Here is a 57671-nt window from a genome sequence, read left to right as displayed (position 1 = left end):
CCTTTTCATTTTTTCCTCCTTTTGTTATGAAATTCTTTTTCTCACCAAATAATATGATAGTTCATTGAAAAAAAGAGAAAGAGTATTGTAATTTTATGCTAAAATTTATTTAAAGATTGTAAGAATTTGTACTTAAACTGATGAGTCAGATTCGTTGAATAGGGATTAGGTAAAGTGAAACTTCCATCCGAGGTGGGGATCTTACTGCCCACAAATAGCGGGATAAATTAGTAAGCAATGGAAAAAAGGGAGAGAAAGCAATGTTACAATCATTGATTTTTGATATGGATGGAACTCTATTTCAAACTGAAAAAATTCTAGAATTATCACTTGATGATACTTTTAACCATTTACGGTCACTAAATTTATGGGATACAGTAACTCCTATTGATAAATACCGTGAAATTATGGGGGTACCTTTACCAAAAGTTTGGGAAGCCTTGTTACCTAATCATTCCAATGAAATAAGGGAGCAAACGGATGCTTATTTTCTGGAAAGATTAGTTGAAAACATAAGAAATGGGAAAGGTGCTTTATATCCTAATGTAGAGGAAGTTTTTAGTTATTTAAAAGAAAATAATTATTCCATTTACATAGCGAGTAATGGTTTAACGGAATATTTACAAGCAATTGTAAGTTATTATAATTTGGATAATTGGGTTACTGAAACATTTAGTATTCAGCAAATACAAACGCTCAATAAAGGCGATTTAGTTAAAACCATTATAAAAAAATATGATATAAAAAGGGCAGCAGTAATTGGAGACCGTCTATCTGATATAAATGCTGCGAAAGATAATGGTTTAATTGCAATTGGATGTAATTTTGATTTTGCGCAAGAAGATGAACTTGCTCAAGCTGATTTTGTAATAAATGACTTAATGGAGTTAAAGACAATATTGCCTGAAATGAAAATAGTTTACTAAACCAACAGGTGCTTTAACTAAATAGGAGAAATAATAAATCAACGCTCAGAATGATATAGTTCTGAGCGTTTTTGTTTGTTATTAGAAATGTTTTGTCGTTTTTCTCTACAATAACGGAACTACCTAAATTAAAAAGCATCCTTTTTTATATTATTATATTTCTTTACATATATTCCCTTTTCCAATATGAATCATTATTTCTTCTATAACGTTAATCCGAACCGTTTTAATTCAATGAAAATATGTTCTAAACGTTTCCCCTTCTCTGTTAATGTGTATTCAACGCGCGGGGGAACTTCTGGATATACCGTTCTTTCCACAATTCCATGCACTTCAAGTTCCTTCAGACGAAGTGAGAGCGTTTTCGGGCTAATTCCATCCATTGATTTTTGCAAGTCACTAAACCGCATCGTTCCTTCAATAAGAAGGTCTCGAATAATTAAAAACGTCCACTTTGTTCCGATTACATCAAGTGTTTTCGCAATGGGACAAATTTGCCCCGGCGTTCCCTTTGTTAATTCGATTGGCTCCATGTTACTCATTGAAACACGCTCCTAAAAATTTTTTTCGATTGATTTTCTTTATATTATCACAATTCTATCTTTATGGTAACTATATGAAATAAATATCACTACTTCCCAAAAGGAATCAACTATACATACAATATCATTAGAGACTGACGCTATTTACAAAATAAGGAGGTGAGCTATGAATATTAGTCCGTTTAACTTAGCGAATCATTCTTTAGCGGGTGGATTATCAACAATGGACCCGGACTTCATGCAGGCCCGTGGATTGCTGCTCTTGTTACCGTTGCTGGGCTTTTCGTTACATTATTGAGTTGGTCTTTAGATAAACGAGAAGCCATATTCACTGCGCAACAGAGTAGAAAAATATAAAAAGTAAAGGAGACCATTATGAGCTTACAAAAAAAAATCATGAAAAACATAGTTAGTGTCACAAGCATCTTCGGAGTCATGATTATGATGGCAGCGTGTCATACGCAAACATCAGAATACAAGACTGCTGCACCAGCCAAGAAAGATATTCAACTATTGAAGGAGTTTCCTCAACCTAAATCGATGACAATCGATCCTTCGTTGGATCAACAAAAAGCTACAGAGATGGTTCATGCTGCGCAGCGCTTCTATGCATTTTGGAATACTGGAAATAACGCTCTCATCCCGCAAACTGTTACAGACAACTTTTTTGATAACACGTTGCCAAAAGGGCGTCCTCAAGGACCAAAAGGCTTAACATTTGCCTCAAGCAATTTCCGTAAAGCCTTTCCGGACTTACAGTGTAATATCGAGGATTTAGTAGTAACTGGGGAAAAAGTAACAGCTCGTCTATCATTCACTGGAACACATAAAGGTAATTTTGGAGAGAAACAGCCAACTGGCAAAACTGTTAATTTCTTTGCTATCGATATTTTACGAGTGAAAGATGGAAAAATCATTGAAGATTGGCACTTAGAAGATAATCTAACGCTTATGCAACAACTCGGCGTTGTACCTGAAAATTAATTGAAACACATTATAAAATAAAGGGGAAAACGACAATGAAAAATATACTTATTATAAACGGCCATCAAACCTATAGATCAGCAGAAGGAAAACTAAACAAAACATTGACGGATAACATGATCAATGTATTAAGTACAAATCACAATGTCCAAACAACAGTCGTTCAAAATGGATACAGTACCATGGAAGAACAAAGTAAGTTTTTATGGGCTGATATTGTCATCTTCCAAACACCTATCTATTGGTTCAATGTGCCTGGATTACTGAAAACATATATGGACGAGGTGTATGCTTACGGATTATTTTTCAAAGGATCTGAGCAATACGGAAGAGGCGGCTTATTAACTGACAAACATTATATGTTTTCAACTACATGGAATGCTCCGGAACAAGCATTTAACGATCCTGCGCAATTTTTTGGAGGAAAGAGTTTAGAAGAAGCACTCAGCCATTTACACCGCACACAAGATTTTATCGGTATGAAACCATTAAAGAGCTTCGCTTGCTATGATGTAATAAAAAATCCGGATATTGATAGATTTGTATTTGAGCTGAATACACACCTAGAAGAAATATTACCGCTTTAATTCATATTTAATGAGAACAGCCCCTTCATAAAATCGAAGGGGCTTGCAGTCTTAATACAGATTTTAGTTAAACGCTTGTTACTTAATCGTTCCCATCCCACCAATTCTCACACTTACCTTAACATTCACATCCCCCTTTGCCAATGCCTTATTCCAGTTATTTTGAACTTTTTTCCATTGTGGGTATGTGTAGGTTCTTGCATAAATTCCAAGGCCAATCGGATCAATTTCAGCAGCTTGTATTTTCTTTATGAGTTGCTTGAAATCAGCCTCCATCTTCGTTTCAATAGCCTTTTGCAATTTTGCTGCATCTTTTCTTGTATTAAACGAAAAAAGCCGTTCTGTAATGCCGATTCTCATCTTTACATCTATATGAAATATAAAATGGTTATCATACCTTACCTTTGTCTTTACTTTAATATTTTGGGTACTAAAGCTTATCCAATCTTTATCCTGGTTATCCGATTTTAGCTTAATTGGAATTGTAAATGGAAACTCGCCTTTCGTTTCGTGCTGCAAAATACGTAACAATTTGTTTTCATCAGATTTTAACGTAAATTTATATCTTCCTTTTTCATCTAACAACGCTGTACCTGTCAGCCATAGTTTATTCTTTTTTTTCATCTCAGTAATACTTGCTGTCATCCCTTTATCTATCGTTTGTTCATGCAATTTTTGAAGAGTTGTTTTTACCGTGACATTTCTTAAATAAGCGGTGTCAACTAGTTTTGTTAAATATAAAGGAAGCCGTGGCTTATCCTTTGGATTATAAAAGATGACGTCTGAAACAGGTCCATCTACAGCAATGACTCTTGTAGTGACTGTGTTTTTTGGATCCCGATAAAATGGATCAAGGTACTTTTCCCAATTTTTTTGTTTCATTAGCCGTTTTCCAACTAAAAAAACTTGTGTCTTACTTCCCGAGGTTAGCGCCATAACTGTAGCGTCAAATTCCTCTCTAGAATTTCGAACTGTAACAGATTTCACGCCGGTATTTTCTTCTTTTCTCTTTGCCTCTTTACTAAAAACAGGACTTGACATGTACACCAATAAATTATCATTTTGATCTAAATCTATACCAAGCATTAGAGTCAAGGAAACATCTTCAACATTTGTTTGATCAAAACAACCAGTCATCATAAACACCAATAACAAAATGCAACATAATACCTTTCTTTTCAATGTATCCCCCCCTGGCGATACTTCTCATATACCCAGCTATACAGCCATAAAATAATAGGTGATATATACGTCAATCCTAATCCTGCATTCGATATTGCCTGTTGCCAAGTTTCGGATTGATTCCAACTAGGATGAGTCCAAAATATAAAGCCAATAATGAGTATCAGTAGAACAACGAGGTGAGAGCTATGGTCTTGTTTCCCTAGTAATTGGCTAGAACAAAAGACAGCGCAGTATATACAAGGCATCCAAGCTGTGGAAACAACAATTAAGTAAACAGCTAATAAAATCATGTCAAAACGTTCTAAAAAACGAAATTCAATTACTTTCAATAAATTTAGTACGGGCTGATTAAATTCTGTAATGCTGTCAGGGCTAAAGTAGGCAAAGCAAACAAGAGTAGCAAATAAATAAAATAACATCGTCAAAGTATTAGCAATAACGAATCCATGGACTGCATACTGTTTTTTTTGTAAAAAGGGATATAAAAAGAATGCGATATCAAACCCTAAAAAAGTAAAAATTGTGGTCGGTACAGCTGCTAATACCGGTTTCCATCCTTCTTTTAAGAGCGGAAAGAACGGCAGCCAACTCCCACCTTCTTTTAGCGGTATCAAAAAAAACACTGGGACCCAAATCATCATATAAAAACCAAGTTCGCAGTATCGTCCTAGAATTCGAGGACCGTTGCGTACAACAATAAATGTAGGAATGGAAAACAAAAAGATAATGATATAGTCAGGCGTTTTCGGAAGAAGCCACCCCTTAAGATAAAGCAAAGCATTCACAAGAATGATGCAAGAATAGCAAGCAAAATAGATCATGTAAATAACAGCTAGCGCTTTCCCAACTATTTTTCCAAACAATCGTATAAGAATGTCATAAAGCGTGTCCTCTGGATATCTTGCAGATGTTTTCACGATAAAAATACCGGATATTGTGGAGAAGGCCCAGCCGATAAGTATAGCAATCCATCCATCTGTTCCAGCTTTTTCAGCAAGCACTCGCGGGAGAGATAAAATGCCAGTTGCGACCTGCATTCCGTTAATTAAAAAAATATACTGGAGAAGTGTGATGTCATTATAGGCATACTTTTTCATAGTTTCACCTTTTATTATGGTTTTGTCCTTGTCGAATAGATGGGGCAGCTCCCGTACCCTTAGGGCGACTTTTCATTGTCCATAGAGGAAAGCGTACAAAAGCATCCTTCATATCTGCAAAGCGAAATGGCGCTAACGGAGTGCCATAAGGAGTGCCTAGCGATTCAAGACTGATAAGATGTGCAACTAATGTCATCCACCCGATAACAAGTCCGACAATTCCAAATAAAGCAGCTGATATCATCATAGGAAATCGTAATAATCTGACCGCAGCTCCCATATCATAATTTGGAATAATAAAAGAAGCGATGGCTGTAACAGCAACAACAATAATCATAATGTTGCTGACAATTCCCGCCTGAACAGCCGCCTGTCCAATAATAATCCCGCCTACAATTCCAACTGTCTGACCAATCGGAGTAGGCAGCCGCAGGGCTCCTTCCCTCATCATTTCCAATGTCATTTCCATAAGCAGCGCTTCCATAACTGGAGAAAATGGTACGCGCGTTCTTGATTCCGCAATAGATAAAAAAAGCTCTACAGGAATGACTTCAAAATTGAAGGAAATAAACGCAACATAACTTGCTGGCAAAAAGAGAGCAATCATAAAAGCTACGAAACGAAGTATCCGAATAGACGAGGCAACTAACCAACGTGTCCCGTAATCATCAACTCCTTGAAAAAAGGATATAAAATTTGTCGGAGCAATCAATACATTTGGAGAATGATCCACAACAACCACAAATCTTCCCTGGAGAATGTGAGATACAGCCACATCAGGTCTTTCAGTTAATATAAATTGCGGAAACGGAGAATATGGATTATCTTCAATGAATTCGATAAGTTCACCAGCACTAATGACAGCATCCACCATAATGTTTTCAATCCGTGTTTCCAACTCCTTCAGCACATCTTCGGAAGCTACATCTTTCAAATATACAATGGAAATCCTCGTTTTACCCCGCATACCAATTGTTGTTTCTTGTAACACTAATTCTCGATGAGGAATATATCTTCGAAGCAATGCAACATTTAGACTTCCAGTTTCTACAAAGGCTTGATGCGCACCTTTTAGAGATATTTCATTACGAGTATCTTCAATATTTCTTTGTGGCCATCCTTTCGTATCTAATTGATGCGCTGTCGTTTGACCATGAATCAATAAAACACTATCTCCTCCCAAAATAGCATTTTCAATCTGGCTCCATGTATTAATAATTTCAATATGTCCTAATGGAATTGGAAGTTCTGTATTCGCATCACGGCCGCTATCCATCAAAGGAGTTAGAACATGACTTTGAATCAATTGTTTATCTGTTAATCCAAACAAATACACTAAAGCTGCTTCTAGTCCATCTACCGTCATTGGAAACCGACGAATCACTAAATCAGGAGCTTGACGAAAGAGTTCCTGAAGCTTAGCTATGTTTTTAGATAAATCAGCGTCTAAGAGGGAGTCCTCTATATTTTTTTCTTGAAAATGAGTATTGTCACGTCTTGAAAATGACTTAGGATTGCCTCTACTTTTTAACCGTTTCAGAAATTTAACCATGAACTCCCCTCACTTTCTACATGCGTTCTATATTATTGTTTAGTATGCATTTCTTAAGGGAAAATATCCTAATAACTAACAAGAGGCAGTGCCGGAATTATTGTTATAGACGCTCATTAATCAAATCTCCAAAATAAAAAAGGATTTCTTTCTATTAGTCATACAGAAAGAAATCCTTTTTTACTTTAGGAATATACCAAACCTATACTTCTAGCCCTTTTTTATAATACTCTTCCATAATTTCTTTAGGGACCATACTGCCACCTGTCCCCCACATGACGTGTGTGGCATTTTCTAATTTGTCTGTTAAACAATGCTTTCTTAAATATTCCTGACCTTCTTTTTCTTTCAATAGCCTAATTGGCCCTGGCACACTTGCTACCGCAGAAGGCTCTAAGCTCATATTCTCTGAATCGATCAATGCACTTAATAATTGATACAAATGATTATCATTCACCGTATAACATCCACTTAATAAAGATTCAATGTTTTGCCCAACAAACCCTGATGGCTTTCCAACCGCAAGGCCATCTGCCACAGTGATGCTATCAATACCAAAATCTTTTACAGAAACTTTATCATGTAATCCTGTGATTAAGCCTATTAACATACTCGGACAATGAGTAGGTTCTGCCAAAAAACAATGTACATGGTCTTGATATATTAATTTTAAACCAAACGCAATCCCCCCCGGTCCCCCTCCTACTCCGCATGGAAGGTACACAAAAAGTGGGTGATTTCCATCTACTCTTATACTCATATCTTTTAATTGTTGTTGTAAGCGAGAGGCAGCCACTGCATATCCTAAAAATAAATCATGAGAATTTTCATCATCGATAAAGTAACAGTTTGGTTTGTTACTCGCATACTTTCGGCCTTCTTCTACAGCATTACTGTAATCTCCCTTATATTCAATAACTGTTGCTCTCTTACTCTTCAGAAAATCCTTCTTCCATTTCTTTGCATCAGCTGACATATGGACCGTTACGTTAAAACCCATTTTAGAACATATAATGCCAACGCTAAGTGCTAAGTTGCCAGTTGAACCTACTGCAATCGAGTATTGTGAGAAGAAGTTTCTAAATTTTTCACTATCTATCATTGAATAATCATCTTGCAGTGTTAACAATTGATGTTGAATAGCTAAATTTTCGGCATGTTTAAGAACCTCATAAATACCACCTCTTGCTTTAATTGAACCTGCAATCGGAATATGACTATCACATTTTAATAAAAATTGACCAGAAGATGTTAAACCATGAATTTGTTCTAAGTGCTGTTGCATAGAAGGAATTTTAATGATAGGAGATTCAATAATTCCATTTAACTTTTTTGTTTCTGGAAAGACTTTCGCAATATAGGGAGCAAAACGTTTTAATCTTTCTTCCGCATCTTTTACATCTTTTTCATTAAATCGAGTTTTTTCAATTCCTGTTTGAAACAATTCGTATTTAGGGTTGGACCAAAATACTTCCTTTGTTCGTATGAGATCATTTATTAAAGGATATGTTTTGATCCAGTCTTGTACAGTTGTTCCTTCAATTCGAATGGTGTTCATCTTCTTCCCCCTTTTTGTAGCAATTGATCTATAACCGCATTGTATATTGGTTATAATAATTCTTCAGATATTAAAATATCCCCCAAAAAGCCACCCCATTTTGGAAAAGGGTGGTTTTTGGGGTACCGATTATTGTCGAACGGTCTTTATATTGTGTCAAATCGCCGATATATTTATCCTGCACTATTTTCCGGCATATACTTTCGGGCATTCATCTCCAGTCGGTTCGTAAAAACAATGATTCTTGTATTGTCCTGCATGAGGCTGATCCCACCATGTAGGAGGACAATTACCAACTGGACGGAAAAACCACAAAGAATATACACCTGGCCATATACGAGCATAATTCAAACATTTTCTTGCCATTTCTTTGTCGCTCTCTCTTGCTCTTTGATAGAAATACCCTTTTGTCGTTGCTTCAAATCCGCCTGGTTGCTGATACACCATTTGTGAAATATTTGTAATTTGTTTAAAGTCTAGACAATCGCACATGACACGATTCACACCAACTGTCCCTACAGCCATCATACCTTGTTGTCCTTCTCCTTCTGCTTCAGCACGCATGAGACGAGCTAATAAATCGACATCACTTTCTGTATACGCAATTCTTGTCATTTATCTCCCTCCATTCTCACTATAACTATATGCAAAAATAATTATTTGTTTTAAAAAGACAGGTTCTAAATAACAAAAAAACCGAATAGCGACTTTTTAACTTGTCTACTACTCGGGTTATAGCTTAATAAATAATCTAATTATTTAACTCTTTGACGAAGGAATAACATTCCACCTAAAACGAACAATACCATACCTCCAACCATTGAAATTATCTCTGCTGGTGTTCCACCTGTTTTAGGAAGTAATACTGTCGTATTATCATTTTCTTTAAGGGACGGAACTTTTGGATTGTTATTTGGATCATTATTTGTATTGTCCTTAGGAACTTCAGGTGTAGGTTCCTTAATCTTTGTATTCGTAATGTCATAACCATTCACTTCTGATTTATATCCTGCTACTGGTTGCTCTTTTACTTCATACTTATATGCTTGGCCGTCTACATCATATGCTTCTAATCCTGTAAACGCATATTTCCAATCGCTTGCTGCTGTTACGTCTTTCGTGTCAATCACTTGGCCGTTTTGCAGTAAGTCTATTTTGATTGTGCTCGGACGATCTGTCGCGTTGTTGTCATTCCACGTTTTCGTTCCTGCTACTTTTGTTTGGCCTACTTTTGTATTTGTAATGTCATAACCCTTTACTTCCGATTTGTATCCGTCTACTGGTTGTTCTTTCACTTCATACTTGTACGCTACTCCGTTTGCATCGTACGCTTGTAGATTGTCAAACGTGTAATTCCAATTGTTTGCTGCCGTTACATCTTTCGTGTCAATCACTTGACCATTTTGTAGTAAGTCTACCTTGATTGTGCTTGGACGATCTGTAGCGTTATTATCTTTCCACGCTTTCGTTCCTTCTACTTTTGTTTGGCCTATCTTTGTATTTGTAATGTCATAACCCTTTACTTCCGATTTGTATCCGTCTACTGGTTGTTCTTTCACTTCATACTTGTACGCTACTCCGTTTGCATCGTACGCTTGTAGATTGTCAAACGTGTAATTCCAATTGTTTGCTGCCGTTACATCTTTCGTGTCAATCACTTGGCCGTTTTGTAGTAAGTCCACTTTGATTGTGCTCGGACGATCTGTCGCATTGTTGTCATTCCACGTTTTTGTTCCTGCTACTTTTGTTTGGCCTGCTTTTGTATTTGTAATGTCATAACCATTTACTTCCGATTTGTATCCGTCTACTGGTTGTTCTTTCACTTCATACTTGTACGCTACTCCGTTTGCATCGTACGCTTGTAGATTGTCAAACGTGTAATTCCAATTGTTTGCTGCTGTTACTTCTTTCGTGTCAATCACTTGACCATTTTGTAGTAAGTCCACTTTGATTGTGCTCGGACGATCTGTCGCATTGTTGTCATTCCACGTTTTTGTTCCTGCTACTTTTGTTTGGCCTGCTTTTGTATTTGTAATGTCATAACCATTTACTTCCGATTTGTATCCGTCTACTGGTTGTTCTTTCACTTCATATTTGTACGCTACTCCGTTTGCATCGTACGCTTGTAGATTGTCAAATGTGTACTTCCAGTTTGTTGCTGCTGTTACTTCTTTTGTATTTACTACTTGACCGTTTTGTAGAAGGTCTACTTTAACCAAGCTTGGGCGATCTGTTGCATTGTTATCCTTCCAAGTCTTTGTTCCTTCTACTTTTGTTTGACCAACCTTTGTATTCGTAATGTCATAACCGTTTACGCTGGATTGATATCCCGCTACCGGGTGTTCTTTCACTGTATATGTGTAAGCTACTCCATTTGCATCGTATGCTTCTAAATCTGCGAATACATATTTCCAACCCATTGCTGCTGGTACGTCTTGTGTTTGAATTACATTTCCATTTTGTAGTAAGTCGACTTGGATCATTGCCGGACGGTCTATTGCATTTCCGTCTTTCCACGTCTTCGTTCCTTCTACTGTCAATTTCGCTACTTTTGTGTTTGTAATGTTGTAGCCATTTACTTCCGATTTATATCCCGCTACCGGTTGTTCTTTTACTGTGTACGTATAAGGAACACCATTTGCATCATATTGTGCTAAGTCTGCAAATGTGTAATTCCAATTGTTTGCTGCTGTTACATCTTGTGTTTGGATCACAGTTCCATTTTGCAGTAGGTCTACTTGGATTGTTGTTGGTCGATCTGTTGCATTGTTATCCTTCCAAGTTTTCGTTCCAGCTACTGTTGTTTTGCCTACTTTTGTATTTGTAATGTCATAACCGTTTACTTCTGATTTGTATCCTGCTACCGGATGTTCTTTTACTATATACGTATAAGCAACACCATTCGCATCATATGCTTCTAGATTTGTAAATGTATATTTCCAATTATTTGACGCTGTTACGTCTTGTGTTTGGATTACATTTCCATTCTGTAGTAAGTCTACTTGAATCGTTGCCGGACGGTCTGTTGCATTTCCGTCTTTCCACATCTTCGTTCCTGCTACTGTTGTTTGACCTACTTTTGTATTCGTAATGTCATAACCGTTTACTTCCGATTTGTATCCGTCTACTGGTTGTTCTTTCACTTCATACTTGTACGCTACTCCATTCGCATCGTATGCTTGTAGATTGTCAAATGTATACTTCCAATTGTTTAATGCCGTTACGTCTTTCGTGTCAATCACTTGACCGTTTTGCAGTAAATCGACTTTGATTGTGCTTGGACGATCTGTCCCGTTGTTATCCTTCCACGTTTTTGTTCCTACTACTGTTGTTTGACCTACTTTTGTATTCGTAATGTTATAACCGTTTACTTCTGATTTGTATCCCGCTACTGGTTGTTCTCTTACTGTGTACGTATACGCATTTCCATCATTATCATATGCAGGTATATCTGCAAACGTATAGTTCCAGTTATTTGCAGCTGTTACGTCTTTCGTGTCAACTACTTGACCGTTTTGTAGTAAATCGACTTTGATTGTTGCTGGACGATCTGTCGCGTTGCTATCCTTCCACGCCTTCGTTCCTAAAATAGATGTCGATTTCACCTTATTCGGAACCATCAGCTTTACACCTTTTTCGGCATTTGCATCAATTGTAAAAGGCACTTTTGCTTGTGGATCAAAATCCAAATAGTTTGGAGCAGTAATCTCTTGTACATAGTAATCGCCTGGATTTAAAGTAGGGACTTCAACCATACCTTGTGCATCTGTTGTATACGTACCGCCAATTTGCTGACCTGACTCTGTATATAATTTAAACGAGACATTCGGTATGAATTTTGTTTCATCTCCAGCAATGTGTTTTACAATTCTTAGCGTTCCTTTAGGTGGTAAATCACCTTGAGCACCACCGCCCGCGTTTATATTTTTAGTCCAAGCACTATCTGAAAACGTTACTGGTTGCTCATTTAAAATCTGGTAATTAATCGTAAAATCATTAAAAAAATTCTCTTGGCTCATTCCATTTTCAGTTATAGTAGCGGTATACCTCAAAATAAAAATCTTACCACTGACCTGATCCTTATAAGCTCTAATTTCAAAAGAATTACTATTAAAAGTAATTGTTCCATAACCCTTATCAACGAATTGTTGAGGTGTTAACGCTTCATTTCCAACTATTAAAGTAAAACCAGCCTGATCAAGTGTTTGGCCTGATTGTGAAGTATCCGACAAAACAATATCAGAACTTAATTGCTCCTTGTTATTATTTATAGGCAGTTCCCACTTCACTTTAGTTGGAGTATCCGGGTCAATTCTACCTGTTTTGTAGGAAAATGGAGCTGTACTCTCACCACCTTCAGTTGGCCCCTTAATGGTTACCCTTTGCGTTTGTAAATTTGCACCTAAATTTGTGTCAACTGTTATCGTTTGCCCTATTGCTACATTCTGAGTCGCTTGAACTTCAAAATAGAAATATCCTCTAATATTTCGAAGTTTCTCAACTACATCAGTAAATGTACATAAAACATTTGTTGTCGTTACTTGACAAGTTCCAAATGTAACACCAGCATCATTCTTTAAATCAATCTTTCTACTATATCCTTGTAATTCTTGAGGTAACGTTAACGTTAGTGTGTCTCCAGCCTTCATTTTATTTCCAGATTTATCACTAAAATTAACTTTTATTCCCGTTCGTTCTCCATAACTGAGATCTGTTTTGTCGAACGTAAAGCTATCAACAAATCCACTTGTATTTAACTCTTGTGCTTTCGCTATTATAGGCATCAAACTCTGACCTATAGTAAATATAAAGATCATGATAATTGAAAAAATAGAAGTTACTTTTTTCATATAATGGTAATAGGTAAACCTTTGAAGCCATCTCCAGCTTTTCCCCCACCCCACACCGTGCGTGCGACTTTCACCGCACACGGCGTTCCACCTAATCAACAAGTTCATATAGCTTTGTTATCGCCATCTTTATGTAAGAGAACCTGTTCATTAGACTCGGGGCCTTCCCTCCACTCCTTATTATCAGAGTTTCATTGGTACTACACCCCTACTGCCATCCCTATTCATAACTCTTTCACAGCTTAAGCTGTTCCCCGAGTTATTACTACATCGTTAGGGACTTCTGACGTTCCGAAACTGCTAGGTATATAACTATACGTAGGCCCTGCCTTTGTCCCGATTACCACTTCAATAAGAAGTTAAAGCAACCCTTTAGCTTTATCCATCACAAACCGTATGATATTGTTTTGGAGATAATATATTGACGCCCATTTCTAGGAACGGATACACGAGACGTACATTCAGCAGTTCGTCATTGATTGCTCAAATCCTGACCATATATAGCTCCCTGTCCGCATCACTTTTGCAATATGTTTAACCTTTCCTCAGCTTTACCTGTTAGGGCTACTCGATGCGACTTCACCCCGCTTCACACGTAGTCGTTACCAATTACGCATGGGGGAGTATTAACAGCCATCTAGTCGTGAGATTTGTTTGGGTATCCCACCGTGGTCTCACAGTTTCAGTTGTTACTAACAATCGTTAGTCCAGACAATCCCTCGAGTGTGAACCCGATTTCTGCCTAACGTCACACACCATACTCTTTATCCGCCTCCTAACGAATGATATTAAGATGGCTTTTGGTACAAATGCACGATAAGAACGACTTGATAGTTGCTAGTATTTTGTCTCTTTTGATCGTTATAAACTTACTTTCTATATATGCCTATCTACTCTTCAAAAATCATTAATTTCTCTAATATAGCTATTAAATCCAATAATTCGAATATTGACATATCTAACAAACAATGATAATATACAAATTGACTAAATTATGTTTTTACCATCATTTCTATCAAATCATGTAAACTGAAATTGTACCGTATTACCATCTCGTGCTGAGCATAAACGCCATTAATTTGTTCATACTATATAAATCCAATTTTAAAATACGGCATAAACAATTTTTCTCCATGTGAGATTAATCAAAAGTAACAAGCTCAGCCATGTCAAAATTTTAATGAGGATTTATATATTTTTTATTATTCATAGATTCATAACATCAATATGTTCAATTTTGACTACACATTTTAACACTTCGAAACTTTTTGACTCCCTCCCTTAAAGGCTCTTTCATGCTCTTGCCTAAAATTTTACACTCTTTTGACAATAAAAATAGTTTTCGTAAGTTTTGTAACTAATTTTGTAATTTTAAAAAGTGTATAGTTGTTCCAAATTTAGCTATATATCTCCATTTCAATTTTTCGACATATAAGTCACTGCTACGCAGAATACAACATGACCTTCACCCCCTTTCTTCTTTTGTTTTCAACCTTGCATGTGATAGAAAAAGGAATTGGCCGTTTCTATGCACGGCCAGGTACTCTCGCCACCTAAAAAGAAAGCGGATTTTATGTCTTTTTTTACTTGTATATATAATTAAGGTATCCCCTACTTCACAGGTCCTCCCACATACGCTGAAATATCAACATGTAATGCTTGTGCTAAACGCATACCATATTCTCGATCTGCACGGAAGAAGTTGCAAATTGCAAGCAATTTTGTTTGTTCATTCACATCTTTTAAATCATTTGCCAAGTTCGCAATTAAGTTATCTTGTTCTTCTTTAGAGAAGGAACGATAACGCTCACCAGCTTGCCCAAAATCGTTTGGTTTCTCAATTTTTTCACGAGATACATAACCTTCAAGTTTCATAGTTGAATCTCGATATGCCGAATCTTCACTTGGATTTTCCGCATGGCGACTTGGTTCATAATTAATTGTAGACGGCTGTTGGTTCGTTTGCATGAAACCATCGCGTTGTTGATTATGCACCGCTGCGTACGGACAGTTTACAGGAATTTGTAAGTAATTTGCACCTAAGCGATAACGCTGTGTATCCGGATAAGAGAATAAACGTCCTTGTAATAATTTATCCTCAGATGGTTCAATACCAGGCACAGTTGCGCTTGGTGAAAATGCCGCTTGTTCTACTTCTGCAAAGAAATTTTGCGGGTTACGATTTAGCGTCATTGTACCTACTTCCATTAATGGAAAACGGTCTTCTGGCCATATTTTTGTTGGATCTAATGGATCAAACTCTAAGGAATCCATTTCATCTAGTTTCATAACTTGTAGATGAAGATCCCATTTCGGATAATTCCCATGCTCAATCGCATCAAATAAATCACGAGTTGCATGGTTAAAATCTTTTCCTTGCATTTGTTCTGCTTCTTTTACATTAAAATTACGTACGCCTTGTTGTGGCTTCCAGTGATATTTTACGTATACAACCTTCCCATCTTCGTTTACCCATTTAAATGAATGAACACCGAATCCTTCCATTTGGCGGTAGTTTGCAGGCGTACCGTAATCAGAAAATACCCAAGTTAACATATGAGTTGATTCTGGTGTTAGCGTCATAAAATCCCAGTAGCGATCTGGAGTTTGAATATTTGTATTTGGCGCCGGTTTTAAAGAATGGACCATGTCAGGGAATTTGATTGCATCACGAATGAAAAATACAGGTAAGTGGTTACCAACAAGATCATAGTTTCCTTCTTCTGTATAAAACTTCACCGCAAAACCTCTTGGATCACGAGCTGTTTCCGGAGAACCTTGCCCATGAATAACCGTTGAGAAGCGAACAAATACAGGTGTTTCTGTTCCTTCTTTCTGTAAGAATGCTGCTTTTGTATATTCTTTCATACTATTTTTTGTTACGAAAAGGCCATGAGCGCCAGCACCACGTGCATGTACAACACGCTCAGGAATACGTTCTCGATCAAAATGCGCTAATTTTTCTACTAAATGATAATCATCTAATAATACTGGGCCACGACGACCTGCTGTACGAGAATTTTGGTTATCTCCTACAGGAGCACCTTGATTTGTTGTTAAGCGATTGTATGGATTCATTTTTGGACCCCCTTTTTATTATAATAATTTTTTATTTAAAATTATTATAAATTAATTATTATTAAAATCTGTTTTTTTGTCAATCATTTATATAAAAATTTTTTATATAAATGATTGACATGCTATAAAAAAAGAAAGAGCAGCAAATACGCATACATATCGCTTAAATAAAGGTGATTCAAAAGACGGAATTTTCAGTCTTTTTCAATTTAAAATAGGGAGGTGTTAGCTACTCTCTCTTTGTAATTATAAGTTTAACACTAAAAATACAACCCAACAACAAAAAAATACAATATTCTAAAAAATTCGACATTTTTCTTCAAAATCTTGAAAATATCTGAATAAAACAGATGCTTCGAATTACAAAAAACATTCATTTAGTCAAAAAAACTGTCCCAAAAAGCCGTTATTTAACGATCTTTTGGGACAGCTTCATATATACAAATGTATTTTGTTTTCATCAATACAACGCAGTTTGCTTACCGGTCTTCCTACTTGTTGATATACCATTTCATTTTCTAAAACTCCAATTTCAATTAAAAATAGGACATACTTTCGAATGGAAACCCTAGAAATTCCAACTAATTGTGCCATCTCTTCTGTTGTAAATGTTTTCCCTTGAAGCGATTTTATCTGTTTCCAAACTAATTGTAAGGTTTGTTTTGTTAATCCTTTTGGAAGCACTTTGCTTACAGGAGATTCTTTTTTTTCTTTTTGTAAAATCAATGCATCTAATTCAGATTGATTAATATTGGACTGCGCCTTCATAAATTCAAATTTTTCGCGATAAGCAGATAATGCTTCCTTAAAACGTTCAAACGTAAATGGTTTAATTAAATAATCTACAACTCCATATTGCAGTGCTTTTTTAATACTTACCATATCATGCACCGCTGAAATCATCATCACATCAATTTCTTTTTCCTTATTGCGAATATGCAATAACAATTCAAACCCAGTATCACCAGGCATAAAAATATCAAGCAATATAAAATCTATGTGGGATTCTTCTAGTACTTGCAATGCTTCATCTACAGAATTAGCTATATGAACAAGTTCAAACCCGCCAACTTGTTCTAAATAATGCTTATTTAGCACGGCTACCATTGGATCATCTTCTACAATTAAAACTTTAATCATCTTCCATCTCATCCCTACTTTTATATGGTGTTTCAATTGTGATTATTGTTTGCTCCCCTAATACTGAATCAATATGGATATTTCCTTTTATACGTTCTATACTTTCCTTCACAAGATATAAGCCATATCCTCGATTTTCTCCTTTTGTAGAGTACCCTTTAACAAATAATTTATCTATTTCTTCTTGTTTAATTCCATTACCTGTATCTGTAACCTTTACAATTAATTTATCATAATATTTAATTACAACATTTACCTGCTTATATTTACAATCCGCTACTGCATCCAAAGCATTATCAATTAAATTCCCTACAATTGTAATGAGTTCATGAATAATCCCCTCATCATCCGGCTGTGGTAAATAAGAATCTTCACTGATCGTTAATTCTATTCCTCTTTCTCTTGCATAGCTAAGTTTTCCAAGTAAAAAACCTGCAAACACAGGATTTTTTATCTTCCGCATCACATCTCCAATTTCATATTGATGCTCTGATACCATGCTACTAACATATGTTTCTAATTGTTCATAATGCTTCATATGTGTTAGTCCTAATACAACATGCATTTTATTCATAAACTCATGCGATTGTGCACGCAAAGCCTCTGCATATAGTCGAATACCGGTTAACTGCTCTGCTAATTTTCTTATTTCCGTTTTATCACGAAATGTTGCAATTGCCCCAACAATTTCTCCCTTTACGTATAACGGAACTCGATTCGAAACAATTGTAATCCCATGCATACTATGTTCCTCATCAAACTGCGCTACTCCCGTTTGTAATACTTCTTTTATCCTTGAATTCGGCATATACTTCTTAATGTCTTCACCAATAAACTCTTCTTTGATCCCGCTTTTTTCAATTAACCGCCTGGCTTCGTGATTAATTAAAGTAATCCGCGCATCCGTATCAATCGCAATAATTCCTTCTTTAACAGATTGTAGCATCGTATTTCGTTCTTCTAAGATTTTTGAAATTTCACTAGGTTCGAGGCCAAATAAAATTTTCTTAATATGTCTAGCCAATAAAATAGCCCCTATAACTCCTACTAAAATCCCAACGCTGACACCGATGTACATAATGTGTCTGCTTTGTTTCACCATCTCTTCTACATTATCAGCTGAAATTCCAACAGCCACAACCCCTATTTGTTTTTTCGTTTCAGAAAAGATTGGTACAAATACTCGCATAGACCTTCCTAATGTCCCTTTTGCTGTTGATACATATTCTTTTCCTTTCAAGGCTGTTGCTTCATCGCCCCCAACGAAATGTTGACCAATTTTATTAGGATCCGGATGAGATTTTCGTATCCCATTCATATCCATAACTACAATGAATTGAACATCTGTATTTTTTAAAAGCCGATTCACATTCGGTTGAATTTCAGATTCATCTTTTCTTCCCGATAAAGCATCGATTACGAGCGGTGAATTTGCTGTAATACGTGCAACTGCTTTAGCTTTTTCTATTTGACTTTCTTCTGTCGTACGCTCGACATGATGACTAATTAAAATATCTGTTACAAGTAAAGCAAATATAACAACAGCACATACAAAAAATGCAATGGTTTTCTGCAAACTCAAAAACTTCTTTTTTTTCTCCATCCCTCTCTTTTCACCCCATGTTTTCTATACTCCGTGCGAAATCTATATTACTCATTCTTTACAATGAAAACAACTTTTTTTCATAAGTAAGCCTATGTATAATATTTTACTTATTGAGATACAAAGAAGACCTATATAAATACAAATTTAAAAATTGACATAAAACCCTCTTTCTTTTTAGGTGGGCGAGAGCATCTGACCATGCATAGAAGCGGTCAGGGTCTTTTTGCCACATGCAAGATTTAAAACAAAAGGAGAAAGCAAGTAGCGGGCATGTTGTATTCTGCATAACAGCGACTTATAAAGAAAAGTGGAAGCGGCTCGCTCAGAACAAGAGGGGGATGGAGCTTCTGACATAGAGGCGCTTTTTGCCTCGGTGGAAGACGCGAAGCCACCGACTGTTCTAGCCGCTGGAGCTGGATCATAAGAAAAGCGGAAGCGGCTCGCTCAGAACAAGAGGGGGATGGAACTTCTGACATAGAGGCGCTTTTTGCCTCGGCGGAAGACGCGAAGCCACCGACTGTTTAGGCCCATTGGCTAAGGTTCTTTCACACAGAAGGTGCTTTTTACCTTCTTGTGTGGAAGGTTCTTAGACATGAGGGCCTAGGAGGAAGAGCTAGACAAAGATGTCGAAAAATGAAAATGGATATATAAAGAAGGACAACATATGATTGAACAAGTAGGATTTGAAATAGAGTTTATAGAGAAGAAATAAAACTGCTCCCCACCTCTTAAAGATGGGGAGCAGTTTTAAAATAGATGGCATGTATCCAGCTTAGACATACACGATCCACATCTTTTAGATTCGTAATATATCCAAGCTCGATATATTTCTTGCATCAAAGTTTCACTTTATTGTTCGATTGAATAGTTTGGTACTTTTTTAATTTGTGCCACACCTGATTCAATTGCTGCTTTTGCTACCGCAGCTGCAACACTTGGTACAACTCTTTTATCCAATGGATTTGGGATAACATAATTTGCATTTCGTTCTTCATCTGTAATAATGTTAGCAATTCCATACGCGGCAGCTAATTTCATTTCCTCAGTAACATCTGTGGCACGCACATCTAATGCACCGCGGAATATACCTGGGAATGCTAATACATTGTTCACTTGGTTTGGAAAATCAGAACGTCCTGTTCCAACAACAGCAGCTCCCGCCTCCAGTGCATCTTCTGGGAATATTTCTGGTACTGGATTCGCCATTGCAAACACAATCGGATTTTCATTCATTGTCTTCACAAGTTCTTTTGTTAATACATTAGGAGCAGATACACCGATAAAAATGTCTGCACCAGCAATCGCTTCTTTTAATGTTCCACGTACATGTTCGCGATTTGTTTCTTTCGCAATCTCGATTTGTGCAGGGTTCATCCATGATTCTCCTTCACAAACAACACCTTCTAAACTTACTAACGTCATATGCTGTGCGCCTGCTTTTAATAACAATTTACCAATCGCAATTCCTGCAGAACCAGCACCATTAATGACAATCTTCACTTCATCCATCGTTTTATTTACTACTTTTAACGCGTTAAGAACTGCCGCTAAAACAACAATTGCTGTTCCGTGCTGATCATCATGAAACACTGGAATATTTGTTTCTTCTTTTAAACGCTTTTCAATTTCAAAACAACGCGGCGCTGCAATGTCTTCTAAATTAATACCTGCAAATGTAGGTTCTAAATTTTTAACGATGGTTACGATTTCATCTACATCAGTCGTTCCAAGACAAAGCGGGAATGCATCGACATTCGCAAACTTTTTAAATAAAATACTTTTTCCTTCCATAACAGGCATAGCTGCTTTCGGTCCAATATCACCTAAGCCAAGTACTGCCGTTCCATCTGAGACAACGGCAACCATATTACCACGTGCTGTATAGTCATAAGCTGTTTCTTCATCTGCCGCAATCGCCTTACAAGATTCCGCTACGCCTGGTGTATATGTCAAACTTAAATCATCAGCTGAATTCACTTCTACTTTACTTGTAATTTCAATTTTTCCTACTAATTCTTTATGAAGTAATAACGAACGTTCTTTAATTTGGCTCTCTAACATAAAAATAATCTCCTCCTAATTTTACAAGCTAGCTACGTCTTTACATAGCTAGCTTGTTTGATGTTACATTACGAAAACATTTTTAATAAAATTGATGCTGTTACAACCATTGCTGCTCCGCCTAAACGCGTTGAAATTTGTGCAAACGGCATTAATTCCATACGGTTTGAAGCTGATAAAATCGCAACATCTCCTGTTCCGCCTAGTCCGCTATGGCATCCTGTTACAATCGCAGATTCAACCGGGAACATTTTCATAACTTTCCCAATAAGGAAACCAGTTGCGATCATTGTAATTACCACTGATGCACACACCGCAACATATCCAACTGAAAGAACAGCTGCTACATCTTTTAACGGAATGTACAGTATTCCTAAACCAACCATTAATGGCCACGTTAAGCTTGTCGAAATAAATTTGTATAAGTGATATGCACCTTGCTCCATTTTTGCTGGCATTAATTTAAAGTACTTCACAAGTGCTGCTGAAAAGATCATAATGATTGCCCCTGGAATACCAATAAATTTAGAAGCCAATCCACCGAAAATAAAGAACGTACATGCAATTAATAAACCTGCTCCCATTAATGAGAAGTCAATTGGTTTTTCTGTATTTTGTTCTTTTAATAAATCATCTTGATTACCTGTTTTTACCAATACACCATTACCGCTAAGTTCTGGTTTTTTCTCACCTAATCGCTTCATGTATCCAGCGCCTACAATCGCAAACATATTTCCGATAACCGCTGCCGGAATAAGCTGAGATACAAATGTTGCTGATGATTGATGTAAAATTTCACTGTAAGCTAAGGAAAGTGGTAAAATCCCTTCTCCGATACCACCACTCACAATTGGTACAATGATAAAGAAGAACGTTCTCTTCATTTCAAATCCGAATAATGATCCAACTAATAATCCAACTACAATAGAAGCAAGTGTTCCTACAACTAATGGAATAAACATGCGAATAAAGCCTTGTACTAACACTTTGCGGTTCATTCCTAAAACACTTCCAACTACTAAACAAGAAATGTATAGATATAAAAAGTTCGATTTTTTCATTAACATATTTACAGCATTCATTGATGCTGGGTTGATCCAGTTAAAGAACACGAGTAATGACGGAATAAATAATGAAAGAATTGCTGGTCCACCAACGTTCTTTAAAATTGGAATTCTCATTCCAATATCGCCTAAGAAAATACCCATAATCATAATAACTGCAAATCCGCCAATCATATCCGCAGGCAACTTATTATATACAGATGCTCCATAAATAACCGCTGCTAGCACAAGATATAAAGGTAACGGTATAACACCAATTTTTATATTCATAATTTTTGAAATAAATGTTTCCTGCTTTGTTTCTCCTTCACCTGCAGGTGACATCGTTTCCACTTGATTTTGAATCCCCATAGAGGCACCCCCTTATGTTGTTATTTACAATATTAAAACGCTTTCAATAGTAATAATAGATTTTGTAAGTTTTGTAAGTGGTTTTGTAATTAAAAAAAGTAATTCCCACTCGCTTTCTCCTTTTGTTTTAAACCTTGCACGTGGCAGGAACAGGCCCTGACCGCTTCTACGCATGGCCAGATGATCTCATCCCCCCTAAAAAGAAAGGAATTTTTTATTTCGGATTTTTAACTTGTATATACAAATAAGCAGCTTATGGATAAAGTCTCCACAAGCTGCTTATTTGTATTATTTCACATCTAACTTTTCTTTTGCTTTCACAGGTATTTGCTTAGTCGTTATTTCTTCGTATCTTTGAATTCCATGTGTTTTATCCGGATATTCACCATTTACATACACACGCAGAAATGCCTGTAATTTTAAGTTTTTAGTTGCGAAAAATTTAACCGTTTCTTCTTTTCCCTTTTTATCATATGCTTTCATTGTATACCAATACACGGGCTGTTTTTCTCCATCATTATCTTGTACAGATTCTTCTTTTCCATTCTCTGTGATTTGAACGTAATATTCTTTTGCTACCCATTTTTTAATATCTATTGCATCATTTTTTTCAGCAACAGCTAGTACTGCCATTGAAGATACGGAAAATAATAGCATAAATAAAGTAATACCTATTACATATTTCTTCAAGTGAGTCACACCTTTTCTGTTCATTTACTATGTCTGTTTGTATGATAAAAGTTTTATGTGTGATTTGTTATCGATTTACGTGACAGCAAGATTACATTTCTGTAATGTTTCCCTTTCCGCATCGTACATATTTTTCTGTTAAAATAAAGGTAAATTAAGGAAATAGGGAGAAGACTTTTTGATGAATCGAGTTGAAGACAAGTTTTTGTCTACTGTACTTTCTCAATTTATACATATAAAAGCACGTGCTGAACAAGCAATTGAGCAATTAACCGAACAAGAACTTCATTGGCAACCTAATGAAGAATCTAATAGTATTGCAATCATTATGAAGCATTTAAGTGGAAATATGCATTCAAGATGGACTGACTTTTTAACAACAGATGGAGAAAAAGAAGAAAGAGATCGTGACGATGAATTCGTTGATACGATCCAATCAAGAGAAGAATTACTACATATTTGGGAAAAAGGATGGTTCCTCTTATTTTCAACTATTCAAGAACTCAAAACAGATGATCTACTAAAGATTGTGACCATTAGAAAAAATCCCTTAACGGTTTTAGAAGCCATTCAAATTGAAATTGCCCATTGCAGCAATCACTTAGGACAAATTCTATATATCGGTAAGCAAATTAAAGGTTCGGAGTGGAAAATATTAAGCATTCCGAGAGGGCAGTCTAAAAATTTTGTTAAATAAAGTAAACAAGAAAGGAGAGATAAATGTGGATTATTTACTTCTAACAGCAGTAATCGCTTTAGGTATATTTTATATTTCCGGTCAGTTAAACAACATTCATACAAGATTAAAACGAACAGAAGATAAATTAGATCAAATCGCTAAACACATGGAACTCCCTGAGCATACAATTAACAAAGAACTTCGCCAGCTAGTGAAAGAAGGAGATAAAATCAAAGCAATTAAAAAGGCACGAGAGGTTTTAGGGTTGTCATTACTTGAAGCTAAAAATTATGTTGATTCTTTATAGCGCTATAAAAGCTAGCAAAATGCTAGCTTTTATCATTTTAAATAAGTTAAATAATATTAAAGCTTCCTTATGCTTTCTACTGTCATTACAAGCTCTTTAATTAATTAAAATTCTAAAACCCGAACCGTCTTCTGCGTTGCATTCAATTCAATCGTTCCGCCAATTGGCATTGTGACAATTGGATGTGTATGACAGCAATCAAAATCGGCTAAGATTGGAATATCAGTGTCTCCCATTACTTCGAGCAAAATATCATATGGTGTTAGCCCCGTTCCTTGATTGTCAAATTGTTCATGTTTTCCTAAGATTATCCCGCCAATCTTTTCAAATACACCATTTATTTTCAAGAAACTAAAATGCTTTTCAACAATTGCTGCTGTTTTTTTACAGTCCTCAATCATTAAAATATCTCCCTTATGAATAACAGGCATATAAGGGCTCCCCCATATGCTTAACATTGTCATTAAATTTCCAGCTATTAACCGACCCGTTGCGGTACCTTCTTTGACACAAACCCATTCATTCTGATAACTTGCTTTAGGACGATTCTGTGTCTGCCAATTTAATTGCTCATCTGTCCAAAAATGATATATAGGATATTCATACGGAAGTGTTTCATTTTTTATTAACACATCTTCAAATGATGAAAATGTATCATTTACATACGGAGGCAATTCTCCCAATGATGAAATGAGGGACGGACCATAAAATGTTGTCATACCCGTTTTCGCATAAATGCCTAACAAAATGGCAGTGACATCAGAATATCCAACAAAAATTTTTGGATGTTTTTTTATTTCTTCGTAGTCTAAATAAGGAAGTAATGAATTTGAATTGCTTCCTCCAACAGACGACATAATACACTTAATTTCTGGATTCCGAATAAATTCGTTCAACTCTTGAACACGATCTTTTATATTCCCCGATCGATAACGATCACATTTTCCAGTAAGACTTCCATCAACTATAATAAACCCTTTACTTTCCATAAACTGTTTGGAACGTTCGAATCTAGTAGGTGATGTATATGTACCAGGCAATGATGGTGAAAAAACTCCTATTTTATCTCCTTTGTTTAACTGAAACACTCTTCTTCCCCCTATATACATCCATTTGCATTTATATATATAAACATGATGCATGTAATATTTATTTAATATAACCTAATTTCCTAGATATGTTAAATTGATAAAAGTATTCTTACATCAATTTAATAAATTGTCGAATTTTAAAGAAAATTGTCTATTTTTCGTTGATTTATTTTATTTTTAATGTTAAACTCTTAATAATAAAGAAAGAGTAGCGAAAAAACCCTTCAGTTTTTAAGTTTTCTGAAAATTAAGTTTTTAAAACCTTTTTAACTTTCATTGACATTCTTGTGCTGCTCCCGCTCTTTCTTTATCCTTTCAAGAAGTTGTCACAAAGCTAGTACTTTGTGGCGGCTTTTTTTATTTCCTTACATCCCTGCATTATTCTTTAATGTTTGTTGCTCAATAGAACTTTTTATTAACTTTAAACACATATTAAAATTTCAAGAGTATCAACAAAAGCAATATCTAAAGTATTTTCATTAAAACATGCGCTATCTATCGTATTCACCCTTGAGTTAACCTCAGGTTGCGACTGTCTTCCCAAGAATAAAAAAAACCCGCGCATTATTGCGCAGGTTCTGTACGATATTTTGCTTCAACGCGGTAAATACGATTTCCCTTGCTTGAGAATTTTTCTTCGTATTCCGTCATAATATTTCCTTCAAAATCACTGTTGTGAAGATCTAAGCTAATATACGGCAGCAGCATGCCGTATTCCGCCATACTTGTAAGAGAGTATTCAAACAGGGCTTGGTTATCTGTTTTGAAGTGAATCTCTCCGCCTTTTACAAGTACTGTTTCGTAGTTACGTAAAAATGTTTTATACGTTAAACGGCGTTTTTCATGACGATTCTTCGGCCATGGATCAGAGAAATTTAAATACACACGATCAATTTCATTCTCCGCAAAGAATACTGTTAAATCTTCTGCATCTTTATTAATTAATTTTAAATTCGGCAGCGCGTATTCAATTAATTTATCAAGTGCATCTACAACTACACTTGTAAATTTCTCAATTCCAATATAGTTTACGTTTGGATTTGCTTTTGCCATTTCGTACATGAAGCGGCCGCGGCCTGTTCCAACTTCAATGTGAATCGGGTTGTCATTTCCAAATAATTCTTTCCATTTTCCGTTATGTTCTTCTGGATTTCCAATTACAAACTGTGAATATTCTTTCGTTCGGTCCATTGCATATGGTTTATGTCTTAAACGCATAGTTCTCTCCCTCTCTGCACTCCAAGATGTGTGTATCATATAAAAAACCAAGTACGTACGAGCACTCGGTCCGTTTCTTTCAAGTATAAAATTTACTATTTAGACGGAAACTACAAAGTGTATCAAATACAATTTCCATCAGCGGTTCGTTACGCTCGTTTCATTGTTACGATAACAAATGAAAAGGATGTGTCAAAATGCCACTTAATCATGAACATCAAATGGCAATCTTAAAAGACATCTTAGTCAATCATCAAAGTGATTGCTGTGGAACGGTTTCTGAATGTGAACAATTAGAACGTCTCATTCAATCGTTACTCGTAAATGACAATGTGAGTAATGAGGTTAAAACGATGTTAAACGATGTATATTACTATAGTCAATCGGGTAAATATTCTCCTGATTTAGATAACCATATTTCTGGTCATCAAGAACAACTGTCACAATGGATTACAGGAATGGATAGTTTTTCTTAACTTATTCTGAAGCGAGTAGTTGCATTAAATATTGAAGCCAATATTCTGCTTCTACTTGCTTATTTTTTGCTGTATACCATTGCACAAAAATCATACATTGCAGCGTAACATACCATTTCATACGGCTTAGCAAAGAATCAGTGAGTTCTAATCCGTAATGCTCAAGCCACTCATGCCATTCATCTCTTGGAACGTACCAATGGAGTAACATCCCAATATCAAGAGCTGGGTCTGCAATAATCGCTCCGTCCCAATCAATTAAAAACAATTCGTTATCATCTGTTACTAACCAATTGTTATGATTCACATCGCAATGACAAACAGCAAGATGATCAAATTCTACATTCTGAAGGGACTTTTGTAAATACTGAAGTCCTTTTTGAATGACTTCATTTTGCTTTACATCCTCTTGTAAAGTGAGAAGCGCTTCTTCTAGTATATCTTGCGCATGCAAAGGCTGTTTACCAAGCTTTTGAATCATATGCAATAACGCTTCAGAAGAATGAATTTTTTTCAACAATGCTGCCACTCGCTCAGAGTTCATATCTTCTGGTTCTAATTTTTGTCCTGGGAGCCACTTTTGTGCCGAAATCACATCACCATTTGTTAATCGCCTTGTCCAAAGTAACTTCGGAACAATTCCTTCTGCCGACAATACCGCAAGAAAGGGCGATGAATTGCGCTTTAAAAAGATTTTATGATATTCGTTATGCGCAATATAGGCATCTCCTGTCGCCCCTCCGGCTGGTATTACTTTCCATTCTTTTCCTAACAATTGTTCCAACCATTCCATGTTCATTACCCGTTAACAATTCCTTATCTTTTATAGTTATGAAAAGAAAAACCACAACATATCCAAACATATGCCCAGGGTTTCCATCCATTCTGCTTCAAGTAGTAAGTAAAAGTGAAAAAGAAACAGACAAGCCGCTTACCCTTTTACTTTATTTTACAAAAATAATAATAGACTGGCAACTTAACTAAATAGCCACCTTATTCAATTTTACATTTATTATATTCGCATCGTCAAGGGGCGATTCGTCACAATTTCGTCAATATATAGGTGCTAATCGGGGCAATGGTAATTGTCTCTCCCTCAAATGAAGAAATTACACTTTCATGCGCTTTTCCGTCATTTGCAAGTACGTGCCATGTACCACCTTTAGGCAATGAAACCGTTTGCTCCTCTATTCCGTTATGAAATAACACAACAATCTCTTTCCACGGTCCAAACTGCTGCACATCTTGTAAATAATATGCAATTACAGAAGGAGCTGTATTAAAAAAGGACATATGCCGCTTAATCAATTCAGAAGACGCAAAACGAAATGCTCCGTGTGATTTGCGAATACGAATGATTCCTTTTATATAAGAAATCGTTTCTTCTTCTCGTTCTTTTTGATCCCAGTCCATTTGATTAATACAGTCCGGAGCATTATAACTATTTTCATTTCCTTGCTTTGTACGATAAAATTCTTGACCAGCATGTAAAAACGGAATACCTTGTGCTAATAGTGTCATCGTTGTTGCAAGGCGATGGCGGCGTTTTTGCATATGTTCCTCTTCTTTACTACTACCTATAATCTTATCCCACATCGTCATGTTATCGTGACATTCTACATAGTTAATGCTTTGCACAGGTTCTATAAATAAACTCTTCTGTTTGAAATAAGGGATACTTCCTGTAAGCAAGTATTGAATATGCTCTTTATTTGTTGTCTCCCCGAGCGCATACCCGCATTTTTGCACGTCAAATGTACTTCCCTTAATTCCATCACGAAATTGATCATTAAACTGGGCGATACATGGTAGTTTCGCTGCATTTTGTAATGTTGCCTTCTGATCCGCAGCAAGCGGTGTTTGTAAATTCCATCCTTCACCTAGTAATATTACATGCTCTTTTACTTCATTTACTTTCTGCCGGATTTCGTTCATTGTCTCAACATCTAAAATTCCCATTAAGTCAAACCGGAAACCATCCACCTTATACTCTGTTAACCAATATAACACTGAATCGACAATAAACCTCTGCACCATCTTGCGCTCTGAGGCAATATCGTTTCCAACCCCCGTCCCATTTGACGGCATTCCATTTTCATCATGCCGAAAATAATATCCGGGTACAAGCTTTTCAAAAGAAGATGTTTCTCTTTCATACACATGGTTATAAACAACATCGATAATGACGCGCAAACCATTTCGATGAAGTGCTTGAATCATTTGTTTACATTCAACAATTCGATTGTACGGATCTAGAGGATTTGTTGCATAGCTACCATTTGGAACATTATAAAATAACGGATTATACCCCCAATTATACGTTGCAAATGGCTGTTCCTCATCGACTCCGGCATAATGATGAATCGGTAATAGTTCAAGATGTGTAACACCTAATTCCTTTATATAAGAAAGGCCTGTTACCGTCCCTCGTTCTCCTGTCGTTCCTTCTTCTGTTAAACCGAGATATTTCCCTTTATACATTGCGCCGCTATGAGGATGAACTGTCATATCACGAATATGAGCCTCATAAATAACAGCATCCGTCATAGAAGTCATAAGAGGTAGTGGTTCCTCATCTTGCACATATGTTTTCGCAAGGTTTACAACAATTCCGTACGTACCGTTTACAGTCACTGATTTTGCATATGGATCAACCGCTTCTCGCCAAATTAAATTAATGCAGACGAGAAAGGTATACTTTGCACCGTCCCAGTCTCCCGTTAACTCGTAACTCCAAACACCTTTTTCCTGTCCTTCCATTTCATAATCCTTATACACTGTTTCACTTTCATAAATACGAACTTTTGCTTTTGTAGCTGTTGGTGCCCACACTTTAAATACAGTTTGAATGTAGGAATAAGAAGCACCTAAATCTCGTCCTTCGTACATATATAACTCATCAAATTTCTCTGTCCGAATGACAGCACCCATCTGTAAGTCGGTTTCTGCCTTGCGTTCATCACGTATGATATAACAGTTACTCAATGTAATTGGTTCGCTAACTTTACACTCATATTTCGTTACATGTGGAAGGGAGGTGACACAATTGATTGCAAGCTCCCATTCATTTGCACCTTGTTTTAAATGGAATACGCTACTCGTCCCGTATGCATGCGGAAGTAAAACTGTAATTTTATCCATTTCATCTAAATATGCTTCAAATGTACGCTGTATGCTTAACATATGTATCCACACCCTCCCAAGAGACATTCCGTTTTCTATAGTATATTCAAAAAATCAGAAAACGTTTTCAAGCTTGTGTATTCTGTAAATATATTTCATAGATCGCCTCGTACTTTGGCATCCGTTCTATATGTGTTTCATATAACGTTACTGTTTCCACTTCAAATATACGCCGCAGCAGGGCGGGAAGCTGATTTTTATCAAACGCCTCTTCTCCTTTCCACTTACGAGCTACGGTAATATGAGGATGATACGGACGCGTTTCTAATTGAAAACCATTTTGCTCACATATCGTATACACTTCTTTTTGTAAGTCGAACAAAGCCCGTTCTTCTTCCACTCCTATCCAAAAAACACGTGGCTGTTCTTTTACACCAAATGTATGACACCCTTGCAATGTAAGTGAAAAACGGGACATTTCTGCTAGCTGCTGCAAGTCTAATTTTAACTTTTCAAGTTGCCTCTCCTCAGCACTTCCTAAAAACGAAAGTGTAATATGGTAGTCTTCTTTATGTACCCAAGAACGAAATGGCGTCGTTTCTTCTATCATTTCTTTCCACTCTGCCAATATGTTCTTTATCTCATTTGGTAATTTCACTGCAATAAAATAATGTCTCGCCATCTTTTCTCTCTCCTTTTTCCAGGATACATCTATTATTCGTGTGAAGCTGATTCTCCATACATATGAAAGAAGCCGCTCTCCTTATCAAGAGCGGTTCATTCATTGGTTTCGATTTTTTAACATATCATATTGCAAGTAGCAAGAAGATGCTTTTCCCTCTTTCTATGCGTCACCAGTACCTCTCGTACATACTAAAAGAAAGAGGTTTTTATGTTCTTTTCAACACATCAGTCACTGGTACGGAGAACAAAAAGTGACCTGCCTCGTTTTCTCTCTTTATTTTCGCATGGCACGTGGCAGAGACATAAGCCCTGACCGCTTCTAAGCATGGCCAGTCCCTCTAGCCCACCTAAAAAAGACAGCTTTTATGTTTTTGGATTTCCATCCTACTACTTCGCTAATTCATAAATTGCATGTGCATAAATCGCTGTTGCTTTAAGTAAATCTTCAATTTCAATATATTCATCTTTTTGATGCGCTAATTCTTCTTTCCCTGGGAATAGCGGACCAAACGCAACACCAGCCTTCAATGAACGTGCATATGTACCGCCGCCAATTGCTAATAACTCGGCTTTTTCTCCTGTTTGTTCTTCATATACACGCTGAAGCGTACGAATTAATACATGATCTTTATCAACGTGATGCGGGCGAGAGTCTGACACATTTGTGATAGCAAAGTCTTTTGCACTCACATAATTTGTTAATGTTTGCAGCGTTCCTTCTAAGTTTGTTGTGACTGGATAGCGAATATTTAATCCGAGCTTACCGCCTTCTTCTTTTGTATAAGAAAGAAGACCAACGTTTACTGTTAATGGACCTGTAATCTCATCTGCATACGCAATGCCAGCTTTTTCTCCAAGCGTATCATTTGTAAATGTTTCCGCAGCTAAGCTAGCAAATGCGCCGCCTTGCTCATCTAAAGAGATTGTTGTTAAGAAGTTCACAAGTGTTAAGCCTGCATTTTCGCCTTGTTCCGGCGTAGAACCGTGTGCCGAAATCCCTTCTACTTGCAGCCTAACTGTATTCCCTTCCACAATTGCTTTCCCGTTTTTCTTTGCTTCTTGTATATATTGCTCATACTGACTTGCAAGTTCTACTGCTTTTTCGCTCGTTAGGGCAGCTTCTGCAAAATCAGGAACCATATTTAAACGGCGTCCAGATGAGAAGGATACTAATATATTTTCTCCTGCTGCATATTCTTTTTTATTTTGAACAACATATAAATCGCAAATTCCTTTTTCCGCATTAATAATTGGGAAATCTGCATCCGGAGCAAATCCCATCGTCGGCATCTCTTCGTGTTTAAAGTAATGGTCTACGCACTTCCAATTACTTTCTTCATCCGTTCCTAAAATCATGCGAACACGTTTAGAAAGCGGCAATTCTAGTTCTTTTACAATTTTCATTGCGTAGTAAGCTGCCATTGTTGGGCCTTTATCATCAATCGCACCGCGTGCAAAGATTTTACCGTCACGAATATCAGCGCTGTATGCAGGCGTTGTCCAGCCATCTCCTTCTGGCACTACGTCGACGTGACATAAAATACCAACAATTTCTTCTCCTTGTCCCATTTCTAAATGCCCTGCATATCCCTCTAAATTTTTAGAAAGAAATCCGTCAGTCTCTCCCTTATCTAACATGAAAGATAATGCTTTTGCTACACCTTCTCCAAACGGTGCTCCTTCTTTTTCCGTTTCTTCTTCCCATACACTTTTAATTTGTAAAAATTGCTGCACATCGTGAATCAGAGCATCTTTTCGTTTCTCTACTTCTTGCATCCAATTTATATTTGTCATACTTTCACCCTCTTCTCTATTCTCTTTTTCATCATAGCAAACGATCTCTTTTTATGCTAGCAAGCTTAAGTCTAATAACGAACAATTTTAATATTTCAGATAATTAAAATTAGTTTTTTCTTATTTTTTTAAATTTTTTTGCAGGAATTTGACGTTTTACGTAGAAATTTATAAGATAGTTGATAAAGAGAAACAAAATATCAACAACTTTCTTTCTACAAACTCTATCACATATTAAAATTTTGTAAAATTTGAGCAAGTTAGAGCATGTTTTTTTTCATTTGGAGTACAATGGAAATAAAGACCTTCTTTCCTGAATGGGTCAAAAAACTTGTAGAGGAGTGGTTTTTTGATAAAACCTACAACTACTCGTATGCTAACACGCATTAAATCGATCTATATTTACATTAATGAGAAAGGCACCGTAACGACGCAAGACCTTGTAGATGAGTTCGGGATCACACCGCGAACGATACAGCGCGATCTGAATGTGTTGCAATTTAATGAACTCGTGTATAGCCCTTGCCGTGGTAAGTGGACAACAACAGGAAAGAAAGTGAGAATGACCTCGTGATGAGTATAACTTGAGTTATTATATACATACCCCCATTCTTTATAGAAAGAATGGGGGTCTTTTTGATTATGATATAAATCCATTTTAGTCTTGTAACCTGCACTGTCTTCTCTCTTTGTTTTAATACCGCATGTGGCAAAAAAAGGGCCTGACCGCTCTATGCATCGCCAGAACCTCTCTCCCATCTAAAAAAGAGCGTTTTTACCTCTTTATACTTGTGAGTGATAAGACTTTAGCATTTCTACTTCTTCGTCTGTTAATTCACGGTACTGCCCAAGCTCTAGTTCCTCATCTAATACTAAAGGACCCATCTCTGTACGCTTTAAGTACACAACCTTTTTTCCAACCGCTTCAAACATGCGCTTTACTTGATGAAACTTCCCTTCTGTAATAACAAGTTCAATTTCAGATACATCATCGCTTTGAAGAATTTTCAGCTCACCTGGCTTTGTTTCATATCCATCATCTAAAATAACGCCTTTTTTAAACGCAACAACATCTTCTTCTGTCACTTTCCCAGCTACTCTCGCAAAGTATTTTTTCGGGACATGCTTTTTCGGAGAAAGAAGTTGATGCGTTAGTTTTCCATCATTCGTTAATAAAAGAAAACCTTCTGTATCAATATCGAGTCTTCCAACTGGGAACGGATCAAAAATTGCATCTTCCATTTCTAATAAATCAATCACTGTTTCATGATTATCATCTTCTGTTGCAGAAATGACACCTTGAGGTTTATGCATCATTAAGTATACAAATTCTTTATATTCCACTACTTCACCGTGAATCGTAACCTCTTGTTCCTCCACGTTCACATGATATTTCGCATCTTTCACTGATACGCCATCTATTTTTACAACGCCGTCTTTTAATAATTTTTTCACTTCTTTACGACTACCATAACCCATGTTTGCTAATAATTTATCTAATCTCATCGTTTCACCTGCTTTGTATAATTAGAAAAAGAGAGGCGCACAATTTACGCCCCTTTCGTTTTGATCTTCAATCTACCACCAAGTTTACGCTGAATCTTCTCTAAAAATTCACCGCCAAATACTCGCTCTATTACGCCAGTCCGGAATGCTAAATAGCCGTATACAGCCGCTCCTCCCATTGCACAAATGAAGGTTGTAACAAGTGCCGCAGGGCGGCTTGTCTCATATGGAAGCATAAAGGAAAGAATCCATAATAATACTTTAACAACTACGACCATCGCCGCTGTTAATACTGCAATTTGAAACGTTCGTTTATACACAAGTGCAAATGAAAAGTGAGCATACTTTCGAATTTGTTTATTGGTATACCAAACGGATACAGCGAATCCTACACCTGTTGCTACAACCGCACCGATTGTTCCAAAATAACGAATGAACAGCACATTACATAAGAATTTTAAAATAACCCCCATGCCAAGTGCAATAATCGCATGCTTCTGCTGATTAATGCCTTGCAAAATAGCTGCTGTTACTGTGAATAATGCAAATAATAATGCAACTGGAGCGTACCACATTAATACTTTTCCGCCAAGCGGATCAGCTTCATAAAATGCTGTATAAATTGGATACGCTAAAGTGGAAATTCCAATGACAGCTGGTAATGTTAAAAACATATTTACTTGAAACGTTTGTGTAATTTGCTGTTTCAAATAACCGAACTGCCCTTCTGTAAACGATTTTGTAATCGCTGGTACGAGCGTTAAACTGTACGCCGCTGCAAGCGATACTGGAATCATTATTAATTTATGTGTCCACATTGTAAATATACCAAGGGCACGTTCTGCAATATCCCCTTGTCCAATTGCTTGCATCATTGCATTAAACGTTAACGTGTCAATTTGTTGATAAAGCGGAATCGTTAACCCAATCACAACATAAGGAATCGCATAAGCAAACAGTTCTTTAAATAAGTCAAATGTTCGAACTGCTGATTCTGGTACTGTTTGATTAATGATGTATTGATTTAAATGATGCTTTCGCTTCATCCAATACCAAATAAGTACAGCCAATGCCCCGATGGCGGAAACAAACGCTGCAAATGTCGCCACACCAACTGCTGTTGCGACTGAACCTTTTATTACTTTTATAACGATAAAACTACCTACAAGTAAAAATACAATACGAATAATTTGTTCAATAATTTGTGAAACGGTTGTTGGCCCCATTGATTGGAACCCTTGAAAGTAGCCGCGAATTAAACTTGCCGCTGGTACAACAAGAAGCGCAAAACTAACGAGACGAATAATCACTGTTACATCTTCTAAGCTGTTATGTAAATTCTTCTTCCCTAGCATTGCCTCAGCAAATAACGGTGCTGTCATATACAAGACTAAAAAAGAAAGTATTCCGCTTATGATCATCATAACCATACCGGAGCGAAACATTCTCCGGCTCGTCTTATAATCTCCAAGCGCATTATATTTCGAAACAAACTTCGAAACTGCAAGCGGCACTCCTGCCGTTGCGATACTTAAAAAGATTGTATATGGAATATATCCATATGTGTATAACGTCCCGCCTTCTGTGCCAACTAACGCATGAAACGGAAAAACATAAATCATGCCGAGGAACTTTACTAAAAACGTCCCAAGCGTCACAATAAGCGTTCCGCGTAAAAATTTTGAATCGGACATAAAAAATCCTCCTCTATTATTCCAAACGCTGAACTCCAACCTTTGTATTGTACCATACTTTCTCTTCTTAACAGTATATCCCTTCATTTTTCTTTTCTATGAAAACGTGATATTCTTGAATGCAGCAAAACAAGAAAATGAGGTCGATTTATATGCATTATGATGTAATTGTCATTGGAGGCGGTCCTTCTGGATTAATGGCAGCAATCGGTGCTGCTGAAGAAGGTGCACGCGTCTTACTTCTTGATAAAGGTGACAAATTAGGAAGAAAGCTTGCTATTTCTGGCGGTGGACGCTGCAACGTAACAAACCGTCTTCCGCTCGATGAAATTGTAAAACATATTCCTGGAAATGGTCGTTTCTTATATAGCGCCTTTTCTATTTTTAATAATGAAGATATTATTCAGTTCTTCGAAAAGCTTGGCGTAAAATTAAAAGAAGAAGATCATGGCCGCATGTTTCCTGTATCAAACAAAGCTCAGTCGGTTGTAGATGCACTGCTAACGCGTTTAAAAGAACTGCGCGTTACAATTCGTACAAATCTCCCTGTTAAAACTGTAGAGTATGAAAATGGGCAAACGAAAGCGGTTGTCCTGCAAAATGGTGAGGTGCTTGAAACGAACCATGTCGTTATTGCAGTTGGCGGGAAATCAGTGCCGCATACAGGTTCTACTGGGGATGGTTATGCTTGGGCTGAAAAGGCAGGGCATACGATTACAGAACTATTCCCAACTGAAGTACCAATTCTTTCTAATGAACCATTTATTCGTGACCGTACATTACAAGGCTTAGCACTTCGTGATGTAGAACTAAGCGTATTAAATCCAAAAGGAAAAGCGGTTATCTCTCATAAAATGGATATGCTCTTTACCCACTTCGGTGTGTCTGGGCCAGCAGCACTTCGCTGCAGTCAGTTCGCCCTGAAAACGATGAAAAAGTTCAAAACAAACAAAGTAACAATGAGCATTGATGCATTGCCAGAGGAGCATAGCGAGCAACTCTTTCAGCGCATGATGAAACAAATAAAAGAAGAGCCGAAAAAAGCAGTAAAAAATGTACTAAAAGGCTATGTACCTGAGCGGTATTTCTTATTCCTATTAGAGAAAAATGAAATTGACGGCAGTCAGCAATGCGGACAAATTTCTCACGAAAAAATCCGCGCTCTTGCTGCAGACTTCAAAGGATTTACCTTTACCGTAAATGGAACGCAGCCTCTTGAAAAAGCATTTGTAACAGGCGGCGGTGTGACGGTGAAAGAAATTAATCCGAAAGAAATGTCATCAAAACTCATGAACGGCTTATATTTTTGCGGAGAAGTTCTTGATATTCACGGCTATACTGGCGGGTATAATATTACCTCAGCACTCGTTACAGGCCGAATTGCTGGAATGACTGCTGGTCAAAATGCTACCATATAGTAGTAAAAAAGGAGTCTAATTACTAGCCTCCTTTTCATTTTTAATTGTAAAAAACAAAAGGGGAAAACAGATGAGAAAAAAAGTAATGATATCTTTAATGTTAATGACGTTTCTTTCTGCTGTTGAAGGAACGATTGTTAGCACAGCGGTGCCTCGCATTACAAGCGAACTTTCAGGGGTAGGACTTGTAAGCTGGGTGTATGCGATTTATATGTTAGCAACCGCAGTAACAACACCGATTTACGGGAAGCTAGCAGACTTATTTGGACGTAAAAAAGTACTATTAATTGGAGCTGCCATCTTTTTAATCGGCTCTACATTATGCGGCGTTGCAACATCAATGGAACAATTAATTCTGTTCCGCGCCCTGCAAGGAGTAGGAGCAGGTGCTGTTATGCCAATTACAATGACAATTATCGGTGACTTATATAGCGAAGCAAAAGATAGAGCAAAAGCGCAAGGTTGGCTGAGCGCTGTTTGGGGTGTATCTGGTGTTGTTGGGCCGTTAGTTGGCGGGTTTTTAGTCGATTCACTCTCTTGGCGTTATATCTTTTTCTTAAACATTCCATTTGGAATCTTTGCTTGTGTGATGATTGCGATTTCTTATAAAGAATCCATCAAACCAGCAAAACATCATATCGATTATCCAGGTGCTGTTATCTTCTCACTTAGTACGATTGCCTTACTTTATGCGCTACTAACAGGAAGTCAGCATCAAAACTGGGGCGATATCACAATTATCGGCCTACTGGTATTTGCCGTTTTCGCATTTATCCTTTTCTTATTTGTAGAAAAAAAATCACCAGAACCATTAATTCCGTTAGATCTGTTCTCTAACCGAACTGTATCTATCGTGAACGTATTAACGTTAATCACTGGTGCGATGATTATTAGTATTACAATGTACCTTCCAATTTGGACACAAGGGGTATTAGGAAAAAATGCAACGGAAGCCGGTATGATTCTGATGCCAATTCCTGTATTTTGGACAGTTGGTGCGATGATGTCCGGTAACTTAGTTGGCCGTTTACAAACAAAACAAATTATTTTACTTGGTGGCAGCATTTTATCCGCTTCAACGCTCTTATTATTCATGCTATCTACTCATTCGCACCCATCTCTTATTTACATTGCAATGGGTATGTTTGGCCTTGGAATGGGACTTATAACACCAATCTTTATGGTCACAATTCAAGCTTCTGTCCCTGCAAATAAACGCGGAACAGCAGTCGGTTTAAATACATTTATTAATACATTTAGCCAAACGCTAGGGGCAGCAGTATTTGGAACGATTTTCAATACAGTAATCCACAGCGCAGGAGAAGGAAATGTAAACTTAGTAACTTCAGAACATGGAAGTACTGCTACAGGATCGCAAGAAGTATTAGCTTCTAGTGTTCATATTATCTTTAGCGGCACGTTTATATTAGCCGTTATCAGTTTAGTTATTGCATGGGTATGCTTACAATCTAAACAACAAGAAACAGTTGCACCGCAGCAAAAAGGCACTGCACTGTAGAAAATGAAATAGACGTTCTGTTATAAATGTCCCTCGGTAGAAAGGGGGATTCGTGTTAGGTTGTGTCGAAAGATCTTTATATCGCTTCAAATCGCCGATATATGAGGGATTTCCGCCGATAAAGCTCAATTCCCTAAGTGGGGGGATTCTTCATCCCCCACTTAGGGAATTGAGCTTTTACGGGTAGTTACCTCCCACGTGTTTCCCGAGTCTTTACTGCCCGCAAATAGCGGAATAAATACAAAACAGACGACTTCGCGTCGTCTGTTTTTGTATTTAAGACCGATATATAATCATCGCAGAGAAACAATAAATCTGACTCTCTTCATCATTGTTCGAAACCGATACTTGGTACTTAATATCTACAATTTTTTCTTCATCCACTTTCTTCAAAAAGACATTGATAGCCTCTTCTAAATCCTTTTCATGACTTTCATCAAATATTTTCACGCGAATCACATTAACACCATCCTAAGTCACAACCTTCTACTGCTGGACTGTTATCTCGGCGCGTATCAATGATGCGATAAAACTTACCATCTTCATATAAATAGCCATCTTCTAATACATACTGCTTCTCTTCAGTATAGACATAAAATTTACCAATCATAAATTTATTAGAGTATAATTCCAAATAATCTGTTTTGAACTTCGCCACTACCTTGTCTGTAATATCAATTTTAATTGTACGACTCATCTCCCAGCCCTCCTTTCGAAAAAGAACGGATTGGTTTATTGTATTAAGGATTTTTGATTTTATGAATGAAAATTAAGGGGATATGCTGTGGAAAAAAAGAGAGACGTGCCATATTAGCGAGCTTACTGCTGTAACCCCTCTGTATTCATAAGTACAATTCTCCAACCATCCGGATCTTCTATGGTAATTCCTTTTTCTTTCCAATAAGGGTTTTCTGGTTCAACTTCAAAATATCCCATTGTATTTAATCTATTATTTATGTTTTCGATTTTAACTTTATCCGGCATATAAAATACAAGTAAATTATCTTTTGTCGGAGCAGGACATGGACTTCCGTTCATATGCCTTGTAAACTCTAAATGATATTCTACACCAGGTAATCCAAACATTACCCCATCATAGCCTTCATGATTGTGAAACTCGCCTATACGTTTTAACCCCAATCCTTCTTCGTAAAACCGAATTATTTCTTCAAATTTGTCTGTCGGTCTTGCTATTCTAAATTGAACCCAACTTTCCATACAATTCTCTCCCTATCATTTTAGAATACTTTCAACTTCTATTATAAAATAGCCATATGCTTCTTAAAATCACTCATTAGGATGAGATAAAATAAGACAAAAGATTTATAAATTAATAAAAATATACCCCTAGCAAAATCAATAAAAATCATTTATTTTTTCAAAACAATATCCATACTTAGCAATATATATAAATCCAACTTGATTTTCCAACACACAAGTCGTCGCCATGCTGAACAAAAAATAACCTGCTACTTTCTTTCTCTCTTTGTTTGAACTTCGCACGTGGAAGAAAAAGGAACTGACCGCTTCTACGCATGGCCAGATGCTCTCGACCATCTAAAAAGAAAAGGGGTTTATGTCAGGTTTTTAATTTGGATTTATATATATCTAAAACTAGTAACCACAATTAAGGTTGGTATAGAGTAAAATTTCGCTACATATACAGAAAAACCTACAAAAAATTTAATTATATTGATTAATATTGTAATTTTTGGTATAAATTTCTTGTGTAGTTTTAAAAAAATTCAAAATTCAGAGGTGGTTTCTAGTGAAGAAAAAATACGCTTTACCAGCAGTCGCAGCTACATCCTTATTACTGCAACCTATGAGTACGTTTGCTCAAACGAACGAAACAAAGACTGTTACTTCAGAAGAAAAAAAAGAAAATGTAAATCAGAAAGAACTTGAATCAAAACAAACGAATGCTCCTGAAACTGTGCAAAAGCAAGAATCCAAGTCCGAACAAGAACAAAAACTAACTGAACAAGCAAAGCCTGTACAAGAACAAAAGCCAACTGAACAAACGAAACCTGTACAAGAACAAAGCCAAACAGCGGCTCCATCTTCACAAGAAAATAAACCAACACCTCAGCAAACGGAACCTACAAAAGAAGAAAAATTAAAAGAGGAAACAAACCAACAAGCACAAGCTCCAGTAAAACAAACAATCTCAGAAATGTTCCCTGACGCAACCATTGCCGATGCAGTTGCTAGTGAACTTGAAAAAACACCTGACGATAAAGTAACAAAAGAAGAATTAAAACAAGTAACAAAGCTTTACATTACAAACGAGGGAACATTCACTTCTTTACAAGGATTTCAGTTATTACCGAATTTAGAAGATCTTAATTTGTATGCAAATAATAATGTAAATACGGCATTAACTAAATCGCCTCTTTCTATTGATTTATCAGGCAATAAGAAACTAAAGCGCTTAGGTATAAGCAACTTAGGAATCAATGCACTTTCTTTATCTGAAAATAAAGATCTACAATCATTGCATTTAGAAAACAATCAAATTGCTGTATTAGATGTATCTAACCAAACGAAACTAACGGATCTGTCAGCTATACATAATGGTATGAAAGAATTACGTTTACCAAAAGAATCGAAACTAGACACACTTGATGTATCTAACAACAATCTAACAAATTTGAACTTAAAAAATCAAGTTGCATTGCACACTCTCCTTGCAGAACACAATGCACTTTCTTCTATACAGTTCAATCCAAACGTAATACTTCACAATATCCAATTAAATAACAATGCACTGAATGATTTGCCTAACTTAAACACATCCAAACTTTCTTATTTAAATATCGTAGAAAATAAATTTGATTTAAAAAATGGACCATTTGCGAAAAAGCATCTTGAATTGTTACAGCAAGATTTTAAGCCTGATAATGGGCAAGAGGCTTTTGGTTATTATTTTGATTATCAATTCTCAACTCACAGTGATCGTCCAGATGCACCAGTTGTCCTTGCTGATATGAAAAACAAGAAGATTTTAGGCGTAACTCAACATATGGAATACTCTCTTAATGAAGGAAAAACATGGCATGATTTCATGATTAATGGACACCTTTCAGTCGAAGAAGGTAAAAAAGCCCTCATTCGATACAAAAAGACTGATAAATGGTTAGAGAGTGAATCAACAAAACTAGTATTCTCACAAACAGATAATACAAACAATGGAAATGGGAATAACAATAATAACGGAAATTCCAACAACGGCAATAACAACTCTAATAACAATGGAAATTCTAACAGTGGCAATAACAATTCTAATAACAGTAACACGAATGGAACAGGTCAAGTTAACAACTCAACGAAATCCCAATCACTTCCACAAACAGGTTCTGCTGTTGAAACAACTGGAATCGCTGGAGCTCTTGCACTCCTTGGAGCTTGGTTCTTGCGAAGAAAGGCACAGCGAGAAGGAGAATAATAGAAATAAAAAAAGAAATCAGATTGAATCCTTTTATGAGGATCAATTTGATTTCTTTTTACTTCACAAACATTATGACAAAGTAGGAATGAAATGTGTGAAACGCTCATTTGTTTTGGGAAAAAAGCAGATTATCAGTATACATAACTACTTCTAAACTTTATAAATGCCTCTTTTCTTCAAAATAAGATACATACTTAAAAACAACATATACTCAAAACTCGCAACCATAATTAGTACTGGCACCGGGTAAAATTTAGCTGCATATACAAAAAAATCGATTTGCAAAATGTCGTCATAATTTGAAACTGGCCCTTTAAAATAATTCGTAAACTTAGCGGAATATTTCCATTCAAATGAATCCTCGATTAGATTACTTCCTTCGTACCAACTAATAAGAGCGGAAACGCTGAAGAAGATAATTGCTATCCCGAATTGAACGATGTACCTTGTTTTCATACACTATTCTCCTTTTTATTTTATAAACAAAACAAAGCGCCTCCAAGTTTATACTCGGTAGGCACTCTCCTGTACATGTATCGTTTTAAACGATCATATGTCATACATTGTTATCTCTCTGCTTTTTATAGAAGCGATTTGAATCCTCAATCATAATCCCTCCAACAATTATCATGATTGCCGCAAATATTTTGATACACACTCTATATCCATAATCTAAATCTTTAAAATAAAGTGTTGTGACCATGTAAATAACAGCACCAGCTACTGCAAGAATTAAACCTTTATATTTCTGAAAGAACATGTAAATCCACCTTTACTATGTATATACAATTGACATAAAAGCTAGCGTAAATCTTGCAATTGATATGTCAAAAAACAAGAACTCCAAAATAATACATAACATCCAATATATTCATAATAAAGGTTTGTAGAGTATGATTCAATATCCATATTAAAACTAGAGAATCCTAGCTATATGATTACTGTCCGAATTGCTCTATTTGTTTTAGTTTTAATCGCTGTTCTAAAACGTGAATCATAAAGAGGAAATGCTTCGCTTCTCTTACAACGTGATCCGCTAGTAAAGGATTAATTACATTCTAGATTGTGATTTAACGCTTGTAAGATGCGCATCAAACATATCAATTATTTCAAGGAATCTATCAGCTTCACGGAAAACATGGTCTGCTAATAGTGGGTGAATGATACTCTTTATTTTACATTGCTCGATTAAATCACGTGCCGTTTTCTTAAAGTCCCGAAGAGATGTGACTGACACACGATTTTGATCCAGAAATTGATCTAAAAGAGGAACTGTTTGAGATTGTGGTTTCATAGATTCTAAGTCAATTGCTTGATACATCAATTCATCAAAATCATTACTAAAATTCCGGGCCATATCTACAAGCTTTCTTTCCGATGGATCAAGAAGATGACCAATAAATTTAGCATGGTCTGCCATAATCCTTAAAAAGAAAACATTTTCTTTAATAATGGCATCAGGAAGAGCATTCAATTTACCCGCATTTAATTCAATTAAACGATTTCTAAAATAATCAGCTTCCCTACTTGTATGATCAACTAACAGTGGAAAATTATTTTGCCCTGGCAATTTACATGTGAGAATTAATCCTAGAATTTTTCGTTTAAATCCGAAAATATTAGTTGCAGCTTGTTGTACTTCTGAATTAAATCTTTTTATTTGCTCAGGATCTGTTTGATTTGTATAGGAATGTGCAATTTGTTCGATATGTTCAAACAATCGGTAAAATTGATTAGCCTCTTGGATTAGTTGAGTATCCTCACATCTAAACCCCAATCGAAGAAATAAAGAATGCTCTTTCATGATTCTAGACCAAAAACGAATTTCATTTAATGATCGTTCAACAAACGCTCCAGATGTAACACCCGTATCAGGATGTAATCTATCCATTTTCAATCCCTCCAGTAAATACTATGCTAGTTCTATTCTTATGAATAGATATATGTAAAAATACCATCAATAAAAGTTCAGTCTGGCTATAAAAATAATCTTATTATTTCTATTCATCACAACATAAATAATAATTATAATTTATTTACCAAACAGACGACTCCAAAGTGATTTCTTCTGTCCTGAAGCTACTATTAGGCGCTGGCGTTTTAATTATTAAGAACAAAAACAAGCTGCCATTTAACAGCAAGAGGGGGGCGTATTAACTTTATCCCTATACTCGTGGGCAGTAAAACCCCACCTCAAGATTCAGAGAAAAGCAAAGAAGATAAGTGGAGGATAACTGCTGGCATGCGCCCGATTGGTTCAACTAATCATCTATAAGGAATACCCCGCCACTGATGGAAGTTTCACTTTATCCCGCTCTAACAAGCAGTAAGCAAAGATGGGAATTGCGAGAAGAGGAACTGCTTGTAAGAACCGGATTGGTTCAACTAACCATTCGGAGAAAAGGCATCTCCGAACGGAAGTTTCACTTTATTTATCACCCGGGGCAGGCTGATCCACTCCCTTAACATGGTGTTTATGCCCATTATTTTCCGTCGTATAAAAGTCGTAATAATGAACATGCATTCCGTTTCCAACTGGAATTGCTGGTCCTGAATACGCCTTGTAATAGTGTGTATGTCCATCTTCGAACAATACATATCCTTCTGTATAATGTATATGCCCTCCCTCTTGTGTCTTAATGGGCGGAGATGTTACATCTAGGCACTGATGGACATGTCCTCCCTCAACAGATGTATAATCCACTGACCCATGGTTATGATGTGGCACAAAACCAGAAACGAAATCATTTTTTCCTACCCTGTTCACTCTATCCATTCTCTTCATTCCCCTTATGCATAAAGATAAACTCTATAAACTAGTATGCTTATACTATTGAGATAATTCCCCTCTTCATATATACAAGTTAAAAATCGACATAAAACCTCTTTCTTTTTTTGGAGGTCGAGAGCATCTGGCCATGCATAGAAACGGTCAGGGCCTTTTCCTGCCACATCCGAGGTTTAAAACAAAGGGAGAAAGCAAGTAGCGGTCATGTTGTCTTTTGCATAGCAGAGACTTATATGCGGGAAAATTTAAATGGATATATAGTTAAATTAACACCGAGATTTGAAAGATTTTTAACAGGATCAGATAGCCAAAAGTAAGCAAATTGCATTTTTGTTTTCAAATTCCCTAAAATACGAAAAAAGAAGATATCCCCAAAATCATCACTTCGGAGACATCTTCTTTTCCTATCTATGCTGTAACATCGCAACTAACTTCTCTTGACTATACATCCAAACAGTAATAACTAAACAAGCAAGCGCTACTTCTGATAACGCCATAAACCCAATTGCATAATGGCCTGTTAGTTGGAATAATAGTGTTAAGATTAATGGCGGGAAGAAACCACCAAGTCCACCAAGTGCCGATACAAGACCATTTACAATACCAGCTTGCTTGGAGAAATACATTGGTACAAGTTTAAAGATTGTTCCATTTCCAGTACCAGCGCAAAAAGCAACTAATAAACAACCGAATGTGTATACATTCATCTTTGGCATGAATGATAAAATAATTCCTGCTAATGTTAAACCGGTAAAGACAAAGATTAAAATTTTAAATGGATTAAATTTGTCGCCGAGCCAGCCGCCAATTGGACGCATAATTGTTGCTAATGCAATAAAACCAGCTGTACGTAATCCCGCATCTACTTTCGCTAAGCCGAAGTGAGATACGAGGAAGTTCGGTAAATAAACTGTAAATGCGACGAACGAACCAAACGTTAAGAAATAGAAAATACATAAGAACCAAAGCTTTTCATTTTTATAAACACCTTTAATTTGTTCCGTTAATGATGTATTTACCTTTTTCTCGTTACGATCTCCTAACAGGAAGTTTGCTAATGCAAATGCAGCGAGTAAGATTAAGTACATTTGTACCGTTGTTCTCCAGCCAAATGAAGTTGCAAGTACTGGTGCGAGAAAGGATGTAACTGCTGTTCCTATATTTCCTATTCCGTATATTCCGTTTACAAAGCCATGCTTTTCTTTCGGATAGTATTTCAGAAGAGATGTTACCCCTACAGAGAATACAGCTCCGCCAACCCCAGCAAATAAACCGCCAATAATTAAATCTAGCATCGATGTTGCCATACTAATATAAAAGACAGGGAATAATAGAATAATAAAACTAATAAAGAATAATTTTCTTGCTCCGTAACGATTGGTCCAGTAACCAATTGGAATGCGAAGAATAGAGCCTAAAATCACTGGTACTGCCGTGACAAGAGAAATCTGTCCTGCTGTTAACACAATGTCTGCTTTAATAAATGGCATTAAAGAAGATAAAATCACCCATACCATAAAGCCAAGTATAAGATTTGAAGTTTGTAATCCTAACTGAAAATTCGGATTTTTCATCAGTCTCTCCCCCTATTTTGTTCAATATTTCACATTTTCTATTGCTTCCCTCCTGCCTAATCACGCTCTTTCATGATTAGGCAGGAAAGAATCACCCGCCGCTTACGGGTGGAATCAATGCGACAACATCACCATCTTGGATCATATCATCTTCATTCGCATATTCTTCATTAATTGCTGCCATTATGTGCTGAGAAAGAGAGACATTGTAGTCCTTCATTACAAGCTCCTTCAGCTCTGCTACCGTAAGGTTTTGTACATCAATTTGTAATTGCTGTGTTCCAGCTTCTTCTTGTAGATGGGAAAATAATAATACTGTAATCATTCCACTTTCTCCTTTCCTGGTTCTCCGTTTGGATACGGTGTTTGCTCTAATTGATCACCAATCCATTTCTCACCGTCTTCCCAAAACTCTTTCTTCCAAATGGGAACAATTTGTTTAATGCGTTCCATAATATATTCATTCGCTTCATACGCCGCTTTTCGGTGCGGCGTCGATACGGCAACAACAACCGCAATATCAGAAATTTGCAATGTGCCGATGCGATGTGAAATGGCCACATATGTTCCTGGCCATTTTTCTTTCGTTTCTTCACCAATTTTGGCAAGCATTTTTTCAGCCATCGAACGGTATGCAGCATACTCTAGGTAAAGCGTACGGCGCCCTTTCGTAAATTCGCGCACTGTACCAATGAATGTCGTCACAGCGCCGCATTCACGGCGAATGGCTTTCTGCGCTACTTCTTCAATGGAAATCGGCGTATCCACTACTTCAAAATACGTTTTTGTCATTTTGCATCCCTCATTCTTTGTACGAACCAATTTATATACTTCTCATCTTCCGTTATATAAAAAACTTGATAGTTCTCTTTCCCTGTTTTTAGAGCCTCATTCCATGTAATAACGGCGATCACATTTTCTACACTTTCTAATAAAGAAGCATCTTCCTCTGACCGAAGTAGAACAACTTTCGGGTATCGTTCTTTTTTATATCCTTCAACGATTATGACTTCCGCTTCAAAACATGTATACAAATGAATAATTTTTTCTAAAGACCAGTCGCGCTGAGCGGATAAAGACAATAATCCGTCCCCTTCCACTGCGCTGACAATCGCTCCAGCTTGGCGATGACGTTCGCTATCTTTTTGCAAGGGCAATTCTGGATATCCTCCGTGGCCATGATGCTTAATCGCCCCTACTTTCATACCTTCAGTCGTTAGCGCTTTAATCAGCTTCTCTGTCAATGTTGTCTTTCCACTATTTTGATACCCTATGATTTGTAAGACTGGAACGGCTCTTTCCACGGCCACTCACTTCCTTGCTCTCTGTCTAATAAAAAGACAGTAACAGTCATACCTTCTTCAAAACCGCGCGTGCCACCTGGCAAGACGATAAAAGCATTTGCATCGGCTAGTGAAGAAACAGCACTTGATTTATCAAGTCCAACTGGCACTGCTTGCAGCCTTCCATTTACAATGTCTACTTTCCCTCTAACAAAGCGTGTAAATGGATTTGCTTTCGGGAACCCCTTCATTAAAATGGCATCACCACGGTACATATGCGGCTCTTTCATACGTAGAAATGTTCGAACAACCGGACGTACGAACAATTCAAAGCCAACATAACAAGCAGACGGATTACCCGATAATCCAAACAATAATTTTCCATTTACTTCTGCTACTGTCGTTACACTTCCGGGGCGCATCGCCACTTTATTGAACAGTACGTTCGCTCCAAGCTTCTCATAAATAGCTGGTAAGTAATCATAATCCCCAACTGACACACCGCCTGTTGTAATAAGAATATCGACTTCTTCCATTGTCTTTTTTACCATCTCATAGCACGTATCGAAGTCATCCGCGAATTGGCCATAATACCGAACCGTTCCGCCTGCTTGCATAATTTGCGCAGCAATCATATATGAGTTACTGTTGCGAATTTTCCCCGGTTCAAGCGGCTCATGAACTTCTAACAATTCACTTCCTGTCGTCACAACTCCAATAACCGGACGTTTTATGGCGGCTACCTCACTATAGCCAAACGTTGCAAGAAGCGCTGCCACTCCTGGATTAATCATCGTTCCTTTTTCAACAAGCACATGGTGCTTCCTTACATCTTCACCCTTACGTGAAATATTATCGCCTGACTGAAACGGACGCTTCAACTTCATATATGTCTTCTCGTCTTTTTGAAATCCTTCTGTCAGCTCAAGCATGACAACTGCATCACAACCAGTTGGAATCGCTGCACCGGTCATAATGCGGACCGCTTGAAATGCCTTCACTTCTTCTGTAAAAATAGAACCAGCACCAATTTCTCCAACCACTTCAAATTGGGCTGGATGCTCCTGACTTGCTTTTTTTGTATCTTCTGCACGAATCGCAAAACCGTCGTATGGAGAGCGATCGAAATGAGGAACATCATGATCCGCTACTACGTCTTCGCCAAGAATTCTCCCATAACTTTCTGTAAGCGGTACCTGCTCTGTTTCTCCATATTTTGCATATTCCATCACATGTGCCACTGCATCACTAACTGCAATTGGTATTCGTTTTTCTAGCATCATTTTCACCCCGTATTTGCAAAATATCACATCTTCATTACAATTTTTGTTGTACAATGCTAATCATAATAGCAATTACTTCAAGGAGGAATTTCATGTCTTCATTTACTCATTTTAACGAACAAGGCCGCGCCAAAATGGTCGATATTAGCGATAAGAAGATTACTGTACGAACAGCCATTGCTTGTTCAAGTATCACCTTGACGAAAGAGATTTATGATAAAATTACTCATAATAAAATCGGAAAAGGCGATGTTTTAGCCGTTGCACAAATCGCTGGTATTATGGCAGCAAAACGTACTTCTGATATTATTCCGATGTGTCATCCGCTGCTTCTTAAAGGTGTTGATATTTCCTTTGACTGGCATATTGCAGATGAACAATATCGTTTGCTTATTGAAGTAAAAGTGAAAACAGAAGGCAGTACCGGCGTTGAAATGGAAGCCTTAACTGCCGCTTCTGCTACTGCTCTTACCGTATATGACATGTGCAAAGCTGTCGATAAAGGTATGATTATTGGTGAAACATACTTGTTTGAAAAAACAGGCGGCAAAAACGGTGATTATATAAGAAATCAGTCTTAATCCAAGGGGGCACCCCCTTTGGATTCACCCTATATAACGCGCATATAATCGCTTTGCCACTTGTATATCATTTGTACCATGAACGAATGCCCGCCCGTCTTGGAATAAAACGAAGCGATATTCATCAGCATGAAATGATAATAAGTACGGTGTCCTCTCTACTAGCACGCTTCTTTGTAAGCGCTTTTCCAATTCTTCTAAGTTAAGCGGCTGATTTATGCCTGGACGTATCTGAACCGTATTACGGCCGCATAGTACTTCTGTTTTCATTTGTGCTTCAAATGTTAAGCTTGGATATGTACGCAGCTTGCCGCATGATAGACAGTTTTCTTTTTTCTGCCTATTTACTTTAAATGCCATATACTGATTGTTCCAAAGATCAAATGATACCATCGTTTCCCTTAGTGCTGCAAAATCTCCAACTAATATTTTTAAAGCTTCGGCAACTTGATAAGCAACAACCATTTGTACGGCTGGTTGAATAATTCCCGCTGTATCACACGTTGCTCCGCTCGTTGGATGCTCCATTAAACAGCGAAAACATGGTGTTTTCCCTGGAATAATCGTATACGTTACACCGTAGCTCCCAACGCAGCCACCGTATATCCACGGAACGTTATACTTTTGTGAAATATCATTAATAAGAAGGCGCGTATCGAAATTATCCGTTGCATCAATCATAACATCTACGTTTTGAACAAGCCGCTCTATTTCTTGCACCGTTACATCTGTTACAACCGGCTCAATGTCTACGTCAGAATTAATCCGCCTTAAGTGCTGCGCGGCTGCAACTGCTTTTGGCACATAACGCTTCGCATCTTCTTCTGTATATAATTGTTGCCTTTGCAAATTGCTCCATTCGACATAATCACGATCTGCAATCGTCAACTTGCCAATTCCTGCCCGAACAAGCGCCTCAGCATTTGCTGCACCAAGTGCACCAGCGCCGATGATTAATACATGTTTTTCACGTAAATTTCGCTGACCAGCTTCCCCAATCTCAGAAAATAGTATTTGTCGTGAGTACCGCTCTTGCATCTTAACCCCTTCTCCCTATCCGCCAATATATGACATTTCAATTTTTGGGCGGTTATTTGCACTTTCTTCCGTTCGTTCATCTGAATAACGATCTTCCCGCTTCTTCCACGCATCTTGCACAACTTGAAACAATTCATCATCATCTATCCCATTACGAATCAGCGTTCGTAAATCTGTTCCTGTCGTTGCAAATAAACATGTATACAACTGACCTTCTGCTGAAATGCGCGCTCTCGTACAAGAAGAACAAAACGATTCAGAAACAGAAGTAATAAAACCAACTTCGGCCTCAGTTCCAACATATCGATATCGCTTTGCCACTTCACCGAAATAATGTGGATCTACTGGCTCAATTGGATACACACGGCCAATCATATCGATTAACTCTTTCTTTGTAATAACTTGTTCAAAGTTCCAACCGTTTGTACTTCCAACATCCATAAATTCGATAAAGCGAAGAGGGATGCACTGCTCTTTACAATAAGCGGCCATCTTCAAAATTTGTTTATCGTTCATTCCTTTTTTCACGACCATATTAATTTTTACGTCTAAGCCGGCGAATCTTGCTTCTTCAATTCCTCGTAATACAGGTTTTGTACCTACATTGCGACCATTAATACTTCGAAATACATCATCATCTAATGCATCTAAGCTGACGTTTATTCGCTGTAAACCTGCCTCTTTCAATGCCTTTGCTTGCTTCGTTAAATGAATCCCATTTGTCGTTAGTCCAATATCTGTTAAACCTTCTATTTTAGCAAGACGTTTAATAAGCTGTGGTAAATCTTTACGAAGTAACGGTTCGCCGCCAGTTAAACGAATTTTCCTTACGCCCATGCGAACAAAAAGTTTAGCCAATCGCTCAATCTCATCAAACGTCAATAAAAACTCTTCTTTTAAAAATGCATAATCTGGCCCAAACACTTCAGCCGGCATACAATACGTGCACCGAAAATTACAACGATCAATAACAGAAATGCGTAAATCTTGAAGTGGCCGCTGCCATACATCTACAATCTTCTCAGTCATCTTCACCCCTCCTTCTTGCTGTATATATACTTTTATTCTATTATAATATATTTTAAAATAGGGTGTTTTTGCTCTTGCACTTTATCTTTTTTTGGCTGTCTTTCATTTGTCTTCATCATAAAAAAAGAACAATACTCTATGTTGTGATATTTCTCACATCAATTTCTTCATTCAAAAATTCTTCACAAATCTGTTCAAAAACTGTTCACAATTAGTCAAGGAAAAAAATCTCTTGCATTTTCACTATATTTATATTCAAAATAAGAAATAGACTATTCTGAGAAGAGAGGTGATTGCTGTGGCAAACAGTACTGCATTATCAAATGATTTAAAAGAATTACTCGCATCTGTCGAATATAAAATGCAAGTGAACAAATCTAATTATATTTTCCAAGAAGGTATGGAGGCAAAAGAACTATATATTATTCACTCTGGAAAAGTGCAAATTAGTAAAATTAGCGCTGACGGTCAAGAATTGACACTGCGCATTTGTTCGGAGAATGATATTATTGGGGAACTTACATTATTTACAGAAAATGCCAAATATCTATTAAATTCAAAAGTGCTTGAACATGCAGAAATCGGCGTCATTAAGCGGGATGCATTAGAAAAAGCATTGCTGGAAAAACCAGCTCTTGCCTTCGAATTTATGAAGTGGGTTAGTGAACATTTACGAAGAATGCAAACGAAGTTTCGTGATTTAGTATTGCACGGCAAAAAGGGAGCACTCTACTCAACTCTTATTCGCATGACGAATAGTTATGGCATTTTAAAAGAAGATGGTATTCTTATCGATCTTCCATTAACGAATCAAGAGCTTGCAAACTTCTGTGCAACCTCCCGTGAAAGTGTCAATCGCATGTTAAATGATTTAAAAAAACAAGACGTTATTTCTATTCATAAAGGCAAAATTACCATTCATAATTTACACTTTTTAAAATGTGCAATCGCTTGTGAAGATTGCCCTACTTCTATTTGTAGTATTGAGTAGCATTCTATATATACAAGTTAAAAAACCGACATAAAAACCCTTTTCTTTTTTGGGAGGGACGAGAGCATCTGGCCGTGCATAGAAGCGGTCAGGGCCTTTTCCTGCCACATGCGAGGTTTCAAACAAAGGGAGCTAGCAAGTAGCGATCATGTTTTATTTTGCATAGCAGCAGCTTATGTGTCGGAACATTAGAATGGATATATTATTGAGGATGCTGCTTTTTTCTTTCTCCCCCCTACTCTACACATAAAACATATTTTGCGATGTGCAAAATGTCACACTTTCTCTATTTTCCCCTTACACTCTCATGAATTTTGACAATCTGTTGAACTGTGATAGATATCACATCTCTATTTTGCATGCCCTCTTATAGTGAAATTAAGCAAGAGAGACGCAATAAAGGAGTGAGCACTATGAAAAAGAAACTATCACCATTCATGCAACGTTTAAAATATTTTTCTCCAATAGATCGTTATAACGATAATCATACGCAAGAAACGTATGAAGACCGGGAATGGGAAAATGCCTATAGAAAACGGTGGCAACATGATAAAGTAATTCGCTCCACACACGGCGTAAACTGCACCGGTTCTTGCAGCTGGAACATTTACGTAAAAGATGGAATTGTCACTTGGGAAGGACAAGAGCTAAATTATCCGTCTACTGGTCCTGATATGCCAGATTTTGAGCCCCGCGGATGTCCGCGCGGAGCAAGCTTTTCTTGGTACATTTATAGTCCGCTTCGTGTGAAATATCCATATGTGCGCGGCGTCCTTTGGAATATGTGGCAAGAAGAACTGCAAAAACATGAATCACCGTTAGATGCTTGGAAAAGCATTGTTGAAAATCCAGAAAAAGCACGCACATATAAAGGGGCTCGCGGAAAAGGCGGCTTCATTCGTGCAAATTGGGATGAAGTATTACAGCTCGTTGCTGCTTCCTTACTATATACAGTAATCAAGTATGGCCCTGATCGAAATGTTGGTTTCTCACCAATTCCTGCGATGTCAATGTTAAGTCACGCAGCTGGCAGTCGCTTTATGCAGCTTATGGGCGGACCGATGCTGAGCTTCTACGATTGGTACGCTGACTTACCGCCAGCTTCGCCGCAAATTTGGGGTGATCAAACCGATGTGCCAGAAAGTAGTGATTGGTACAACGCTGGCTACATTATGACATGGGGATCCAATGTACCGCTAACACGGACGCCAGATGCCCACTTCTTAGCGGAAGTGCGCTATAAAGGAACGAAAGTTGTTTCTGTTAGCCCTGATTTTGCCGAATCAACAAAATTCGCTGATGACTGGATCAGTGTAAAACAAGGAACAGACGGTGCACTTGCAATGGCAATGGGGCACGTCATTTTACAAGAATTCTACGTGGACAAACAAGTAGACTACTTCATCAATTATGCAAAACAATACACCGATTTCCCATTCCTTGTCACGTTAAAACAACAAGAAGGTCAATTTGTTGCAGATCGTTTCTTAAATGCTGCTGATATCGGCCGGGAAACAAAGCTTGGCGAATGGAAACCTGTTCTTTGGAACGATAACGGTCATGATTTCGCTACGCCGCACGGCACAATGGGATCACGCTGGGATAACGAGAAAAAATGGAATTTACGTTTAGAAGATGAACAAACAGGCGAAAAAATTGATCCGCGTCTTTCTTTACTTGGTATGGAGGATGCAATTGGAACTGTACAAATTCCATACTTTTCTGATGACGGAAATGAGGTATTAGAACGTACCATTCCAGTGAAAAAGATTCCAACACCAAACGGCGATCTTTTCGTAACAACTGTCTATGATTTAACATTAGCAAACTACGGCGTGGACCGCGGTCTTGGGGGGCAAGAACCGAAGAGCTTTGATGAAGATGTTCCGTTTACGCCAGCATGGCAAGAAAAAATAACAGGTGTAAAACGAGAACTTATTATTCAAATTGCTCGTGAATTTGCTCAAAATGCCGTTGATACAAATGGACGCTCGATGATTATTGTCGGCGCTGGTATTAACCATTGGTTTAACTCGGATACGATTTACCGCGCTGTCTTAAACCTAGTTCTGCTTGTTGGGGCACAAGGTGTAAACGGCGGCGGCTGGGCTCATTATGTTGGCCAAGAAAAATTACGTCCGGCAGAAGGTTGGCAAACCATCGCAACCGCAAAGGATTGGCAAGGCCCGCCGAAACTACAAAACGGTACATCCTTCTTCTATTTCGTTACAGATCAGTGGCGCTATGAAGATACACCAGTTGGACATTTAGCATCACCAGTTGTCGGCAACTCACGTTATCAGCATCACGGTGATTATAACGTATTAGCAGCAAGACTCGGCTGGTTACCTTCTTATCCAACATTCGAGAAAAACGGAATTGAATTATATAAAGAAGCGGTCGCTAGTGGTGCAACAACAGGGGAAGAAATCGGGAAATATGTTGCAGAAAAGCTAAAAAACAAAGAGCTCAAATTTGCGATTGAAGACCCTGATAACCAAAATAATTTCCCGCGCAACTTATTCGTCTGGCGCGCGAATTTAATTTCAAGCTCCGGTAAAGGACACGAATATTTCTTAAAACACTTACTAGGTACAACAAACGGACTAATGAACGATGATCATGATTCATTACGACCAGAAGAAATTACATGGCATGAAGAGGCACCAGAAGGAAAACTTGATCTATTAATCAACTTAGATTTCCGTATGGCTGGAACAGCACTATACTCTGATATCGTTCTTCCTGCTTCAACGTGGTATGAAAAGCATGATTTAAGCAGTACAGATATGCATCCATTCGTGCATCCATTTAACCCGGCAATTGGTTCACCATGGGAAGCTCGTTCTGACTGGGATATTTTCTGCTCCCTTTCAAAAGCAGTCTCTGATTTGGCACAAAAATTAGACCTAGAGCCAATGAAAGAAGTTGTTGCAACGCCACTTCTTCACGATACACCGCAAGAATTAGCACAGCCGCTTGGACAAATTAAAGATTGGAGCAAAGGGGAATGTGAGCCAATCCCAGGCAAAACAATGCCGCAAATTCATGTTGTAGAACGAGACTATAAAACGCTGCATGACAAAATGACCGCACTCGGGCCAAACGTTGGAAAACAACCAATTGGTACAAAAGGCATCTCTTGGTCTGCTGAAAAAGAATACGAACAATTAAAGAGAAAATTAGGAGTAATCCGCACTGATTCTATCGCGAAAGGATGCCCTGACATAACAGAAGCAATCAATGCCGCTGAAGCTGTGTTAACCCTTTCTTCGACAACAAACGGTCACATGGCAGTAAAAGCATGGGAAGCGCTTGAAAAACAAACAGATTTACAATTGCGTGATTTGGCAGAAGAGCGTGAAGAAGAATGCTTCACATTTGAACAAATTACAGCGCAGCCAAAAACGGTTATTACATCACCCGCTTTTAGTGGTTCTGAAAAAGGAGGACGCCGCTATTCACCATTTACAACAAATGTGGAGCGTCTCATTCCATGGCGAACAATAACAGGGCGTCAATCTTTCTACTTAGATCACGACATGATGAAAGAATTTGGCGAAACAATGGCAACGTTCAAACCAATTTTACAGCATAAACCGTTCCGTAAATCTCGCCCTGAAGTAGAAGGAAAAGAAATTACGCTAAACTATTTAACACCGCATAATAAGTGGTCTATTCATAGTATGTATTTTGATGCACTGCCGATGTTAACACTGTTCCGCGGCGGACCAACAGTATGGATGAATAAAGATGACGCTGCCGAAGCCGGTGTTGCTGATAATGACTGGATTGAATGCTTTAACCGAAACGGCGTTGTTGTTGCACGCGCTGTCGTCACACACCGTATGCCGCGTGGAATGGCCTTTATGCATCATGCACAAGATCGCCATATTAACGTGCCTGGTACGAATTTAACAAGTAACCGCGGAGGAACACATAATAGCCCGACGCGCATTCACGTAAAACCAACTCATATGATTGGCGGATACGGTCAATTAAGTTACGGCTTTAACTACTATGGCCCAACTGGAAACCAACGCGACTTAAATGTCGTCATCCGCAAACTGAAGGAGGTAGATTGGCTTGAAGATTAAAGCGCAAGTCGGAATGGTAATGAACCTTGATAAATGCATCGGCTGTCACACTTGTAGCGTAACATGCAAAAACACCTGGACGAATCGTCCAGGTGCTGAATACATGTACTTTAACAACGTGGAAACAAAACCGGGCATTGGCTATCCAAAACAATGGGAAGATCAAGAAAAATATAAGGGCGGCTGGGAGCTGAAAAACGGAGATCTTCAGTTGAAATCCGGTTCAAAAATGAAACGGCTCATGAACATTTTCCATAACCCAGATCAACCAACAATTGATGATTACTTTGAGCCTTGGAACTATGATTATGAAACATTAACAAACAGTCCGCAGCGTAAACATCAGCCGGTCGCTCGCCCAAAATCAGCTATTACAGGTGAATTTATCGATAAAATTGAATGGGGCCCAAACTGGGAAGATGATTTAGCAGGCGGGCATATAACAGGCTTACAAGATCCTAACGTCAAAAAAATGGAAGAAGAAATTAAAACGGATTTTGAAAATGTGTTCATGATGTACTTACCGCGTATTTGCGAACATTGCATCAATCCGCCGTGCGTATCTTCTTGTCCATCCGGTTCTATGTATAAGCGCGATGAAGATGGCATTGTCCTTGTTGACCAAAATGCATGCCGTGCTTGGAGATTCTGCGTTTCTTCTTGCCCGTATAAAAAAGTGTATTTCAACTGGCAAACGAATAAAGCTGAAAAATGTACAATGTGCTTCCCGCGTATTGAAGCTGGTATGCCAACAATTTGTTCAGAAACATGCGTTG

General features: G+C 37.4%; 51 protein-coding genes and 1 pseudogene (2 of these 52 cut by a window edge). 15 read left to right on the top strand and 37 right to left on the bottom strand.

Annotated features, from left to right (window positions below; translation table 11 throughout):
- On the bottom strand, nt 1–9 hold the 5' end (the start) of the coding sequence (locus WAZ07_RS00555; RefSeq protein WP_336470906.1) for an alpha/beta hydrolase family protein. It extends 987 nt beyond the left edge of the window; the window shows 9 of its 996 coding nt (coding positions 1–9); the start codon lies at nt 7–9; its stop codon lies off the left edge, out of view.
- A 251-nt stretch (nt 10–260) separates the two neighbouring features.
- Between WAZ07_RS00555 and WAZ07_RS00550 the strand changes: the two genes are divergently transcribed.
- Complete coding sequence (locus tag WAZ07_RS00550; protein WP_336470905.1) at nt 261–926, top strand: HAD family hydrolase; 666 nt, start codon at nt 261–263, stop codon at nt 924–926.
- Nucleotides 927–1129: 203 nt separating this feature from the next.
- On the opposite strand, the gene WAZ07_RS00545 is transcribed toward WAZ07_RS00550, so the two are convergent.
- Nucleotides 1130–1468: a winged helix-turn-helix transcriptional regulator gene (locus tag WAZ07_RS00545; protein WP_090918864.1), complete on the bottom strand. Its 339-nt coding sequence runs from the start codon at nt 1466–1468 to the stop codon at nt 1130–1132.
- A 166-nt stretch (nt 1469–1634) separates the two neighbouring features.
- Between WAZ07_RS00545 and WAZ07_RS00540 the strand changes: the two genes are divergently transcribed.
- The 3 genes from WAZ07_RS00540 to WAZ07_RS00530 all read left to right on the top strand — a co-directional run bounded on the left by WAZ07_RS00540 (nt 1635) and on the right by WAZ07_RS00530 (nt 3039).
- Nucleotides 1635–1766 carry a hypothetical protein gene (locus WAZ07_RS00540; RefSeq protein WP_336470904.1) on the top strand — a complete coding sequence of 44 codons (132 nt, stop codon included), beginning with the start codon at nt 1635–1637 and terminating at the stop codon, nt 1764–1766.
- A gap of 77 nt (nt 1767–1843) precedes the next feature.
- Entirely contained in the window at nt 1844–2452 is a 609-nt protein-coding gene (locus WAZ07_RS00535; protein ID WP_413788864.1) for an ester cyclase, read from the top strand.
- A gap of 35 nt (nt 2453–2487) precedes the next feature.
- Nucleotides 2488–3039, top strand: a complete 552-nt coding sequence (locus WAZ07_RS00530) for an NAD(P)H-dependent oxidoreductase (protein ID WP_336470903.1) — start codon at nt 2488–2490, stop codon at nt 3037–3039.
- 78 nt (nt 3040–3117) lie between these two features.
- On the opposite strand, the gene WAZ07_RS00525 is transcribed toward WAZ07_RS00530, so the two are convergent.
- From WAZ07_RS00525 to WAZ07_RS00470, 12 genes are all read right to left on the bottom strand, one after another.
- Nucleotides 3118–4221, bottom strand: a complete 1104-nt coding sequence (locus WAZ07_RS00525) for a Ger(x)C family spore germination protein (RefSeq protein ID WP_336470902.1) — start codon at nt 4219–4221, stop codon at nt 3118–3120.
- Nucleotides 4218–5321, bottom strand: a complete 1104-nt coding sequence (locus WAZ07_RS00520) for a GerAB/ArcD/ProY family transporter (RefSeq protein ID WP_336470901.1) — start codon at nt 5319–5321, stop codon at nt 4218–4220. The genes WAZ07_RS00525 and WAZ07_RS00520 overlap by 4 nt, the downstream gene beginning before the upstream one ends.
- Nucleotides 5322–5325: 4 nt before the next feature.
- The gene (locus WAZ07_RS00515; RefSeq protein ID WP_336470900.1) at nt 5326–6873 is read right to left on the bottom strand and encodes a spore germination protein; all 1548 of its coding nucleotides are present in this window, start codon (nt 6871–6873) and stop codon (nt 5326–5328) included.
- 202 nt (nt 6874–7075) lie between these two features.
- On the bottom strand, nt 7076–8431 hold the full coding sequence (locus WAZ07_RS00510; RefSeq protein WP_336470899.1) for a D-serine ammonia-lyase: 1356 nt from the start codon (nt 8429–8431) through the stop codon (nt 7076–7078).
- A gap of 183 nt (nt 8432–8614) precedes the next feature.
- Nucleotides 8615–9046 carry a cell wall hydrolase gene (locus tag WAZ07_RS00505; RefSeq protein WP_336470898.1) on the bottom strand — a complete coding sequence of 144 codons (432 nt, stop codon included), beginning with the start codon at nt 9044–9046 and terminating at the stop codon, nt 8615–8617.
- Between the two features lie 140 nt (nt 9047–9186).
- Nucleotides 9187–13281 (bottom strand): Cna B-type domain-containing protein, encoded by a 4095-nt coding sequence (locus WAZ07_RS00500; protein ID WP_336471396.1) that lies wholly within the window; start codon nt 13279–13281, stop codon nt 9187–9189.
- Nucleotides 13282–14892: 1611 nt separating this feature from the next.
- On the bottom strand, nt 14893–16359 hold the full coding sequence (locus WAZ07_RS00495; RefSeq protein ID WP_336470897.1) for a catalase: 1467 nt from the start codon (nt 16357–16359) through the stop codon (nt 14893–14895).
- 432 nt (nt 16360–16791) lie between these two features.
- Nucleotides 16792–17499 carry a response regulator gene (locus WAZ07_RS00490; RefSeq protein WP_336470896.1) on the bottom strand — a complete coding sequence of 236 codons (708 nt, stop codon included), beginning with the start codon at nt 17497–17499 and terminating at the stop codon, nt 16792–16794.
- The gene (locus WAZ07_RS00485) at nt 17492–19102 is read right to left on the bottom strand and encodes a sensor histidine kinase (RefSeq protein ID WP_336470895.1); all 1611 of its coding nucleotides are present in this window, start codon (nt 19100–19102) and stop codon (nt 17492–17494) included. The genes WAZ07_RS00490 and WAZ07_RS00485 overlap by 8 nt, the downstream gene beginning before the upstream one ends.
- An 852-nt stretch (nt 19103–19954) precedes the next feature.
- A complete protein-coding gene (locus WAZ07_RS00480) occupies nt 19955–21166 on the bottom strand; it encodes an NAD(P)-dependent malic enzyme (protein WP_336470894.1) in 1212 nt (403 codons plus the stop codon).
- A 68-nt stretch (nt 21167–21234) separates the two neighbouring features.
- Nucleotides 21235–22581, bottom strand: coding sequence for a 2-hydroxycarboxylate transporter family protein (locus WAZ07_RS00475; RefSeq protein ID WP_336470893.1), 1347 nt, complete (start codon nt 22579–22581; stop codon nt 21235–21237).
- A 288-nt stretch (nt 22582–22869) separates the two neighbouring features.
- Nucleotides 22870–23271 (bottom strand): YxeA family protein, encoded by a 402-nt coding sequence (locus WAZ07_RS00470; RefSeq protein ID WP_336470892.1) that lies wholly within the window; start codon nt 23269–23271, stop codon nt 22870–22872.
- A gap of 181 nt (nt 23272–23452) precedes the next feature.
- Between WAZ07_RS00470 and WAZ07_RS00465 the strand changes: the two genes are divergently transcribed.
- Both WAZ07_RS00465 and WAZ07_RS00460 read left to right on the top strand, forming a co-directional pair.
- Complete coding sequence (locus WAZ07_RS00465) at nt 23453–23968, top strand: DUF1572 family protein (protein ID WP_336471395.1); 516 nt, start codon at nt 23453–23455, stop codon at nt 23966–23968.
- A gap of 25 nt (nt 23969–23993) precedes the next feature.
- The gene (locus tag WAZ07_RS00460) at nt 23994–24257 is read left to right on the top strand and encodes a ribosomal protein L7/L12 (protein WP_336470891.1); all 264 of its coding nucleotides are present in this window, start codon (nt 23994–23996) and stop codon (nt 24255–24257) included.
- Between the two features lie 104 nt (nt 24258–24361).
- On the opposite strand, the gene WAZ07_RS00455 is transcribed toward WAZ07_RS00460, so the two are convergent.
- The gene (locus WAZ07_RS00455) at nt 24362–25366 is read right to left on the bottom strand and encodes a S66 family peptidase (protein WP_336470890.1); all 1005 of its coding nucleotides are present in this window, start codon (nt 25364–25366) and stop codon (nt 24362–24364) included.
- A 546-nt stretch (nt 25367–25912) separates the two neighbouring features.
- Nucleotides 25913–26566, bottom strand: coding sequence for a tRNA (guanosine(46)-N7)-methyltransferase TrmB (gene trmB, locus WAZ07_RS00450; RefSeq protein WP_336470889.1), 654 nt, complete (start codon nt 26564–26566; stop codon nt 25913–25915).
- Between the two features lie 197 nt (nt 26567–26763).
- Here trmB and WAZ07_RS00445 point away from each other — a divergent pair, with 197 nt between their 5' ends.
- Nucleotides 26764–27042 (top strand): YtzH-like family protein, encoded by a 279-nt coding sequence (locus WAZ07_RS00445; protein ID WP_336470888.1) that lies wholly within the window; start codon nt 26764–26766, stop codon nt 27040–27042.
- Nucleotide 27043: 1 nt separating this feature from the next.
- Here WAZ07_RS00445 and WAZ07_RS00440 read toward each other — a convergent pair whose 3' ends face one another.
- The 4 genes from WAZ07_RS00440 to pepV all read right to left on the bottom strand — a co-directional run bounded on the left by WAZ07_RS00440 (nt 27044) and on the right by pepV (nt 32643).
- On the bottom strand, nt 27044–27841 hold the full coding sequence (locus WAZ07_RS00440; protein ID WP_336470887.1) for a phosphotransferase family protein: 798 nt from the start codon (nt 27839–27841) through the stop codon (nt 27044–27046).
- Nucleotides 27842–28083: 242 nt separating this feature from the next.
- A complete protein-coding gene (pulA, locus tag WAZ07_RS00435) occupies nt 28084–30225 on the bottom strand; it encodes a type I pullulanase (RefSeq protein WP_336470886.1) in 2142 nt (713 codons plus the stop codon).
- 67 nt (nt 30226–30292) lie between these two features.
- Complete coding sequence (gene thpR, locus WAZ07_RS00430) at nt 30293–30847, bottom strand: RNA 2',3'-cyclic phosphodiesterase (protein WP_336470885.1); 555 nt, start codon at nt 30845–30847, stop codon at nt 30293–30295.
- A 389-nt stretch (nt 30848–31236) separates the two neighbouring features.
- Nucleotides 31237–32643 carry a dipeptidase PepV gene (gene pepV, locus WAZ07_RS00425; protein WP_336470884.1) on the bottom strand — a complete coding sequence of 469 codons (1407 nt, stop codon included), beginning with the start codon at nt 32641–32643 and terminating at the stop codon, nt 31237–31239.
- 352 nt (nt 32644–32995) lie between these two features.
- Here pepV and WAZ07_RS00420 point away from each other — a divergent pair, with 352 nt between their 5' ends.
- Complete coding sequence (locus tag WAZ07_RS00420) at nt 32996–33217, top strand: DeoR family transcriptional regulator (RefSeq protein WP_090918771.1); 222 nt, start codon at nt 32996–32998, stop codon at nt 33215–33217.
- Between the two features lie 209 nt (nt 33218–33426).
- On the opposite strand, the gene WAZ07_RS00415 is transcribed toward WAZ07_RS00420, so the two are convergent.
- Together WAZ07_RS00415 and WAZ07_RS00410 are read right to left on the bottom strand one after the other, a co-directional pair.
- Nucleotides 33427–34149, bottom strand: a complete 723-nt coding sequence (locus tag WAZ07_RS00415; RefSeq protein WP_336470883.1) for a pseudouridine synthase — start codon at nt 34147–34149, stop codon at nt 33427–33429.
- 44 nt (nt 34150–34193) lie between these two features.
- A complete protein-coding gene (locus WAZ07_RS00410) occupies nt 34194–35843 on the bottom strand; it encodes a putative polysaccharide biosynthesis protein (protein WP_336470882.1) in 1650 nt (549 codons plus the stop codon).
- A 152-nt stretch (nt 35844–35995) separates the two neighbouring features.
- Between WAZ07_RS00410 and WAZ07_RS00405 the strand changes: the two genes are divergently transcribed.
- Complete coding sequence (locus tag WAZ07_RS00405) at nt 35996–37261, top strand: BaiN/RdsA family NAD(P)/FAD-dependent oxidoreductase (protein ID WP_336470881.1); 1266 nt, start codon at nt 35996–35998, stop codon at nt 37259–37261.
- Between the two features lie 70 nt (nt 37262–37331).
- Nucleotides 37332–38780, top strand: coding sequence for an MDR family MFS transporter (locus WAZ07_RS00400; RefSeq protein WP_336470880.1), 1449 nt, complete (start codon nt 37332–37334; stop codon nt 38778–38780).
- 276 nt (nt 38781–39056) lie between these two features.
- On the opposite strand, the gene WAZ07_RS00395 is transcribed toward WAZ07_RS00400, so the two are convergent.
- The 3 genes from WAZ07_RS00395 to WAZ07_RS00385 form a co-directional block, all read right to left on the bottom strand.
- Nucleotides 39057–39239, bottom strand: coding sequence for a sporulation protein Cse60 (locus WAZ07_RS00395; protein WP_090918722.1), 183 nt, complete (start codon nt 39237–39239; stop codon nt 39057–39059).
- 1 nt (nt 39240) lies between these two features.
- Nucleotides 39241–39477 (bottom strand): DUF2553 family protein, encoded by a 237-nt coding sequence (locus WAZ07_RS00390; RefSeq protein WP_090918724.1) that lies wholly within the window; start codon nt 39475–39477, stop codon nt 39241–39243.
- Nucleotides 39478–39599: 122 nt separating this feature from the next.
- Entirely contained in the window at nt 39600–39998 is a 399-nt protein-coding gene (locus WAZ07_RS00385) for a VOC family protein (RefSeq protein ID WP_336470879.1), read from the bottom strand.
- Between the two features lie 550 nt (nt 39999–40548).
- On the opposite strand from WAZ07_RS00385, the gene WAZ07_RS00380 reads away from it, so the two are divergent.
- Complete coding sequence (locus WAZ07_RS00380; protein ID WP_336470878.1) at nt 40549–42228, top strand: LPXTG cell wall anchor domain-containing protein; 1680 nt, start codon at nt 40549–40551, stop codon at nt 42226–42228.
- Between the two features lie 153 nt (nt 42229–42381).
- Here WAZ07_RS00380 and WAZ07_RS00375 read toward each other — a convergent pair whose 3' ends face one another.
- The 10 genes and pseudogenes from WAZ07_RS00375 to WAZ07_RS00335 all read right to left on the bottom strand — a co-directional run bounded on the left by WAZ07_RS00375 (nt 42382) and on the right by WAZ07_RS00335 (nt 49156).
- Complete coding sequence (locus tag WAZ07_RS00375) at nt 42382–42687, bottom strand: YjdJ family protein (protein WP_336470877.1); 306 nt, start codon at nt 42685–42687, stop codon at nt 42382–42384.
- Between the two features lie 100 nt (nt 42688–42787).
- Nucleotides 42788–42991, bottom strand: a complete 204-nt coding sequence (locus WAZ07_RS00370; protein WP_336470876.1) for a hypothetical protein — start codon at nt 42989–42991, stop codon at nt 42788–42790.
- Nucleotides 42992–43169: 178 nt separating this feature from the next.
- Nucleotides 43170–43289: pseudogene (locus tag WAZ07_RS26385) on the bottom strand (DUF2935 domain-containing protein); the annotation flags it as partial.
- Nucleotides 43283–44122: a DUF2935 domain-containing protein gene (locus WAZ07_RS00365; protein ID WP_090918733.1), complete on the bottom strand. Its 840-nt coding sequence runs from the start codon at nt 44120–44122 to the stop codon at nt 43283–43285. The pseudogene WAZ07_RS26385 and the gene WAZ07_RS00365, both read right to left, overlap by 7 nt.
- A gap of 537 nt (nt 44123–44659) precedes the next feature.
- Nucleotides 44660–44998: a YmaF family protein gene (locus WAZ07_RS00360; RefSeq protein WP_090918773.1), complete on the bottom strand. Its 339-nt coding sequence runs from the start codon at nt 44996–44998 to the stop codon at nt 44660–44662.
- A gap of 425 nt (nt 44999–45423) precedes the next feature.
- Entirely contained in the window at nt 45424–46593 is a 1170-nt protein-coding gene (locus WAZ07_RS00355) for a nitrate/nitrite transporter (RefSeq protein WP_336470875.1), read from the bottom strand.
- Between the two features lie 91 nt (nt 46594–46684).
- Entirely contained in the window at nt 46685–46918 is a 234-nt protein-coding gene (gene moaD, locus WAZ07_RS00350) for a molybdopterin converting factor subunit 1 (RefSeq protein WP_336470874.1), read from the bottom strand.
- Entirely contained in the window at nt 46915–47385 is a 471-nt protein-coding gene (locus WAZ07_RS00345; RefSeq protein ID WP_336470873.1) for a molybdenum cofactor biosynthesis protein MoaE, read from the bottom strand. The genes moaD and WAZ07_RS00345 overlap by 4 nt, the downstream gene beginning before the upstream one ends.
- On the bottom strand, nt 47382–47903 hold the full coding sequence (mobB, locus tag WAZ07_RS00340; RefSeq protein ID WP_336470872.1) for a molybdopterin-guanine dinucleotide biosynthesis protein B: 522 nt from the start codon (nt 47901–47903) through the stop codon (nt 47382–47384). Before mobB ends, WAZ07_RS00345 begins: the two co-directional genes overlap by 4 nt.
- Nucleotides 47864–49156 (bottom strand): molybdopterin molybdotransferase MoeA, encoded by a 1293-nt coding sequence (locus WAZ07_RS00335; protein WP_336471394.1) that lies wholly within the window; start codon nt 49154–49156, stop codon nt 47864–47866. The genes mobB and WAZ07_RS00335 overlap by 40 nt, the downstream gene beginning before the upstream one ends.
- Nucleotides 49157–49251: 95 nt before the next feature.
- Between WAZ07_RS00335 and moaC the strand changes: the two genes are divergently transcribed.
- Nucleotides 49252–49740, top strand: a complete 489-nt coding sequence (gene moaC / locus WAZ07_RS00330; protein ID WP_336470871.1) for a cyclic pyranopterin monophosphate synthase MoaC — start codon at nt 49252–49254, stop codon at nt 49738–49740.
- Between the two features lie 24 nt (nt 49741–49764).
- Here the strand turns inward: moaC and WAZ07_RS00325 are convergent, their stop codons facing one another.
- Together WAZ07_RS00325 and moaA are read right to left on the bottom strand one after the other, a co-directional pair.
- Nucleotides 49765–50778, bottom strand: coding sequence for a molybdopterin-synthase adenylyltransferase MoeB (locus tag WAZ07_RS00325; RefSeq protein ID WP_336470870.1), 1014 nt, complete (start codon nt 50776–50778; stop codon nt 49765–49767).
- 15 nt (nt 50779–50793) lie between these two features.
- Nucleotides 50794–51807 carry a GTP 3',8-cyclase MoaA gene (gene moaA, locus WAZ07_RS00320; RefSeq protein WP_336470869.1) on the bottom strand — a complete coding sequence of 338 codons (1014 nt, stop codon included), beginning with the start codon at nt 51805–51807 and terminating at the stop codon, nt 50794–50796.
- Between the two features lie 298 nt (nt 51808–52105).
- Between moaA and WAZ07_RS00315 the strand changes: the two genes are divergently transcribed.
- The 3 genes from WAZ07_RS00315 to narH form a co-directional block, all read left to right on the top strand.
- Nucleotides 52106–52798, top strand: a complete 693-nt coding sequence (locus WAZ07_RS00315; protein ID WP_336470868.1) for a Crp/Fnr family transcriptional regulator — start codon at nt 52106–52108, stop codon at nt 52796–52798.
- Between the two features lie 413 nt (nt 52799–53211).
- Entirely contained in the window at nt 53212–56895 is a 3684-nt protein-coding gene (locus WAZ07_RS00310) for a nitrate reductase subunit alpha (protein ID WP_336470867.1), read from the top strand.
- Nucleotides 56885–57671: the 5' portion of a nitrate reductase subunit beta gene (gene narH, locus WAZ07_RS00305; protein ID WP_336470866.1), read on the top strand. It continues 689 nt past the right edge of the window; 787 of the gene's 1476 nt are visible here — the first part of the coding sequence; the start codon lies at nt 56885–56887; the stop codon falls past the right edge of the window. The genes WAZ07_RS00310 and narH overlap by 11 nt, the downstream gene beginning before the upstream one ends.

Origin of the sequence: Bacillus bruguierae, from assembly GCF_037104725.1 — a bacterium.
Lineage (GTDB): Bacteria > Bacillota > Bacilli > Bacillales > Bacillaceae_G > Bacillus_A > Bacillus_A bruguierae.
This window is presented reverse-complemented; position numbering and strand designations above follow the sequence as displayed.

Excerpts from the sequence above, each read along its gene's own strand:
- WAZ07_RS00405 (WP_336470881.1), top strand. The coding sequence starts at position 35,996 with ATGCATTATGATGTAATTGTCATTGGAGGCGGTCCTTCTGGATTAATG.
- WAZ07_RS00375 (WP_336470877.1), bottom strand. The coding sequence starts at position 42,687 with ATGAAAACAAGGTACATCGTTCAATTCGGGATAGCAATTATCTTCTTC.
- trmB (WP_336470889.1), bottom strand. The coding sequence starts at position 26,566 with ATGCGTTTAAGACATAAACCATATGCAATGGACCGAACGAAAGAATAT.
- WAZ07_RS00310 (WP_336470867.1), top strand. The coding sequence starts at position 53,212 with ATGAAAAAGAAACTATCACCATTCATGCAACGTTTAAAATATTTTTCT.
- WAZ07_RS00480 (WP_336470894.1), bottom strand. The coding sequence starts at position 21,166 with ATGTTAGAGAGCCAAATTAAAGAACGTTCGTTATTACTTCATAAAGAA.
- WAZ07_RS00510 (WP_336470899.1), bottom strand. The coding sequence starts at position 8,431 with ATGAACACCATTCGAATTGAAGGAACAACTGTACAAGACTGGATCAAA.
- WAZ07_RS00410 (WP_336470882.1), bottom strand. The coding sequence starts at position 35,843 with ATGTCCGATTCAAAATTTTTACGCGGAACGCTTATTGTGACGCTTGGG.
- WAZ07_RS00325 (WP_336470870.1), bottom strand. The coding sequence starts at position 50,778 with ATGCAAGAGCGGTACTCACGACAAATACTATTTTCTGAGATTGGGGAA.
- WAZ07_RS00500 (WP_336471396.1), bottom strand. The coding sequence starts at position 13,281 with ATGAAAAAAGTAACTTCTATTTTTTCAATTATCATGATCTTTATATTT.
- moaA (WP_336470869.1), bottom strand. The coding sequence starts at position 51,807 with ATGACTGAGAAGATTGTAGATGTATGGCAGCGGCCACTTCAAGATTTA.
- thpR (WP_336470885.1), bottom strand. The coding sequence starts at position 30,847 with ATGGCGAGACATTATTTTATTGCAGTGAAATTACCAAATGAGATAAAG.
- WAZ07_RS00490 (WP_336470896.1), bottom strand. The coding sequence starts at position 17,499 with ATGATTAAAGTTTTAATTGTAGAAGATGATCCAATGGTAGCCGTGCTA.
- WAZ07_RS00545 (WP_090918864.1), bottom strand. The coding sequence starts at position 1,468 with ATGAGTAACATGGAGCCAATCGAATTAACAAAGGGAACGCCGGGGCAA.
- WAZ07_RS00530 (WP_336470903.1), top strand. The coding sequence starts at position 2,488 with ATGAAAAATATACTTATTATAAACGGCCATCAAACCTATAGATCAGCA.
- WAZ07_RS00505 (WP_336470898.1), bottom strand. The coding sequence starts at position 9,046 with ATGACAAGAATTGCGTATACAGAAAGTGATGTCGATTTATTAGCTCGT.
- WAZ07_RS00355 (WP_336470875.1), bottom strand. The coding sequence starts at position 46,593 with ATGAAAAATCCGAATTTTCAGTTAGGATTACAAACTTCAAATCTTATA.
- WAZ07_RS00390 (WP_090918724.1), bottom strand. The coding sequence starts at position 39,477 with ATGAGTCGTACAATTAAAATTGATATTACAGACAAGGTAGTGGCGAAG.
- WAZ07_RS00515 (WP_336470900.1), bottom strand. The coding sequence starts at position 6,873 with ATGGTTAAATTTCTGAAACGGTTAAAAAGTAGAGGCAATCCTAAGTCA.
- WAZ07_RS00540 (WP_336470904.1), top strand. The coding sequence starts at position 1,635 with ATGAATATTAGTCCGTTTAACTTAGCGAATCATTCTTTAGCGGGTGGA.
- WAZ07_RS00335 (WP_336471394.1), bottom strand. The coding sequence starts at position 49,156 with ATGCTAGAAAAACGAATACCAATTGCAGTTAGTGATGCAGTGGCACAT.
- WAZ07_RS00440 (WP_336470887.1), bottom strand. The coding sequence starts at position 27,841 with ATGAACATGGAATGGTTGGAACAATTGTTAGGAAAAGAATGGAAAGTA.
- WAZ07_RS00475 (WP_336470893.1), bottom strand. The coding sequence starts at position 22,581 with ATGGGGATTCAAAATCAAGTGGAAACGATGTCACCTGCAGGTGAAGGA.
- WAZ07_RS00400 (WP_336470880.1), top strand. The coding sequence starts at position 37,332 with ATGAGAAAAAAAGTAATGATATCTTTAATGTTAATGACGTTTCTTTCT.
- WAZ07_RS00520 (WP_336470901.1), bottom strand. The coding sequence starts at position 5,321 with ATGAAAAAGTATGCCTATAATGACATCACACTTCTCCAGTATATTTTT.
- WAZ07_RS00535 (WP_413788864.1), top strand. The coding sequence starts at position 1,844 with ATGAGCTTACAAAAAAAAATCATGAAAAACATAGTTAGTGTCACAAGC.
- WAZ07_RS00550 (WP_336470905.1), top strand. The coding sequence starts at position 261 with ATGTTACAATCATTGATTTTTGATATGGATGGAACTCTATTTCAAACT.
- WAZ07_RS00415 (WP_336470883.1), bottom strand. The coding sequence starts at position 34,149 with ATGAGATTAGATAAATTATTAGCAAACATGGGTTATGGTAGTCGTAAA.
- WAZ07_RS00385 (WP_336470879.1), bottom strand. The coding sequence starts at position 39,998 with ATGGAAAGTTGGGTTCAATTTAGAATAGCAAGACCGACAGACAAATTT.
- pulA (WP_336470886.1), bottom strand. The coding sequence starts at position 30,225 with ATGTTAAGCATACAGCGTACATTTGAAGCATATTTAGATGAAATGGAT.
- WAZ07_RS00465 (WP_336471395.1), top strand. The coding sequence starts at position 23,453 with ATGAATCGAGTTGAAGACAAGTTTTTGTCTACTGTACTTTCTCAATTT.
- moaC (WP_336470871.1), top strand. The coding sequence starts at position 49,252 with ATGTCTTCATTTACTCATTTTAACGAACAAGGCCGCGCCAAAATGGTC.
- moaD (WP_336470874.1), bottom strand. The coding sequence starts at position 46,918 with ATGATTACAGTATTATTATTTTCCCATCTACAAGAAGAAGCTGGAACA.
- WAZ07_RS00495 (WP_336470897.1), bottom strand. The coding sequence starts at position 16,359 with ATGAATCCATACAATCGCTTAACAACAAATCAAGGTGCTCCTGTAGGA.
- WAZ07_RS00345 (WP_336470873.1), bottom strand. The coding sequence starts at position 47,385 with ATGACAAAAACGTATTTTGAAGTAGTGGATACGCCGATTTCCATTGAA.
- WAZ07_RS00455 (WP_336470890.1), bottom strand. The coding sequence starts at position 25,366 with ATGTATATAGGGGGAAGAAGAGTGTTTCAGTTAAACAAAGGAGATAAA.
- WAZ07_RS00370 (WP_336470876.1), bottom strand. The coding sequence starts at position 42,991 with ATGTTCTTTCAGAAATATAAAGGTTTAATTCTTGCAGTAGCTGGTGCT.
- WAZ07_RS00485 (WP_336470895.1), bottom strand. The coding sequence starts at position 19,102 with ATGGAGAAAAAAAAGAAGTTTTTGAGTTTGCAGAAAACCATTGCATTT.
- pepV (WP_336470884.1), bottom strand. The coding sequence starts at position 32,643 with ATGACAAATATAAATTGGATGCAAGAAGTAGAGAAACGAAAAGATGCT.
- WAZ07_RS00365 (WP_090918733.1), bottom strand. The coding sequence starts at position 44,122 with ATGGATAGATTACATCCTGATACGGGTGTTACATCTGGAGCGTTTGTT.
- WAZ07_RS00445 (WP_336470888.1), top strand. The coding sequence starts at position 26,764 with ATGCCACTTAATCATGAACATCAAATGGCAATCTTAAAAGACATCTTA.